Origin of the sequence: Stenotrophomonas sp. GD03819, assembly GCF_029841665.1 — a bacterium.
GTDB classification, from domain to species: Bacteria; Pseudomonadota; Gammaproteobacteria; order Xanthomonadales; family Xanthomonadaceae; genus Stenotrophomonas; species Stenotrophomonas geniculata.
Genome location: NZ_JAOCEW010000033.1, coordinates 1 through 52,028 on the forward strand (window position 1 = coordinate 1; position 52,028 = coordinate 52,028).

Sequence of the window (52,028 nt, forward strand, 5' to 3'; positions counted from 1 at the left end):
GCTGGTTTTCCACCGAGCGCGGCCGGGTGACAAACCCGGCAACTTTCGGCACTGTCGTGGTGTCTGAACACCACGCAGTCTCCCCCTTGGCAAGGCGCCTTCGAGCACGTCAATGAAATTCAAAGCCCCCGCATTCCTGATGGCCCTGGCGCTGGTTGCGCCGCTGGCGCTGGCGGCCAAGGCCGACTCGCCGGCATTGCCCGCCGCGGCAACCGCCGATCAGGTGACCACCTCCAAGCTGGTGTACGGCCTGTTGTCCGACAGCCGTTACGCCTACCGCCCGCGCGCGCTGGACGAGGCCACCTCCAAGGACGTGTTCAAGCGCTACCTGGAGACGCTGGACGGCGGCAAGCAGTACTTCACCCAGGCCGACGTGGCGCGCTTCGCGCCGTTCGAAGCCAACATCTCCTCGGCCATCCGTGGCGGCGAGCTGGAGCCGGCGTTCCAGGTGTTCGCGGTCTACAAGCAGCGCGTCGGCGAACGTGTGGCCTATGCGCGCAAGCTGCTCAAGCAGGAGCCGGACTTCACCACCGACGAGCGCTTCGAATACGACCGCAAGAAGGTGCCGTGGGCGGCCAGCAGCGCCGAACTGGATGAGCTGTGGCGCAAGTCGGTGAAGAACGACTGGCTGCGCCTGAAGCTGGCCGGCAAGAAGCCGGACGACATCCGCAAGACGCTGGACAAGCGCTACGCGACGCTGGAGAAGTCGGTCAATGAACTGAAGGGCGAAGACGTCTTCCAGTTCTTCATGAATTCGTACACCAGCGCGGTCGATCCGCACACCGATTACTTCACCCCGCGCACCGCCGAGAACTTCAACCAGGCGATGTCGCTGTCGCTGGAAGGCATCGGTGCGCAGCTGCAGCGCCAGGACGACGTAGTGGTAATCCGCGAGATCATCGCCGGTGGTCCGGCTGCGGTGGACGGCACGCTGAAGCCGGGTGACCGTATCGTCGGCGTCGGCCAGGGCAAGTCCGGCCTGGTCGAGGACGTGATCGGCTGGCGCATCGACGATGTCGTGGCCAAGATCCGTGGCGCCAAGGACACCCAGGTCAAGCTGGAATTCATTCCGGCCGCTGAAGGTGCCGACGGCAAGCACCATACCCTGGTGCTGACCCGCCAGAAGGTGCGCCTGGCCGAACAGGCTGCCAAGGGCGAGACCATGACCATTCCGGCCGCCAACGGCGAGCCGGCACGCAAGGTCGGCGTGATCAAGCTGCCGACCTTCTACCAGGACTTCGAAGGCCGTCGCCGCAATGCGGCCGATTACGCTTCGGCCACCCGCGACGTGGCCAAGCTGCTGGCCGGCTTCAAGAACGACAAGCTGGATGGCGTGGTGCTGGATCTGCGCAACAACGGCGGTGGTTCGCTGGATGAAGCCATTGAACTGACCGGCCTGTTCATCGAGCAGGGCCCGGTGGTGCAGGTGCGCGAGTCCGGTGGCCGCGTCACCGTCAACAGCGACCGCAACCAGGGCGTGGCATGGGATGGCCCGCTGGCGGTGCTGATCAACCGCGGTTCGGCCTCGGCCTCGGAGATCTTCGCCGGTGCCATCCAGGATTACGGCCGTGGCCTTGTGATCGGTGAGACCAGCTTCGGCAAGGGCACGGTGCAGAACATCGTCGACCTCGACCGTTGGCCGAGTGGTGAGACCCAGCGCTTCGGTCAGGTCAAGCTGACCATCGCCCAGTTCTTCCGCATCAGCGGCAGCAGCACCCAGCACAAGGGTGTGGTGCCGGACCTGGCGTTCCCGGCCAGCGTCGATGCCACCGAGTTCGGCGAGAGCACCTACGATAACGCCCTGCCGTGGACCCGCATCGCCGCCGTGCCGCACACCCAGTACGGCAACTTCGCGCCGCTGCTGCCGAAGCTGGAAACCCGCCATGACGCGCGCATTGCCGCCGACAAGGAATTCCAGTGGTGGAACGAGGACGTGCAGCAGTTCCGCACCGAGGCCGCGAAGAAGTACATCTCGCTCAATGAGGCCACCCGCCGCGCCGAGCGTGAGCGCCAGGACACCCAGCGCAAGGAGCGCCAGGCGATGCGCAAGGAACTGGGCCTGGCCCTGGACCCGCTGGCCGATGACAGCAACGACGACGGCCTGACGGGCAACGAGCGCGACATCGTCAAGGATGCCGCACGCGAGAAGGCTGCCGAGAAGCGTCCTGACCCGCTGCTGCGCGAGTCGGCCTCGATCCTGGCCGATGCGGTGAACCTGCTGGCCAACGACCGCCCGCTGTCGGCGCAGGTGCTGCCGCAGTCCACCGGCGCCGGTCGCTGGGCGGACTGAGCCGGCGACGGCATGCGATACCGCAGGGGGGGCGGCATTGCCGGCCCCTTTTCGTTTGGGTGCCTCCGTCCCGGTAGCGCCGGGCCATGCCCGGCGAGCCATGTGCCACAAACGACTTAATCCCCTCCGTCCCTTTTTTGTGCATGAACAGGCAGCAACGGGGGGGCGCGGTCATGCCGGTTTCGACCCGCCGCACACGGCCGCAGGACTACCCTTGGCGGTACCGTCCTCGCAGGAGTACCCATGCGGGCCTCCCGTCTTTCCAGTGCTGTTGTGGCGCTTGGCAGCGCCCTGATCCTGTCGGCCTGTGGTGGCCGCACCGCCGACAGCACGTTGCTGCGCGAATCCTTCGACTCCGGCGACACGTTCTCGCGTACCGTCGATGGCCGCCCGGGCGAAGCCTGTGAAGCTGCGCGACGCACCCTGCTCAGCCAGGGCTATGCCATCGCCCGTGCCGATGACGCACAGGTGGAAGGCAACAAGAACTTCCAGCCGCGCGAAGACGACCATGAGCAGCTGGTGCTGCGCATCTCCTGCGCGCCGCGTGGCAACCAGACGCTGGTGTTCGTCAGTGCGGTGCAGGACCGCTATGCGCTGAAGAAGAGCCCGACCTCAGCCAGTGTCGGTGTCGGTGCGCTGGGCTCGGTATCGCTGCCGTTCGGCAGCAACGACGATTCGTTGGTGAAAGTGGCGAGCAGCACGGTCACCGATGCCGATTTCTATCGCCGCTTCTTCCAGCGCCTGCAGCAGTACCTGCCGCCGGCTGCGGGCACGCCATCACCGTTGCCGCCGCCCTCTGCAGTTCCTGAGCCCGCACCCGCCCGCACGGACCAGGGCTGAACGTGCACGGCGGGTTGATGGGCGCGGCCCTGCTGCTGGCGCCCGTGCTGGGCATGGCGGCCACAGCCGCCGACTGTACGCAGGGGCTGCTGCAGCGGCTGGGCTGGCGTTTCGATGAAGCCGCGCTCAGTACGCCGCAGGTCCACGGCGGCGCAGTGTGTACGCGCGCGTCGCTGGCCGAGTCGCAGGCTGCCGGCGACCTGCACGCGCGCTGGCCGGCAGACATGTCTGCTGCAGCGCGCCAGGCGTTGCTGCAGCAGCTGCTGGACGATCCGGCCACGGTCTGCGCCTATGCGTTCGAGCTGGGTGCAGCCACGCAACGTGCCGCTACTGCATTGCAGGGCAATCCAGGATTCCGCTTCTCTGGCCTGCAGCTCGGTTGGATTGGCTTCGGCCTGCACGGCGCACAGGCGCAAAGCTGGCAGCGCACGCGAAGTTTCGGCCGTGGTTTCGTGCCCACTGCGAGCAACAGCCAGGCGCTGCAGGCGTTCTACAGCGGCAATGTGCGCGCCGAATGCGGAGTCGGCCGCCAGGTCGCGCAGCTGGCCGCCCAGCGCGAGCTGTATGGCGATGCTGCATTCGACGCCGAATTTGCCGCAGAGGAGCTGTCGATCGGCACGTTCCTCGCCCTGCACGGTACCGACAGCATTCTGCTCGGCGCTCATTCCGGCGATTTCTTCGCCGATGGCAAGGCGGTGCGCACCTCGGCGATGGGGCGGCAGGCGTTCGTGGGCGTGCCCGGTTTCATCGAACATGTGTACGACAAGGGCACGCTGGACGACCTGAGCAACCAGGCCGAGAACTTCGTGGTGGTTGACGTGGGCGCGGACGCTGCGCAGGCCCTGGCCACCCACGGCGGCCTGGCCTGGTACGACCAGCGCAATGTCGAACTATGGAAACTCGCGCAGGACATCCCGCGGATCGGCCAGCGCTACTTCGAGCGCCTGCTGTTCGAGCGCGACCCGGACCTCCGTGCACGGCTGGAACCGCGCTACCACGCCACGCTGGCACGCATGGACCAGCTGCTGGACGATCCGTTCTACCAGCAGTTCGTGATCTATGTGCATCCACGCGGTATACGTCCCATCGGCTACCACATCGCCCGCCTGCTTGATCGCAACCCACGAACGCCGTTTTCGATCGACCTGGCGGTGCACAATCTGCATACCACGCTCTACCGGCGTTGGCGCGAGGCGCAGCTGCGCCACTGCGCGGCTACCGGCAGGCCAGGCAGCCTGACCCTAGACCCCAACTGAAGGTGAAACAATGGATATTGCAATGATCGGCCTCGGCCGCATGGGCGCCAACATGGCCCAGCGCCTGCATCGCGGCGGCCACCGCGTGGTCGGCTACGACCCGGGCGAAGGCGCCCGCCAGCGCGCCGCCGAGGCCGGCCTGGGGGTGGTTGATTCTCTGGCCGCGGCCGTAGCCGCACTGCCGGTGCCGCGCGTGGTGTGGCTGATGGTGCCGGCTGGCGAAACCGTCGACCAGACCCTGGGCCAGCTGACCCCGCACCTGGCCGAGGGTGACATCGTCATCGACGGCGGCAACTCCAACTACCAGGACTCGATCCGCCGCGCCAAGGCGCTGGCCGAGGACGATCTGGGCTACGTCGACTGCGGCACCAGCGGTGGCGTGTGGGGCCTGCAGGAGGGCTACAGCCTGATGGTCGGTGGCGAAGCGCCGGTGGTGGAGCAGATCGCACCGCTGCTGCGCACGTTGGCACCGGCTGAAGATCGCGGCTGGGCACGTGTCGGTCCGTCTGGCGCCGGCCACTTCACCAAGATGGTCCACAACGGCATCGAATACGGAATGATGCAGGCCTACGCCGAAGGCTTCGCGTTGATGGAGCGCAAGCAGGAGATGGAGCTGGACCTGGCCCAGGTGGCCGAGGTGTGGCGCCACGGCAGCGTGGTGCGCTCGTGGCTGCTGGACCTGAGCACCGAAGCCCTCAAGCGCAATCCGTCGCTGGATGGCATCGCGCCGTACGTGGAGGATTCTGGTGAAGGCCGCTGGACCGTGGCCGAAGCGATCGCACTGGATGTGCCGGCACCGGTGATCACCTTGTCGCTGCTGGAACGCCTGCGCTCGCGTGAATCCAATTCGTTCACCGACCGCCTGCTGTCGGCGATGCGCAATGAATTCGGCGGCCACGCGATCAAGAAGTCGTAAGCACCGATTGGCGTAGATCCACGCATGGCGTGGATCTACGTGTCGACCAAGGTCGACACCCACCAGGAGCCGATCATGCCATTTCGGCAGATCGCGGGTATCTGTCGAAGGCGGGGTGGGTCCGGTTGCGGGGGCGTGAGCGCCATGGATGGCGCGACCGAGGCTACATGGATGTACTTGCGCCGTCCCCCGCAACCGGATCCACCCCGCCATCCCAGGGAATGCCCGCTTTTGACGTTGCTGCTGCCGTTGATTCGGCAGGTGCAGGGCGCAGCCCTGCCGATCACCCCAACGCGATTCGCCGCCCTTCGCGCGCACTGTCCATGCCGGCCTGCAGCAGCCGCATCAACTGCAATGCCTGCACCGGGCTGACCGTGGCTTCTCCGTCGCCATGCATCGCCGCCGCGAACTGTGCATACAGCCGCCGGTAGTCACCGGGCAGGTTGTCGACCGTCGTGCGCTGCACGTTGTCTTCGGCATCGCAGCGCACCAGCTCACCATGCCGCGGATCGATACCCCAGCCTGGCGCACCGGGTGCCACACCGCGGCGCAGCTGCGCCTCCTGCACGTCCAGGCCGTGCTTGATCCAGCTTGCCTTGCTGCCATGCACGCTGAAGTGCGGCGTCTGCGCCGCCACCAGCGAACCGGAATGGATGATCGCGCGATGCCGCGGGTAGTGCAGCACCGCGTGGAAGTAATCGATGCCGCTGCCACCTTCGCGCTGCACGGCCAGATCGGCATCGATCGCCTCGGGCCAGCCGAACAGCACCAGCATCTGGTCCAGCAGGTGCGGGCCCAGGTCGTACCACAGGCCACTGCCGGGGCCATCCTGTTCGCGCCAGCGGTCGCGTACCTGTGGACGGTAGCGATCGAAGTGCGCATGGCACTCGGCAATGTCGCCGAGCGTCCCGTCCGCAAGCAGCGCCTGCAGCGTGAGGAAGTCGGCATCGAAGCGCCGGTTCTGGAACACGGTGGCGATGCGTCCGGCATCGCGTGCCGCAGCCAATACCGTTTCCGCTTGGGCCACGTCCAGCGCGAACGGCTTGTCGACCAGCACATGCTTGCCCGCAGCCAGTGCCGCGATTGCCAGCGGCGCATGCTGTTCATTCGGCGTGGCGATCACTACGGCATCCACGCCTGGATCGTCGAACACCTCCTGCGGCGTGGAACGCACGTGCACGTCGCTGAACGCGCGCAGCAGCGTGTCGCGCTGCGAGCTCACGATGCTGTGCAGCACCAGGCCCGGCGTGTGCTGGATCAGGGGCGCATGGAAGACGCGGCCGGCAAGGCCGTAGCCGATCAGGGCCAGATGCAGGTCGGGGCGCATGGCAGAGCTCCGGCAGTGGGAAGGGCAGGGTAAACGACCCGCGACGGCAACCCCAAACTGAACCGTTGCCGTTGAATGCGGGTCGATTCACGGCAGCGTGACCGCAGCGCCACGCGTGCTCTACGCCTACTTGTCCAGACTGGCAGCACATTCCGCAGGAGTACGACACGATGAGCAATACGACCCGCACGCTGATTGCCTCGGCCCTTACGCTGGCCCTGGCGCTGTCCTCCTCGGCCGCATTCGCCAAGGATCCGGCCGCGAAGAGTCCCCCCAAGACCGATCATTCGGCAATGACCCACGCCGACCGCCATGATTCCAACGAGCCGGTGACCGACAGCTGGATCACCACCAAGGTGAAGGCTGATCTTCTGGCCAGCAGCAACGTTCCGGGCACGGAGATCAAGGTGGAAACGGTGAACGGCGTGGTCAGCCTCAGTGGCGCCGTGGCGACCCAGGCCGAGAAGGACAAGGCGGTCACCACCGCCAAGGGCATCAAGGGCGTGACCCGCGTCGATGCCGCTGCATTGAAGGTCAGTGCTGCTGCCAAGCGCTGACCCCGGTGGGCGCCCCATGCGGGGCGCCCACTGACCTGTAGAGCCGAGCCATGCTCGGCTGGAACTCCAAGGCAGCCGAGCGTGGGCTCGGCTCTACAGCATCGAATTCCGAACCCGTTCAGCCAACCGCGCTGGAAATTCCAGAGTCGTGACCGCCTGCGCTATATTGCCGGTTCCGCCGCAGTGGGGCCGGTAACGGCAGACGCTTTGCGGCTGTGCTGACGAGGAACTATGGCGCTGGTTTTCAGTGATGACATCTGGGACCGCTGGCGGTTGCCGGCCCTGGCGCTGGCCGCTGCCGCGATCATCGTGGTGCCGTGGTTGACCCTGCGCAAACTGCAGCAGGACAGCGAAGATGCGATGGCCTGGGTCAACCATACCCAGGCCGTCGGTGTGGCGCTGCAACAGCTGCAGGCCGATGTACGCGATGTCGAATCGGCCGCGCTGACACTGTCCAAGGGCGTGGACGCACCTGGCCTGCGCGAGCGCATGGCCAAAGCCAATGACCTTCCCGGGCGCCTGGCTGAACTGGGGCGGATGACCCGCGACAATCCTGATCAGCTGATCCGCATCGGCCGCATCGAGTCGATGCTGGAAGGGCGCATGGCGCTTGCCCGCGAACTGGCAAAGTCCGAGCCCAACAGTGATCAGCGCGAGCTGGTGCAGGATCTGAGCACGCGTTATCCGATCCGTGGCCTGGTGGAGGAACTGCAGGCCAGCGAGCAGAAACTGCTGACACAGCGTGCCGAGCAGGCTGCCCGCCAGCGCAAGCAGACCGAGCTGGTGTCGTGGAGTTCGCTGGTGATCCAGCTGTCGCTGCTCGGCCTGGTGCTGTGGCTGCTGCAGCGGCAGATTGGTCGCCGCCTGTATGCCGAACGGCAGTCGCTGCGCTCGGCCGCACGTGCAGCCTCGGTGCTGCAGACCGTGCGTGAACCGATCGTGCTGCTCGACCGCGACCTGCGCGTGCAGCTGCACAACCCTGCCTTCGCCGAGTTGTACGGGCTGCAGGATGAACGCGCCGATGGCCTGTTGCTGGACACTGTCGGCGACGGCGCGTGGAAGGATCCCGTGATGCGCCAGCGACTGTCCGATGTGCTGTTGCGCGGCCGCGAACTGTGGGACTTCGAGCATGAACAGCGCGCCGCCGATGGCATGGTGCGCTACATGCTGCTCAACGCGCGGCGCATGCCGCTGCCGGACACCGACGACGAAGTGGTGTTGCTCACGATCAGTGACGTCACCGTGCAGCGTGCCGTGCAGTTGCGGGTGGAGGAACTGAACCGCCAGCTGGAAGGCAAGGTTGCGCAGGTGTCCGAGGTCAACAGGGAACTGGAAGCCTTCAGCTATTCGGTCTCGCACGATCTGCGCGCGCCGCTGCGCCACGTGGCCGGATTCTCCGACAAGCTGTCGCGCCATCTGGGCGACGCCGCCGATGACAAGAGCCGCCATTACCTGGAGGTGATCTCCAGTTCGGCGCGGCGCATGGCGGCACTGATCGACGACCTGCTGGTGTATTCGCGGTTGGGCCGCGCGGCAATGCGCCAGCAGGCGGTGGACATGCAGTCGCTGGTGGCCGATACCCGCGCCATGCTCGATTCCAACCTGCAGGCCGAGGCCGAGAACAGCGGCCATGCGCACCACGTGGAGTGGAGCATCGCACCGCTGCCGATCGTGGTGGGCGATGAGAACATGATCCGCCAGGTCTGGCTGAACCTGCTCGGCAACGCGGTGAAGTATTCGGGCAACCGCGAACCGGCGAAGATCCGCGTGGACTACCAGCCGCAGCCTGACGGCGGTCATCAGTTCACGGTCAGCGACAATGGTGCAGGCTTTGACATGGCCTACGCCGGCAAGCTGTTTGGTGTCTTCCAGCGCCTGCACAAGGCCAGCGACTACCCGGGTACCGGCATCGGCCTGGCCAGCGTGCGCCGCGTGCTCACCCGTCATGGTGGCCGTATCTGGGCCGAGGCTGAACCGGACGTCGGCGCCACCTTCCACTTCTACCTGCCTCCCGCGATCGATGCGGACAAACAAGGGCCTTCTGCATGACCACTCTGCGCACCATTCTTCTCGCCGAAGACAGCCCGGCTGATGCCGAAATGGCGATCGACGCCCTGGAAGAGGCGCGTCTGGCCAACCCCATCGTGCACGTCGAGGATGGCGTGGAAGTGATGGACTACCTGTTGCGCCGTGGTGCCTTTGCCAACCGTGAGGAAGGCCTGCCGGCGGTGCTGCTGCTGGACATCAAGATGCCGCGCATGGATGGCCTGGAAGTGCTGCGGCAGATCCGCGAGCACGAAGAGCTCAAGCGCCTGCCGGTGGTGATCCTGTCGTCCTCGCGCGAGGAAAGTGACCTGGCCCGCAGCTGGGACATGGGCGTGAACGCCTATGTGGTCAAGCCGGTGGACGTGGACCAGTTCTTCGGCGCGGTGCAGACCCTGGGAAAGTTCTGGGCGTTGATCAACCAGGCACCGGAACTCGAGTGAGCCCATGCCCCTGACCGGTCCCGCCCTGGGGGCGCTGCGCATCCTGCTGGTGGAGGACTCACCGGAAGATGCCGAGCTGATGTCCGAACAGATGCTTGATGCGGGCCTGGAGGCCCGTTTCGAGCGTGTCGAGAGCGAGGCTGAACTGCGCCAGGCACTGGTCGCGTTCCAGCCGGACATCGTGCTGTCCGACCTGAGCATGCCGGGATTCTCCGGTGACGACGCGCTGCGCATCGTGCGCGAAACCTCACCGGAAGTGCCCTTCATCTTCGTCTCCGGCACCATGGGTGAGGAGAACGCGGTGGCGGCGCTGCAGAAGGGCGCCAATGACTACATCATCAAGCACCTGCCGGCGCGCCTGCCGTCGGCAGTGGCGCGTGCGATCCGCGATGCACGCAGCGCGATCGAGCGTGCTCGGGTGGAAACCGAACTGATGCGCGCACAGCGCCTGGAAAGCCTGTCGCTGCTCGCCGCCGGCCTCAGTCACGACCTGCGCAACATCCTGCAGCCGCTGCTGATCATGCCGGACCTGCTGAAGGCGCGAACCGACGATCCGCAGCTGCACCATCTGGCCGATGTCATCGCCGAGTGCGGCCGCCGTGGCCATGAGATGGCCGAATCGATGCTGTCGTTCGTGCGCGGTTCGCGCAAGCCGAGCGAACGCATCGAGATCGATGGCCTGTTCGATGCGGTGGCGCTGCTGTTGCGCAGCAACGTGCCCGATGCGGTGCGCCTGGAACTGCAGGTGCAGGACGAAGGCCTGGTGGTCGACGCCAACTACACCGAACTGCAGCAGGTGATGCTGAACCTGGCGCTCAACGCGATCCAGGCGATGCCCAACGGCGGTCGCCTGAGCCTGACCGCCAGCCATGCCGGCCAGCGCGATGGCGTGGACTGGATGCACATCCGGGTGGCTGACGAAGGGATCGGCATGGATGCGGACACACTGTCGCATCTGTTCAATCCATTCTTCACCACCAAGGCCGATGGCACCGGCCTGGGCCTGATCTCCTGCAAACGCATTGTTGAAGGCGCCGGCGGCAGCATCCACGTCAGCAGCCAGCCGGGGCAGGGCACCTGCTTCGAGCTGCGCCTGCCGATGCACGACGCCATTGATGGCAGTGAGCCGATCGAACAGCTGGTGGCACTGGGCAGTGGCCAGTCGATCCTGGTGGTCGATGGCGAAGCCACGCGCCTGTCGCTGCTGGGCAATGCGCTGTCCAGCCAGGGCTACCAGCTGCAGCTGGCGTCCGACGGCCCGGCTGCGCTGCGCTGGATGCAGCAGGAGGCGTTGCCGGCACTGGTGATCGCCGACGCCGGCTCCAAGCTGCTGCCGGCCAGCCAGCTGTTGGGCGAGATGGCGGCACTGGGCTATCGCGGCCCGGCGCTGGTGCTGGAGGACCCTGCGGTGCCGGTCTCGGCCGATGCATTCCCGGCCGGTGTGGAGGTGCATGTGCTGCGCAAGCCGCTGCAGATGCAGCAGGTCTTCCGCGCGGTGGCCGAAGCGCTGGGTTGAGTAAGCGTCGCCGGGCATGGCCCGGCGCTACCCACCGCCTTCGGTAGCGCCGGGCCGTGCCCGGCGGCAGGTCAGGTCGATCAATCCACGGTTTCCCAGGGGAACCGCGGCAGGGCGTCCACCGCCTGTTCCAGCCGCCGCGACCAGTTCTGATGGATGTCGGCATACAACGCCGAATCCGCGCCCAGCCGCAGCTGCTGGCCGATGCGCAGCTCGCCGTCGCGCAGCAGCGCAAGATCGATCGGCAGGCCCACCGACAGGTTGGAACGGATGGTGGAGTCCAGCGAGACGATCGCCGTGCGCGCTGCATCCTCCAGGCGCGTGGCCGGGCTGAGGATGCGGTCGAGGATCGGCTTGCCGTACTTGGACTCACCGATCTGCAGGTAGGGCGTCTCCGGCGAGGCGGCGATGGCGTTGCCGAGCGGGTAGATCATGTACAGCCCGGGCCGCTCGCCGGCGATCTGGCCGCCGAAGATCAGCGTGGCCTGGGTGTTGACTCCATCGTGGCCATGTTCGCTGTAGCTGCTGTGCACCTGGCTGTCCACCAGCAGCTGGCCGACGTACTCGGCAGCCTCGAACAGGTGGGTCATGTCGTGCAGGTTGGGCGTGCGTCGTTCACTGGCGTCGCGCCCCAGGCGCGACACCAGCAGCTGGGTGGTGGCCAGGTTGCCAGCCGCCATCAGCACGTAGGCTGCCTGGCCGGGGTACTCGAACACGTGCAGCTTGCGGTGCACGCGCACATCGTCCAGCGAGGCATTGGTCCGGGTGTCGGCAGCGAAGACCAGGCCCTCGTCCACCTCGATTCCAACGCAATAGGTCATGTCGGTGCCCTATCATGTGCGTCCCGGATTGTAGGCAGGCCGCCGTGACGACGGCATGTCCACGCCCCCCAAGTGCCGTCACCTGAACCGCATGACCACCGTGCTCCTGAGCCTGGGCAGCAACGTCCAGCCCCGCCGCTACCTCCACGCCGCGGTGACGGCCCTGCGCGAGCGCTTCGGCGCGCTGCGGGTGTCGCCGGCCTACCGTACTGCCGCGGTCGGCTTCGACGGCCCGGCCTTCCTCAACAACGCCGTGGCGATCGACACCGACCTGCCGCTCCAGGAACTGGACGACTGGCTGCACGCGCTGGAAGACGCGCACGGCCGCGACCGCAGCGGGCCGCGCTTCTCCGACCGGACCCTGGACATCGACGTGGTGTTCTACGGTGACCTGGTGGTGGAAGGCCCCGGCCACCTGCGCATCCCGCGCCCGGAGCTGAAGCATGCCTTCGTGCTGAAGCCGCTGGCCGACATCGCCCCGGACTTCATCGACCCGGTCAGCGGATTGGACCTGGCCACGCTGTGGCGTGCGCACACGCAGTTTGGCGAAGCGTTCGAGGTCGTGGAGCTGGAATGATCGGTTGTTGTTGCCGCTGCGCTCGCCGGGCATGGCCCGGCGCTACCGGTGGTGCCGGTCGCTGGCCGGCAATGCTTCAACTGACCGTGCGCCCGCCATCCACGCGCAGGGTGTGGCCGGTGACGAAGCTGGCTTCGGCCACCAGCCAGTACACCGCTTCGGCAATCTCCTCGACCGTGCCGATCCGCGCCAGCGGCGTGCGCGCCAGCAGCGCCTCGCGGGCGAAATCGTCCTTGCCCTGTTCCGGCCACAGGATCGCGCCGGGCGCCACCGCATTGACCCGCACCTTCGGCGCCAGCTCCAGCGCCAGCGAGCGGGTGGCCATCTCCAGCGCGGCCTTGGCCATCGTGTAGGCGATGTGGTCCCGCATCGGGTCGGTGCCGTGCAGGTCGGTCAGGTTGACGATGCAGCCCTGCTGGCGGCGCAGGTAGGGCGCCGCCGCCTGTGATAGCAGCAGCGGCGCGCGCGCGTTGACCGCATACAGCTCGTCCATTGCCTCGGCGGTAACCTGACCGAGCGGGGTGGGGAAGAAGTTGGAGGCATTGTTGACCAGCGCGTCCAGGCGGCCGAAGTGGGTGACGGCCTGTTCCACCAGGTCGGGCAGGGCGTCGGCGTCACGCAGGTCGGCCTGCAGGGCCAGCACGCTGCCGGGGCGCACGTTGTCGAAATCGAACGCGGCCTGCTGCAGCTCGGCGCTGGAGGTGTTGGCATGCAGCACCACCGACCAGCCACAGGCGTGGAACTGGCGGGCGATGGCCGCACCGATCCGGCGCGCGCTGCCGGTGATCAGGACCACGGGGTGGGTATCGCTCATCGAGGGTCCTCCAAGGCTCGGCTATCCTGTGCACCATTGTCACCGCATTCGAAGACGCCATGCAGCCCACCTTCCCCCTGCCCGAAGCCGATGCCCTGGCCCACAGCGACCAGCTGGCCGCCGCCCTGCGCGCCGAGATCCTTGCCCAGGGCGGGGCGATGCCCTTCTCGCGCTTCATGGAGCTGTGCCTGTATACCCCTGGCTGGGGTTACTACAGCGCCGGCGCCAGCAAGTTCGGTGGCAGTGGTGACTTCACCACCGCGCCCGAGCTTGGCAGCCTGTTCGCCGGCAGCGTGGCCAATGCGCTGGCGCCGGTGTTCGCGCAGCTGGGTGCACAGGCGCGGATGCTGGAACTGGGCGGCGGTACCGGCGCCTTTGCCGAGGCCGTGCTGCTGCGCCTGGCCGAACTGGACGCGCTGCCGTCGCGCTATGCCATCCTCGAACCCAGCGCGGACCTGCGCGAGCGCCAGCAGCAGCGCCTGCAGCAGAACCTGCCGGCCGAGCTGGCCGCGCGCGTGGACTGGGTCGACCGCCCGTTCGAAGAGGACTGGGAAGGCGTGGTGTTCGCCAACGAGGTGATCGACGCGCTGCCGACGCCGCGCTTCCTGATCCGCGATGGCGAGGTCTATGAGGAAACCGTCGAGCTGGATGCCGAAGGCAACTTCATCCGTGGTGCGCAGCCGGCCGATATCCTGCTCAACGGTGCGGTGCGCCACATCGAGCGCTACCTGGAAAAGCCCTTCGCCGAAGGCTACCGCTCCGAGGTGCTGCCGCAGCTGCCGTACTGGCTGCAGGCGGTGGCCGGCGGCCTGCAGCGTGGCGCGATGCTGTTCGTCGACTACGGTTACAACCGCGGCGAGTTCTACCAGCACGACCGCGACGATGGCACCGTGCGCGCGTTCTACCGCCACCACGTTCACAACGACGTGCACCGCTGGCCGGGCCTGCAGGACATTACGGCGTCGGTGGATTTCACCGCGATGGCCGAGGCCGGCATGCACGGCGGTTTCGAGCTGGCTGGCTACTGCAGCCAGGCCAGCTTCCTGCTCGGTAATGGCCTGGACCAGGTGCTGCTGCTGGCCGAGGAACGCACCGACGAGGTCGGCCGCATCCAGTTGCGCGACCAGGTGAAGAAGCTGACCCTGCCGACCGAGATGGGCGAGCGCTTCCAGGCCATCGGCCTGCAGCGTGGCGTCGATTTCGAACCGGCCTTCGAACTGGGTGACCTGAGCTGGCGCCTGTGAGCGAGGTGTTGCAGGTGATCAAGCCGCTGCGGCGGCCGCGGTTGTGGGCCGTGCTGTGGGGTTTGGCCGTGCTGCTGGTGATTGTGGTCTGCCTGATCCCGCCACCGCCGATTCCGTTGCCGGAAAACAGCGACAAGGGCGAACACTTCCTCGCCTATTTCATCCTGGCAGGCAGCGCGGTGCAGCTGTTCCGTCGGGGCCGCCCGCTGCTGTGGGTGGGCGTGGGCCTGGTGCTGATGGGCATCGGCATCGAGTTCGCGCAGGGCGCGCTGACCAGCAACCGCATGGCCGACCCGATGGATGCCATCGCCAACACGATCGGTGTGCTGGCCGGCATGGCCACCGCACTGACCCCGCTGCGCGACCTGCTGCTGCGCTGGCGCGGGTGAGGTTCCTGTAGAGCCGAGCCCATGCTCGGCTTTCCGGTTGAAAAGCAGCCGAGCATGGGCCCGGCTCTACAGTAGATCCACGCGATGCGTGGATCCGGCCGCAAAGCGCCAACCAAGGTTGGCACCTACCTGAGCGTGACCTCATCCAGCACCCACATCGCCGGGCGCGTGTCGCCGGTGAAGTTGATGCACAGATCGCCGTTGCCAGCGGTGCCCTTCGGCAGCGCCGCGCGCAGGGTCACGAAGCCGTCGGCATCGGTCTGCGCCGGCAGCGGCACCTGAGCCAGCACCTTGCCCGTGCAATCACCGCGGCGGATCAGCATTTCACCGTGTGCGCTCCGGGCCTTTTCGAAGCGGCGCTTCGGCTCGTCGTGGGCCAGCTGGAAGTAGTACGGAATACGTCCCGCACGCACTTCCACGTTGCCGATGCCGTCCAGCTGCGCCTGCGGCCAGCGCCAGCACGGCTGGAAGATGTCCACGTTGAACACCGCACGCGTTCCCTCACGCGGGCCATCGTCTTCCAGGCGCAATACCAGGCCCTTCGTGCCCACGCAGCTGAGCAGCTCATCGCTGCGGCGGCTGAGCAGCGACTGCACGGTGAATGCGGCGATGGTCGGCTTCGCGGCCAGCATCTGCCCCTGGTAGAACGCCGCCGCCTGCACGGTGGTCGGCAGTTTCCCGGTCAGCGGCTGCTGGTACAGCGGCGACTGCGCGGTCACCGGTTGGCCATCGGTGCTGTAGCGCACTTCATAACCCAGCGGATTGGCCAGCGACACGGTCACTGTGCCGGCCGCGCGGTTGTCGGTGTAGTCCACGCCCACTTCGAACGGGGTCTGCGCATAGGCCAGGCCCCAGGCACGGTAGCGCTGCAGTTGGGAGGGCAGGCGCGCGAGGAAATCGCGGAAGTCGCGATGCTCCGGTGTGCTCCAGCCGGTCTCGGCCACCGCGGCCAGGCGCGGGAACAGGTTGTGCTGCAGGCGTGCATAGCTGCGCGTGTGCTCGGTGAACATGTTGGCCTGCAGGCCCAGGATATGCCCACGCTTGTCGGCGGCCAGCTCGGCCGGCACCGGCTCGAAGTTGTAGAGCTTGCCGAGGTTGACCTGGGTCGGACGGCCCGGCGGTTCATTTGGCGAGGCCGTCTGCAGGTAATCCAGGTACAGGTAGCCGACCGGCGACATGATCACGTCATGGCCGGCGCTGGCCGCAGCCAGGCCGCCTTCGGTGCCCTGCCACGACATCACTGTGGCCTGCGGCGGCAATCCGCCTTCGAGGATTTCGTCCCAGCCGATCAGGCGCCGGTCGTGTTCCTCCAGGAAGGTTTCCAGGCGCTTGATGATGTGGCTCTGCATGGCCATTTCATTCTTGATGCCCAGCGCACGCATGCGCTGCTGCACCCGCTTGGATGCTTCCCACTGGTCCTTCACCGCCTCGTCGCCACCGACGTGCACGTACCTGGCCGGGAACAGCGCGATCACTTCTTCCAGCACGTTCTCGAGGAAGGTGACGGTGCTGTCCTCCACGTTGAACAGGTTCGGGAACACGCCCCATTCGCTGATCGGCTTCAGCGGCGTATCGATGGTGCCCAGCTCCGGATACGCGGCAATCGCAGCAGTCGCGTGGCCCGGTACATCGATTTCCGGAATCACCTGGATATGCAGTTTCGCGGCATAGGCGATCACTTCGCGGATCTGCTCCTGGGTGTAGAAGCCGCAGTACGGATGCTCCTGGCCGCTGACCGGATCGATGCCGCCGTCACCGGCCGGCAGGCGGCAGCTGCCCACGTCGGTCAGCTTCGGGTAGCGCTTGATCTCCATGCGCCAGCCCTGGTCGTCGGTCAGGTGCCAGTGGAAGGTGTTGAGCTTGTGCGCGGCCATCGCGTCGAGCACGTGCTTGATCTCGTCCAGGCTCTGGAAGTGACGGGCGGAGTCGAGCATGAAGCCGCGCCAGCTGAAGCGCGGCGCGTCCTGGATCTGCACTGCGGGCAGCACGCCGTTGTTGCCGCCGGTGGCGAGCTGGGCGAGGGTGGTCGCGCCGTAGAACAGGCCGGTTTCGTTGCCAGCCTGCACCAGCACGCCCTGTGCGGTGCTTTCCAGCGTGTAGCCCTCACCGCTGTCGCGGAAGGTGGGCACGATCTGGAAGCGGATGCTGCCGGCCTTGGCGCTGGCTTTGCCCTTGGCCAGTGCCAGGCGCGGGCCACCGCTGCGGGCCAGCAGGTCGGCGAACTGGTTGGCGACGCGCTGCGCGGCTTCGCCTTCGGCCTGCAGCACGGTATCGGCGCGCACGGTGATGCCGCTGCCCTGGCCGCGCTGCACGGTGGCCGGGGCGGGAATCAGCATCAGGCTGCCGGCGCGCAGCTGCGGGCCGGGTGCTTCAGCGGCAGGCGTGGGGTCGGCGGCAAGTGCCGGCAGCGCCGGCAACAGGGCGAGCAGGCTGCCCAGCAGCACTGCGCTGCGCATCCGGGCGCGGGAAGGCTTGACCATCGGTACGACTCCTTGGAACGGTGCGATGAACGCTATACATGAAAAACGCCGGGCCCGGAATGACCCAGGCCCGGCGTGCGTGCACGACTCGGCGATGTTGCTGCCGCTGGATCAGTACTTGAAGCGGAAGTTGAGGTAGTACTGGCGACCGTTGCTGTAGAACGAGGTCGGGATCGCCGCGGTCTGGTAGTACTTGTAGGTCGGGTTGTTGAGGTTGAGCGCATCGAAGCTGATGCTCAGCCAGTCGGTGGCCTTGTAGCTCAGCGACGCCGACAGGGTGCCGAAGTCATCCTGGTAGTACGGGTTGGCGCCGGACAGGCCGATCAGGAACGACGAACGGCGGGTGTAGCTGACGCGTGCACCGAAGGTATCGTTCTCGAAGTAGGCACCGACGTTGTAGGTGTTCTTCGAAGTGCCCAGCAGGCTGTCGCTGCCGTCGGCCCAGGTGTGGTCGGTGCTGCCATCGGCGTAGGTGTAGTTGGCATTGACACCGAAGTACTCGCCGATCGGCTGCTCATAGGCCACTTCGATACCGCGGACCTTGCCGTCGGCATTGCGCGGGCGGGAGATGTTGTATTCCTCGAGACGGTTGGTCAGCTCGCTGAACAGCATCTCCTTTTCGGTGCTGAAGGCCACGTAGTCCTTCAGGCGCATCGAGTAGGCACCGATCGACAACATGCCGCGCGGCATGAAGTACCACTCCAGGTTGGCATCGAAGTTGGTCGACACCACCGGCTTCAGCTTCGGATTGCCGCCACCGCCAGTCCGGTTCAGGTCCGAACCGTAGGACGAGGCACCCAGTGCCGAGAAGTCCGGCAGGGTCTGGGTCTGCGAGGCGGCCACGCGCAGCACCAGGTCGTCGCGCAGGTCGTACTTGAAGTTGGCGCTCGGCAGCACGCGGTTGTGCTTGTTCTCGAAAGCTTCGCGGGTCCACGCGCCGAACAGGCTGCTCACGTCCGGCACGGTCGAGCCGGTGGCGGCGGCGTAGGTATCGATATCCTGCTTGATGTTGACGTAGCGCAGGCCGACGTTGCCGCTCCAGCGGTCGCCGCTGAAGTTGCCCTGTACGTACGCGGCGAAGTTCTTCTCGGACACCTTCCACTCGGCGCCGTAGTTGTGGCGGCCGGTCGGGCCGTCATTGCCGGACAGCCAAGTGGAGTTGTTGGTCACCGCTTCCTTCAGCGCACCAGGGGTGAAGTACCACAGGTCACGCGGGAAGCTGCCACCGATGCCGTTGGCAAAGCCGCCGGGGAAGTTGGCGGTAGCGCCGTTCTTCAGCGCATTCCAGATCGCGCCCGGGGTTGCGCCTTCCGGCGACTTGGCCTCGCGCTTGTGGTCGCCGAAGCGGGCGCCGAAATCGATCGAGTTCAGTACGCCAGCGTCGGCGAAGTACTGGTTGAAATCGAGCGTGGCCCACTTTTCCTTGTCGATCGCGGTGACCTGCTGGTTGCCCCAGGTGCCGAAGTCGGTCACGCCGCTCGGGCCGATGTTGCCACCGACGTTCCAGTCGATCGGCGAGCCGTTGCCGTGGGTTGCCCAGGTGGCGCCGCCACCACGGGCCAGGTTGACTTCGGCGATGTACTGGCGCGGCGTTTCGCCGGTGCCCTTGGTGCTGCCAGCCTGGAACTTCATGCCCAGGTTGTCGCTGATCTGCCAGTCGGCATCGAAGGTGATGTAGTTGGTCTTGGCCTTCGACTCGCGGTAGATCATGTCGTACACCGCGTAGTCGCGGTCGGCCTGGCCGGCGAAGGTGGCGTTGGACAGCACGCCATCCTTGACGACGTAACCCGGATTCGGGGCCTGGCCCGGAATCAGGATCTTGTTGCCATTGGCATCTTCAACGGTACGGTCGTTGAGGATGCGGCCGCCCCACAGCATGAAGTTGCGGTTGTAGTTGTTCGCCTTCAGTTCCGAGCTGAAGCCTTCCAGGCCGAGGGTCAGGTTGTCCATCGGCTTGAACTGCAGCGACACCAGGCCGCCCTTGCGCTCGCGGGTCTGTTCAAACAGGGTCGAGCCGAGCAGGCCCGGCGCGTACACGCCGGCCAGGTCCGGGTTGGACTTGGCCACGGTGCCATTCGGATCGATCTGGAAGAAGCCGCCCGGGATTTCCTGCGCTTCGCGGCGCAGCTCGCGCTTCTGGCTGAAGGCCTGCACCATCACGCCGAAGTTGCCTTCGTCGTTCTTGTAGTTGAACAGTGCCGACAGCTGCGGGTCGTTGGACTTGGCCTGGTCCGAACGCACCATGCCGATGGAGCCTTCCGCAGTGAGCTGCTTGGAGAATTCCAGCGGCTTGCGGGTGAGGATGTTGACGGTACCGGTGGTGCCGCCGTCCTGCAGCTTGGCCTGCGAGGACTTGTTCACTTCCACCGAGCGCACCAGTTCCGACGGCAGCAACGAGTAGCTGACGCTGCGGCCGACGTTGTTGCCCTGGCTGAGCACGAACCAGTCGGCGGTGCCGACGGTGTGGCCGTTGATCAGGGTCTGGGTCAGGCTCGGGCTGGTACCGCGCAGGCTGACACGGTCGGCTTCGTCGAAGCCGCCTTCGTCGGCGCTGGACGAGCTGATGTTCACGCCCGGCAGGCGCTGCAGCGTATCGGCGACGTTGTGCGCGGGCAGCTTGCCCACGTCTTCGGCGGTGACCACTTCCACGCGGGCATTGGCTTCGCGCTTGGTATCCAGCGACTTTTCCATCGAACCACGGATGCCGGTGACCTGCACGGTATCCAGGTCGGTGGCGGTCTGGGCGGCCTGCTGCGCGTGCGCACTGAAGGCGATGCAGCTGACGATGGCGGCCGAAAGCAGGGTCTTGCGGGTGTTCATGATGTCTCTCCTCATCACTCGATTGGATGCCGGCGGCGGTGTTCGATTACGGTTGCGATGACATGCGCGGGGCGGCGGCGAAGTCCCGTGCGTTGGCGTGCCACGTACTGCGTGCTGCGATTGCGTTGAAGCCTGTTGCGGTGTCAGGCGGCCGACTGCTGCTGCAGGTACCAGCTTGCAGCGCCGACCACGCCCAGCTGGCCGTGTTCGACGACCTTCACCGGGATGCGTGCCAGTGCTTCGCCCATCGGCCCCTTCTGCAGGTAGCGTTCGACGAAGGTGCTGGCGTGCAGGTATTCGCGGATCTGCGGCAGGATGCCGCCGGCCAGGTAGACGCCACCGTGGGCGCCGTAGAACAGGGCCATGTCGCCGATGGTGCTGCCGAGCAGGCCGCAGAACACATCCAGCGCCTGGCGCGCGCGTGCATCGGTATCGGCCATGGCGGCGGCGGTGACCGCATCGGGGCTGGCCAGCGTCGGTGCCTGCCCCTGCAGCGCACACACCGCGCGGTACAGGTTCATCAGGCCCGGGCCGGAGATCGCATGTTCGATCGATACATGGGCGCGGTCGCGCTGCATGTGGCGGACGATGGCCATTTCCAGTTCGGTGCTGGCGGCCAGGGTCGGCTGGCCGGCTTCGGTGGGAAGCACCACCGGGCCGTGCGCGGTGGGAATCCACAGTGCCGCACCGAGGCCGGTACCGGGGCCGACCACCAGGGTCGGACCGCGCGTGGCGGTGTCCGGCCCGCACAGGTGCAGCACGCCGCTGGCGTCCACCTGCGCGGCGGCATAGGCCACCGCTTCGAAGTCGTTGACGATGTAGACCCGCTGCAGGCCGACATCGGCCTCCACCTGGCGTGCCGACAGCGGCCACGGCAGGTTGGCGGTGATCACCGTGCCGTCCTCGCGGGCGTAGCCGGCGCTGGCGACCACGCAATGCGTGGGCCGCGGGCCTTCGCCGAGGAAGTCGGACAGGATCGCGCTGAGGCCGGCATGGTCGGCATTGCGGTACTTGCGGTACTCCAGCACCTGCACCGGATGGGCGGCGTCACCGCTGGCCTGGACCCGGGCCACGCGCACATGGGTGCCACCGACGTCGGCGGCCAGGAACGAGGGCGCGACTCGGGACAGGACATGGGCCGGGGCGGGGTGGCTGGCGGTCACGCGGGCTCCTGCTGCAGGTGGGGCCGGCCCCGGGATCGGGGGCGGCGATTGGGGCGGAGTCTGTAACCCCGCTGACAACGATGTCAACGAGTTCGTGACACTTTCGTTGCTGCATCGCAACGAATGCGACATGCAGTAAACGTTTACATGGCGTGAGTGCGGGTTTCACGTTGGAACCGTTGCCGCACATGGGCCAAGGCCTCCAGCGCATTCAGCACGATGCGTTGCGATCGGGTTGCGCAGTGCAGCACGAGGTTCACAGGGCTGCGTGTGGAAGTTGACAAACCGCAGCTGTCCATCGAAAGAATGTGACAACGTTGTTCCCAGCCACTCTCCGACGCCGCGTTCTGTGGCCGTCGCCGCAGGAGCCCTCCTGATGTCCGCCGTCCCCGCTGCAAGCGCGCGCCCGAACGTGGCCACCTCCATCGCCATCGTTGGCGTGTTGTTCTTCCTGATCGGCTTCTTTACCTGGCTCAACGGCCCGCTGATCACCTTCGTCAAGTTGGCCTTCGAACTCAGCGAGGTCGGCGCCTTCCTGGTGCTGATGGTGTTCTACCTGTCCTACTTCTTCCTGGCCCTGCCGGCGTCATGGATCCTGCGCCGCACCGGCATGAAGAAGGGCCTCAGCCTGAGCCTGCTGGTGATGGCCGGCGGCGCGGCACTCTTCGGTGAATTCGCGACGCAGCGCTGGTACCCCGGCGCGCTGGGCGGGCTGTTCGTGATCGGCAGCGGGCTGGCCCTGCTGCAGACGGCGATCAATCCCTACATCTCCATCCTCGGCCCGATTGAAACTGCGGCACGCCGCATCGCGCTGATGGGCATCTGCAACAAGATCGCCGGCATGCTCGCACCGGTGCTGATCGGCACCCTGGTGCTGCATGGCATCGGCGACCTGGACAAGCAGGTGCAGGCCGCCGACGCGGTCACCAAGGTCGCGCTGCTCAACGAATTCGCCGCCAAGATCCATGCGCCGTACCTGGCGATGGCCGCGCTGCTGGTGGTGCTGGCGGTGGCCGTGCTGTTCTCGCCGCTGCCGGAGATCAAGTCCTCCGAAGCCAATGCAACGCCGTCAGGGGCACCGGGAACGGCCGAGCGCCGCAGCATCTTCCAGTTCCCGCATCTGTGGCTGGGCGTGCTGTGCCTGTTCGTGTACGTAGGCGTGGAAGTCATGGCCGGTGATGCGATCGGCACCTACGGCCACGGTTTCGGCTTGCCGCTGGACCAGACCAAGATGTTCACCTCGCTGACGCTGGGTGCGATGTTGGCCGGCTACGTGGTCGGCCTGCTGGCGATCCCTGGCCTGGTCTCGCAGTCGCGCTACCTGACCATTTCGGCAGTGATGGGCGTGGTGTTCTGCCTGGGCGCCTGGGCTACGCACGGCTACGTCTCGGTGGCCTTCGTGGCGCTGCTGGGCTTTGCCAACGCGATGATGTGGCCGGCCATCTTCCCGCTGGCGATCCGCGGCCTGGGCCGCTTCACCGAGACCGGCTCGGCCCTGCTGGTGATGGGCATCGCCGGCGGCGCGATCATTCCGCAGCTGTTCGCCGTGCTCAAGCAGCACATCGACTTCCAGCTGGTGTTCGTGCTGCTGATGGTGCCGTGCTACCTGTACATCCTGTTCTACTCGGTGATCGGCCATCGTGCCGGCCTGCCGCAGGACAAGGCCTGATCGGCGATGATGGACGGCAGCCAACCCCAGGGAAAACCCATGCGCAGAGCGACCATCAAGGACGTTGCGGAGAAGGCCAAGGTCTCGCTGAAAACGGTCTCGCGGGTGATCAACAACGAGCCTTCGGTGATGCAGGCCACCCGTGCGCGGGTGCTGCGTGCCATTGCTGAACTCGATTACGAGCCCGATCCGTCGGCGCGCAACCTGCGCAGCGGCACCACCTTCGTGATCGGGCTGGTCTACGACAACCCGAACCCGTACCACATCATCGGCGTGCAGAACGGCGTGCTGGCCGCCTGCCGCGAGACCGGTTTCGGCCTCCAGATCCACCCCTGCGATTCCAGCTCGCCGCTATTGGCCGATGAGCTGGCCGACTGGGTGCAGCGTTCGCGGCTGGCCGGGCTGGTGCTGACCGCGCCGATGTCCGAGCGCCGCGACCTGATCCAGGCGCTGACTGCGCGCGGCATCAAGCTGGTGCGGATCATCGCCGCCACCGAAGACCCCGCCGACGGTGCCTGCGTGTTCGTCGACGACCGCGAGGCGGCCTACGAAATCACCGAGCACCTGATCCAGCTGGGCCACCAGCGCATCGGCTTCCTCTGGGGCGGCATCTCGCACCGCTCCTCGGGCGAACGCTATGCCGGTTACGAAGCCGCGCTGAAGGACTACGGCATGACCGTGGACAAGCATCTGGTGGTGCAGGGCGACTACACCTTCGACGATGGTTTCCGCGGCGCGCGCCGCCTGCTGGCGCTGCGCGAGCCGCCCACCGCCATCTTCGGTTCCAACGACGAAATCGCTGCCGGCGTGCTGGCCGCCGCCAAGTCGGCCGGCATGAACGTGCCCTACGACCTGTCCATTGCCGGCTTCGAGGACAGCCCGTTCTCGCGCCAGTCGTGGCCGCCGCTGACCACCGCCAAGCAGGCCACCGAGGACATCGCCCGCCATGCCGCGCGCCTGCTGATCGCGCAGCTGCGCAGCGACGCCTACGACGATGCGCCGGCACCGCTGCACAACCAGGGCTTCGTGCCGCAGCTGGTGGTGCGCGGTTCGACCGCGCCGATGCGCCCGGCCGGCGCACGCCCCCTTCCTTCCGATCCTGCCTGAGCCTGCCATGTCGCTGTCAGACCCCACTTCCACCCTGATGTTCGCCGAGGCCGCTGAAGCGGCTGACGTGGTTGCCCGCCAGTTCTCGCGCAACCACGCCACCCTGGAATCCCTGGCCGCCAGCCTGCGTGCTGCGCCGCCCCCGTTCGTGGTCACCTGCGCACGCGGCAGTTCCGATCATGCCGCCACCTATGGCAAGTACCTGCTGGAAACCCAGCTGGGCCTGGTGGTCGCATCGGCCTCGCCGTCGGTGGGGTCGGTCTATGCCGCACCCCTGCAGCTGCGCGGCGCACTGTTCATCGTCATCTCGCAGTCGGGCAAGAGCCCGGACCTGCTGCGCAACGCCGAGGCCGCCAAGGCCGCCGGTGCGCGCGTGATCGCGCTGGTCAACGTCGAGGATTCGCCGCTGGCGCTGCTGGCCGATACGGTCATTCCGCTGCATGCCGGTGCCGAAAAGAGCGTGGCGGCGACCAAGAGCTACCTGGCGTCGCTGGCCGCACTGCTGCAGCTGGCTGCGTACTGGAAGCAGGACAGCAGCCTTCGCGCCGCACTGGACCTGCTGCCGGACGCGATGCGCGAGGCCTGGCAGTGCGACTGGAGTGCGGTGACCGAAGGCCTGGTCGAGGCGACCAACCTGTTCGTGCTCGGCCGTGGCCTGGGCCTGGGCGCGGCCCAGGAGGCTGCACTGAAGTTCAAGGAAACCTGCAGCCTGCATGCCGAAGCCTACAGCTCGGCTGAAGTGAAGCATGGCCCGATGGCGCTGGTTGACCGTGGTTTCCCGGTGCTGGCCTTTGCCCAACCCGACGAGACCGGCGCCGGTACCCGTGCTGTCGTCGAAGAATTCACCGCGCGCGGTGCACAGGTGTGGATGGCCGGTGCCGGTGGCAACCTGCCGGTGGCGGCCGCACCGCATCCGCTGTGTGCCCCGCTGCTGACCGTGCAGAGCTTCTATCGCGCGATCAACGCGCTGGCGCTGCGCCGTGGTTTCAACCCTGATCTGCCGCCGCATCTGAACAAGGTTACGGAGACGGTGTGATGGCCACGGTCCTGCGCAACGCCCGCATCCTGGCAGGCGAGGAGTTCCGCGACGATCTGGCGGTGGTGATCGAGGACGGTCGCATCAGCGCGCTGCTGCCTGACGCTGCACCGCAGCTGGGCCAGGCGGCCGAGCAGATCGATCTGGACGGCGGCTGGCTGCTGCCCGGCTTCATCGATGTGCAGGTCAATGGCGGCGGCGGCGCGCTGTTCAACAACACGCCCGATGTCGCCTCGCTGCGCACCATCGCGCGTGCGCACCGGCGCTTCGGCACCACCGCGATGCTGCCGACGCTGATCAGCGACGATGTGGACGTGATGCGCGAAGCAATCGCTGCGATGCGCGAAGCAATCGCTCAGGGCGTGCCCGGCGTGATCGGCATCCACCTGGAAGGCCCGTACATCGCTCCGGCGCGCAAGGGCACCCACGATGCCAGCAAGTTCCGCGTGCCGGACGAAGAAGAGATCGCGCTGGCCGCCTCGCTGGACAACGGCGTGACCCTGCTGACACTGGCGCCGGAACGCGTGCCGCTGGAGACCATCCGTGCGCTGGTCGAACGTGGCGTGATCGTTGCTGCTGGCCACACTGCTGGCACGTACGAAGAGATTCGTGCCGGACTGGATGCTGGGGTGCGTGGCTTCACCCATCTGTACAACGCGATGTCGCCGCTGCAGGGCCGTGAGCCCGGTGCGGTGGGCGCTGCGCTGGAAGACCGCGACAGCTGGATCGGCATCATTGTCGATGGCGTGCATGTGCATCCGGCCAGCCTGCGCGTGGCGCTGGCGGCCAAGCCGCGCGGCCGCCTGCTGCTGGTGACCGATGCGATGCCGCCGGTCGGTGCCGATGATCCCAGCTACGTGCTCTACGGCGAAACCATCACCGCCATCGACGGCGTGGTGCGCAATGCCGCCGGTTCGCTGGCCGGCTCGGCGCTGGACATGGCCACCGCCGTGCGCAACACCGTGCAGCTGCTCGGCCAGCCGCTGGCCGAAGCCGCACGCATGGCCTCGACTTACCCGGCGCAGTTCCTCAACGTCGACGACCGCCTGGGGCACATCGCCGAGGGCTACCAGGCCGACCTGGTGCTGCTGGATGATGCCCTGCAGGTGCGTGGCACCTGGATTGCCGGACAGTACGAGGCCGCCTGATGAACGCGACGCCGCCACGCCGGCTGGGCTCGATCGATGCCCTGCGCGGCATCACCGTGGCGGCGATGCTGCTGGTCAACAATCCGGGTGACTGGAGTGCGGTGTTCGCACCGCTGCGCCATTCGGACTGGCATGGCTGCACGCCCACCGATCTGGTGTTCCCGTTCTTCCTGTTCCTGGTGGGCGTGTCGATGGCGTTCAGCGTAGCGCCGCGCGCGCTGGACGTGTCGGCGCGACCTGCACTGGCGCGCGGCGTGCTGGAGCGCGCGCTGCGCATCCTGCTGGCAGGTGCGCTGCTGCACCTGCTGATCTGGTGGGCGTTGGATACCCATCACTTCCGCATCTGGGGCGTGCTGCAACGCATCGCGGTGTGTGCGGCGTTGGTGGGCGTGCTGGCGGTCTACGCGCGGCCGCGCGTGCAGGTGGGCGCTCTGGTCGCGCTGCTGGTGGGGTACACCGTGTTGCTGCTGGGCATCGGTGACCTGGCGCCATGGACCAACCCGGCCAGCCGCCTGGATACCGCGTTGTTCGCGCCGTGGATCTATCAATGGCACGCCGATGCCGGGCTGGGCCATGACCCGGAAGGATTGCTGAGCACGCTGGGCGCGCTGGCCAGTACCGTGCTCGGGCTGTTGGCCGGAGGCCTGCTGCGCAGCGGACGTGCCGCGGCGCTGGCCGGGCTGGGTGTGGCGACTGCGGTATTGGGCCTGCTGCTGGCGGTGGTGCTGCCGTTGAACAAGCAGCTGTGGACGCCCAGCTACGTGCTGTGGACCGGTGGCCTGGCAGCGCTGGCGCTGTGGCTGGGTCACCTGTTGATCGACCAGAAGGGCTGGCCGGCGCTGGGCCGGCGCTTCGGCGTCAATGCGATCACGGCGTATCTCGGCGCATCGGTGATGTCGGTGGTGCTGATGGCTACCGGGGTTTGGGGGTGGGTCTGGCAGCAGCTGGTCACCGCAATGCCGGAGGCGCTGGAGCTGGCATCCATGCTGCAGGCGCTGGTGTTTGTCGCGCTGTGGTGGGGCGTGGCATGGTGGCTGGACCGGCGGAAGATCTATCTGAAGATCTGATGGCACCTCATCCACGCATGGCGTGGATCTACCTGATGTATCGGCGGCTCAATCCATGCATGGCGTGGATCTACCAGGTGGGGCAGTAGATCCACGCCATGCGTGGATGCTCTCAGCGTGGCCTGTGACCGCCGCAAAGATGAACGATTTCAGCCACGTGGAGGTGGGGTGATGCCCGATCAAGTTAGCAACTGAACTGTGATGGCCGCCACGCAATTTCACCTATCGAAACCGTTCACCACACGGCAGACTGCCTGCGCAGTACCGCATATCCGCAGTTCCTGATCCCTTGTCCAGGAGTGCTGTATGTCCCGTGCCGTTCCGCGCGCTTTCCGTCCGCGCCGCCTCACCGTTTCCGTGCTGCAGGCCCTGGCTGTCCCGTCCGTCATGCTGCTGAGTGCCAGCGTCGCCTGGGCCGGCTGCGACAGCGCCGCCCCCGTCGCCGGCCAGACGGTCACCTGCGATGCCAATGCGCCGAACCCGCAGACTGTTCCCATCACGGCCAATGGCGCGGCCGGCATCACCATCAATATCGCCAACACGGCACAACTGCAGCAGAGCGGTGGCAGCAGCGCGATTTCGCTTGTTGGTGCCGGTGGGCATCTGTTGTCCAACCTGGGCACGATCAGTTCGGTGGGCGGTGTGGCGGTCCAGCTCGGTGGCGGCAGCCGTGTCGAAAATGCGGGCAGCATCAGCACCGGCAACAACACCGCCCTGCAGTTCGTCGGTGCGGGCGACAGCGTGCTGGTCAACCGCGGAACGATCAGCGGCCGCACGGGTGTGCAGTTCGGTGCGGGCAACGACCGCCTGGAGATGCAGGCAGGCAGCATCTCCGGTGGCGTCCAGCAGGGCGATGGCAATGATGTGCTGCTGTTGAGCGATGGCATGATCGACAGCGTCGACCAGGGCAGTGGCGATGACCAGATGACCGTCACCGGCGGCACCGTCACCGGCCTGGTAGCGCAGGGCAGCGGCCGCGATGATTTCGTCATGAGTGGCGGCACGGTCGGCGCGCTGCAGCAGGGCGACAACATCGATACCTTCCGCATGAGCGGTGGCCGCATCATCGGCGCGTTCGAGGATGGCGACCAGGCCTGGATGACCGGTGGCCGCATCGGCCGCGTCAACATGAAGCTGGACAAGAACCTGTGGGACCAGTCCGGCGGCACCGTGGATGGCAATGTGGTGACCGGTTTCGACACCGATACCATCATCATCTCGGGTACCGCCTACATCGGCGGCAACATCAGCGTCAGCGGCGGCAACGACAGCGTGACCATCACCGACGGCACCGTGCGCGGGCAGGTACTGCTCAGTAACGGCAATGACACCTTCAACTGGAATGGCGGTGGCATCGTCTACGGCGCGATCGACATGGGCCCGGACAACGACGTGGCCAACCTCAGCAACCTCAACCAGGGCAACCTCGGTGCGGTGCCGCTGTTCGACGGTGGCGGTGGCATCGACCAGCTCAACCTGAGCAACGTCAAGACCACGGGCGTGGGCCGCTTCCAGAACTGGGAGGCGATCAGCCTGGCCAACAGCACCGAGCTGAGCTTCGATGGCGATCTGGTGCTGGGCGACAGCGGTAGCGGCACCGGCACGCTTACGGTGGATGACACCAGTACCGTCTACGCGGGCAGTGGGGGGCATGCCATCCGCCCATTCAACAGTGGTGCACTGGTGGAGATGGTCAATGCCGGGCGCATCGACCTGACCGGTACCGGCGCTGGCGACGTGTTCACCGTGCGTGGCAACTACCGCGGAGACGGTGGTGGCCTGTACCTGCGTACCGTGCTGGGCGCGGACAACTCCACCAGCGACCGTCTGGTGATCGACGGCGGTACTGCCACCGGGACCACCGGCATCGGCGTGCTCAATGCCGGCGGCAGCGGCGCCGCCACGCTGGCCGATGGCATCCTGGTGGTGCAGGCCTTGAATGGCGGCCGCACCGCGCCGGGTGCGTTTTCGCTGTTCGCACCGGTTGCGGCCGGTGCCTACGAGTACTACCTGTTCAAGGGCGGTGTCAGTGCCGGTACCGCCGAGAACTGGTACCTGCGTTCGACGCTGGTGACCGGGCCGACGCCAGCACCCAATGGTGGCGGCAGCGCGACACCGCCACCGCTGACGCCTCCAGTGGCCCCACCGCCGCCGATCACCCCGGCACCGCCGCCGCCGCCCGAAGGCGCCACCGATCCGGACCTGACCGCGGGCGAGACCGCGCCGCCACCACCGCCACCGGAACCCGCGCCGGTGGCGCCACCCAGCGATCCGGCCGTGCCGGACGTGCCAGTGGCCGGCGGTGCGCTGCCCGGAACCGGTGCCCCGCCGACGCCGGGTGCACGCCCCGCCGAGGGCGCAGTGGTGCCGCTGTACCGCGTGGAGACTGCCACCTATGCCGTGGTGCCGCCGCTCCTGCGCGAGACCTCGCTGGCCAGCCTCGGCACCTTCCACGAGCGGCAGGGCGAGCAGCGCCTGCTGTACAACCAGGGCGCATTCCGCACCGCCTGGGGCCGCTTGGTGGGGCAGAACAGCGAGATCCACTGGAAGGGCGATGCGCAGCCCGGCTTCGATGGCGATGTGATGGGCCTGCAGGCTGGTCTCGACGTGTGGGCCGCTGCCTCCGACAACCACCGCAACCAGATCGGCGTGTTCGTCGGCCGCACCCGCGCGCAGGGCAAGACCACCGGCCTGGCACTGGGCTGGGAGAACGTACAGGTGGGACAGAGCCGCCTGGACGACAAGCACGTGGGCCTGTACTGGACGCTCACCGACAGCAGTGGTGGCTATATCGACGCCGTAGCGATGCAGAGCCGCTACGACGGCCGCGTGCGTTCTTCGCGTGGGCTCGGCTTCGGAATCAGCGGCGATGGCACCAGCGTGTCGGTGGAGGCCGGCAAACCGCTGCTGCACTTCGGTCAGTCCGCATGGTGGCTGGAACCGCAGCTACAGGTGATCTGGCAACGCACGTCGCTGGACGACCGCCGCGATGAGGTGTCGAGCGTGCGTTTCGACAACGACAACGCCTGGACTGGCCGCATCGGCCTGCGCCTGGCCGGCGATTACCAGCTGGCCGACAACGGCTGGCAGCCGTATTTCAAGCTCAATTACTGGCATGGCCGCTCCGGCGAGGACCGCATCCGCTTCGACGACGACACGATCATCAATTCGCAGCGCTCGCGTGCACTCGAAGCCGGTGTCGGCGTGGTAGGGCGCTTCAACCGCACCATCAGCGCGTACGCGGTGGCCGACTACACGCGCGAGCTGGGCGGTGACCGCAACGAGAAGCGCCGCATCATCGAAGGCAACATCGGCCTGCGCGCGGACTGGTAGCGCCGGGCCATGCCCGGCGGCATGACCCGCTCTGGTGGGTGTCGACCTTGGTCGACACAGATTCCACCGGCGCCATGACCTTGCTCTGGTAGGTGCCGACCTTGGTCGGCACACATCCCCAACCGACGCCATTGACCCGCTCTGGTAGGTGTCGACCTTGGTCGGCACGAATCCCACCGACGCCATGACGTTGCTCTGGTAGGTGCCGACCTTGGTCGGCACGAATCCCACCGACGCCATGACGTTGCTCTGGTAGGTGCCGACCTTGGTCGGCGCGAATCCCACCGACACCACGATGTTGCTCTGGTAGATGCCGACCTTGGTCGGCACGAATCCCACCGACACCACGATGTTGCTCTGGTAGGTGCCGACCTTGGTCGGCACGAATCCCACCGACACCACGACGTTGCTCTGGTAGGTGCCGACCTTGGTCGGCACGAATCCCACCGACGCCATGACCTCCGCGCAGCCGAGCATAGGCGCGGTTCTACAACAGTGGTGCGCACGCATCCGGTTCCACCAGCGCCCCGGCATGATCGGCCAGCACCACCACCGCATGCAGCAACCCTTCCTCCACCTGTGGCGGACACTGCGCCTGCAAATCATCCATCTCGCGCGCCGACTGCGCCGCCAGCAACACGCCCCCACACGCAGACACTGCCGCCAAGCAGCGCGTCGCTTCGGCCAGTTCCCGACCGCGCGCCCCGCTGAGTTGCCGTTCGCGCCACACCTGATCATCGGCTGCGTGGCCACGCGCCATGCCGCGCAACCGCGCGAAGAACGCGGAGGGCGGCGCCTGTTCGTGGGCTTCGGTGAGCGCATCTTCCAGCGCTTCGGCTGCCGTAGTGGACAGCTGCAGGCCGGGCAGTGCAGCACCGAGCAGTGCATGCAGGCGTGGATAGGTGGGGTAGGGCGTGTTCATGGCAGCAACCTCACAAGGCAAGGCCACCTGCGGGATGCAAGGTGGCGGGCGGTGCGGGTTGGCGTGCCGGTGAAGCTCTTCACGAGGAATGACGCCGGCGGATCCGGGGATCCCCACGCACCGCCCGCCGCAGAACGACGGACGGTGCATTGTTCGGGCCGGCAACGACGTTGCAAGCCCGCTCGTGAAAAGCTTCATTCAGGACGCCAATCCCGGTCAGCGCAGGAGGCGCCGACGGGGCCACCTTGGCGCGTTGTGCGCCCCGACGACATGGGCAAAGTTGCAATGTGGTGACCGCATGCAAGCCGTCTTGCCACAACGCGCGACCGGGCCAGATACGACAGTTCGCGCGTGGCGCAAGCGATCATGCTCCGGTTATGCTGCGGTCCTGATTCAACGACAAGGAAGCGTCGCATGCAGGTTCGCAAGGGAGTGCGTCGCATCGGCGCGCTGATGTTCGTGTTGTTGGCCACCGGCGCCATGGCCGATACGCCAGGCGCGGTCGAGGTGCCCTCGCCGGAGGCCCAGGCCGAGATCCTCAACCTGCTTGAACGCCAGGCGCTGTATCGCGACCGGGTGGACTGGCCCGCCACCCGCGTACGCCTGCAATCGGTGCAGGGCGACCCCGCGCAACGGCTGGCCGTTCTGCGCGAAGCCATTGCGCTCAGCACCGGCCACCATGGTGCGTGGACCACGACCCAGCGCCAGCGCGAATCCCTCGCGCATGCGCAGCAGGCCGGCGCCGCCGCCGTTGACCGGGCCAGGGCCGCCGATGCGGTGGATGCGCGCATCGGCTGGGTGGTCATCGAGGGCTATGCCTCCACGCCGGGCGCGACGCCGCAGGAGAAATTCCGCCAGGACATCCAGCGTGCCGCGCGGTGGCAGCAGGTCATCCGCAGCAAGGACGACGGCGCGCGCTGTGGCTGGATCGTCGACCTGCGGGACAACAGCGGTGGCGCCATGTGGCCGATGCTGCTGGGCATGGCCCCGCTGCTGCGCACCTCGGTGGTGAACAACGAGGACGTCGGCTCGTTCGAAACCGCGCAAGGACCGCAGCGCTGGACGTTGACGGCGACTGCGGTGCAGCTGGCGGGCAGGCCGCTGCTGGACTTCGGCCAGTCCGGCCATGTAGTGCGGCAGCCTGGCGCACCGGTGGCGGTGCTGTTCGGGCCCCGCACCGGCAGTTCGGGCGAGGCCTCGGTGCTGGCGTGGCGTGGCCGCCCGCAGGCGCGGAGTTTCGGACAGCCGACCGCGGGTGTCTCCACCGGCAATGTCGTGCACACCCTTGCCGATGGCAGTCGCCTGCTGCTGACCACCAGCGTGATGCGGGACCGCAATGATCGTGGCGATGGCTTGAAGATCGAACCCGACCAGCGCGTCGAGGGTGATGCCGCCACTGTGGCCGCCGCCCAAGCGTGGCTGCTGGCCCAACCCGCCTGCCAGGGCAGCTGACCCATGCTGCTGATCGGCCAGCAGGAACGGGTGCTGATCGTCGGCCCGACCGAAGCCCACCACTGCCTGCGCTGCCAGACCGAAACCGAATTCGCCCCGCAGCTGCGCTACAAAATGGCACGCATCGACCTGCTGTTCGGCTTCACCTACCAGCGCCGCTACGAACTGGCCTGTACCCGTTGCGAGCACGGCTGGGTGCTGGATACCGAGGCCATGGACCAGCAGCTGGGTGGGGTGCCGATCCCGTGGCGGCACCGCTTCGGCCTGCCGTTGATGCTGGTGGTGGTGGCCGGTCTGGCGGCGTTGGGCTGGCTGTGGCGGCACGGATTCCTCGGTTGAGGACCGGGCCTGTTAAAGTCTGCCCTGCAATCACGTACCGGAAGCGACCATGGACCACGACACCCCGTTCGACCCCCTCAACGACCTCGAGGTGCGCCTGTTGCAGGCACAGGACGGCACGCTGACTGCGTCGCAGTTCCTCGACGGCCTGCTGACCTCGACGGCGTTCGTGCTGCTGGACAAGGCCATTGGTGAAGATGGCGCCTGGGACGAGAGCATCTCGCCGCTGGTGCTGACCAGCGAGAGCGGCGAGCCGATGTTTGCGGTGTTCACCGCCCCCGAGCGCGCCGGCCTGTGGCACGAGCAGCTGCCGCAGTTTGCGCATGCCATGCCGATCGCGGTGCACGCGCTGCTGGCCGGTATCGGCGACGGCGTCGGCCTGGTGCTGAACCCGGGCCTGGACGTGGGCATGGAGATGATTCCCGATGCGGTGGCGCAGCTGAAGCAGCGGGCTGCGGCGATCACCCGTGGGATGGCGCACTGATCCCGCGATTGTCTGGTTGCCGGCCAGCGGCCGGCACTACCCGTGGTGCCGGACGGCGGCGATGGCTTGCAAGTGTGTCCTGTTCAATGGAGAGGAGCATCGTGGGCAGGCGTTCTAACCGATCGCTGTGGGTCTATGAGGTCGGCCTTGTTGCGGGTTTGGCACTGGTAGCTGCGTTCATCACCCGGTTCAATCCGGTGGAGACACTCCGGCTGGGTGGATGGCTGTTCCTCTTGATGCAACCCATCTTGTTGGGTGCTCATGCTGTCGACCACTTCTCGCGTAAGCGTCGTCGATAGACGGGCGATCGGTGCCGGCCAGCAGCCGGCATCACCAGGTGCTTCAGCGGGCGGCGGCGATGGCTTTCACCCGCGCCTTGGCCAGCGCTTCGCCGATGGCCGGCCCCTTCAGGTGTGTCGTATCCAGATCCCGTGCCTGCACTGACAGCGCCGCCTGGTGCAGGCGCTTGAGTGTTTCGCCCTGCGGGTAGTCGGCGTCCTCGAAGCCGAGCCGGCCGCGCTTGTCGGCCTCGCAGCACAGTGCGATGCGGGCCACGCGCTCCGGCCGACGCAACGCATCACAGCGGCCCAGTAGTTCCAGCACGGTGGCATCGCGCAGGTCGTCGATGCGGTGCACGTTCAAGTGCTCGCGGCACACCGCTTCGGCCAGCTGCTGGTGTTCGGTGGGAATCTTCAACCGCGCACACAGTGCCTTCAACGGCTTGATGCCGCGCTGCTCGTGCATGATGTGGCGCGGCCATTCCTCCGGCGGGGTCAGGCCCTTGCCGAGATCGTGGGTGAGGGCAGCGAAGCCGACCAGGTCATCGCCGGGGGCGAGCTTCGCGGCCATGTCGCTGACCATTTCCTGGTGGATGCCGGTGTCGACTTCCGGGTGGAATTCAGCACGCTGCGGTACGCCGTACAGTGCTTCCAGTTCGGGCAGGATCGGGCCCAGTGCCTGCGCATCGTGCAGCGTGCGCAGGAAGGCGGAGGGCCGTTCACTGACCAGCGCCTTGCGCAGTTCCTGCCAGACGCGTTCCGGCACCAGCGCGTCCAGTTCACCGCTGGCGGCGACCTCGCGCATCAGTGCCATGGTCTCTTCGGCGACGCTGAAGCCCAGTGGTGCAAAACGGGCCATGAAGCGCGCTGCGCGCAGCACGCGCAGCGGATCCTCGACGAAGGCCGGCCCGACATGGCGCAGCACGCGCTGTTCCAGGTCGCGGACACCGCCATAGGGATCGACCAGCGTGCCGGTGTCTTCGTCGCAGGCAATCGCATTGATGGTGAAGTCGCGGCGCTGCAGGTCTTCTTCCAGCGTCACCGCCGGATCGGCATCGACCACGAAGCCGCGATAGCCGCGGCCGGATTTGCGCTCGGTGCGCGCCAGCGCGTATTCCTCACCGGTCTTCGGATGCAGGAACACCGGGAAATCGCGGCCGACTGCGGTGTAGCCCTGCGCTTCCATCTGCGCAGGCGTGGCGCCGACCACCACCCAGTCGCGGTCGCCGGCAGAGCGCTGCAGCAGGCGGTCGCGCACGGCGCCGCCGACAAGATAGATCTTCATGGGGGGATGATCGCATGGCCGGCGCAGATGTTCCGGCACGACCGATGCTGAGGCCTCACGGCAGGCCGCGCCACTCCGGCACGAACAGGCCGGCCAGGAACCATAGGCTGTAGACGATCCACAGGCAGAGGACGTACAGCTTGATCTGGGCTTCGTCCCACAGGCTGCCCCAGCTGTCGACGAAGGCCAGCGACTTCCAGCCTTCCATCCAGGCCGCGCCACCCCAGCGCAGTACCCAGGTGGCGAACAGGCTCCAGGCGGCGAATATCCCGATCCAGGCCAACAGGCTCCTTGCGTTCCCCTCCCCGGGAAATGGCTACCAGGTCGTGCCAGCCAGAAGCCGGCACGACCGCAGTGCGATCAATCGCCGCCCTGCTCGGCGTTGGCCGCGCAGCTGAAGCTCTTGCGCTTGTCCACCAGGCGGCCCATCAGGCGGTCGCTCAGCGGCAGCGCATCGCCGTTGAGGCGCCAGTCGTAGATCACGCTGAAGGCCAGCACGCGGGCCACGTACTCGCGGGTTTCCTTGTAGCTGATGGTCTCGATCCACAGGTCCGGATCAAAGCCCGGGCGCTGGCCCTGCCAGCGTGCGGTCGGGGTCGGGCCGGCGTTGTAGGCGGCGATGGTCACGTACGGCAGGCCGTCGTACTTGTTCATCAGCTGGCGCAGGTAGGCGGTGCCGATGGCAATGTTGGTGTCCGGGTCGTAGAGGCTGTCGGCGCCGCCGTAGCCGGTCAGGCCGATCGACTTGGCCACGCCGGCACCGGTGGCCGGCAGCACCTGCATCAGGCCCATGGCGTTGGCAGGCGAGCGCGCACGCGGAGTGAAGGTGCTCTCGGCGCGGATTTCCGCCGCTACCCAGGCCGGATCGATCGCGTTGCGTGCCGATTCGCGGCGGATGGTAGCGTCGTGGTGCAACGGGAAGCGCAGGTCGTACAGGCGCTGTTCCTGCGGCTGCTTGCCGAGCGCGAACACGGCGCGGTCGAACCAGCCGTTGTCCTGCGCCACGCGTACCGCCAGGCGGCGCTGGGTGTCATCGAAGCGCGACAGCGCGCTGTTCCATTCGGCCACGGCCCAGCCGGCACGGTCGATCTGGTACAGCGCCATCGCGCGCTGGATGGCCGGGTCGCGCGCAATCACCGCCTGCGCCTGCGCGCTGTCATTCGGCTTCCACGGGCACAGCGTGTAGCCCTGCTGCAGCTTGTCCGCAGCGAGGAAACCGTGGAAGGTCGGTGCGCGTGCGGCCTCGCGGAACAACGGCTGCGCCTGCTGGGCCTGGCCGGTCTTCTCCAGCATGCGGCCTTCGAAGTAGCGCCAGCGCGGGTCGCTGCGCTGCTTGCTGGCCATCTTGCGGATCGCCGTCAGCGCCGCCGGCCAGTCACCGCGCGACATCGCTTCGCGCACGCGCCATTCGTGCAGGCGTTCGTCATACGCCGATTCCGGCACCGCGTTGAGGCGGCGCGCCGAATCGGGCAGGTAGGAGGCCACTGTCCACAGCGCGATCTGGTAGAGCACCTGGCCCTGCTGCTCGGCACTCAGGCCCAGCGCCTGCGCGTACTGCGGCAGCTGCTGTTCGGTGGCGCCCGGGTCGGCCTTGGCCAGCTTGGCCAGGCCATCGGTGGCGATGCGCCGGCTGCGCTCGTTGCGCGGCCAGTTCAATGCGCTGGCATTGGGCTTGTCGACAAAGGCGGCGTAAGTGTTGGCCAGCGCCAGGTCGGTGGCAGGCAGGCCACGTGCGGCGCTGCGCATCACGGCCGGCTGCTGGGCGTCGGCGGCGGCATCGATGCGTTCCCAGCGCAGGGCGTCGCTCAGGCCACCCTGCGCCTGCAGCACGGCGAAAACGGCATCACAGCCGTCCGGCAGCGACTTGCCGTTCTTGCGCCACAGGTCCTGCGCCTCGCTGATCCACTGCGGATCGACCTTGCCCGTCACCTGGCGCGCGGTCAGCTGCGCACAGCGCAGGCCGGCGTTGTCGGTGGGCACCCAGTTGGCGAGCAGGGTGGGCCAGTCCTGGCGGCGTGCGACCGAGGGCAGCCACACGCTGCGGAACGTGTTGGCCACGGCCTGGCCGTCATAGCGCTTGAGGAAGGCCTGTGCCTGCGCGGTATCGACGGTGTCGATGTTGCGGCGCAGGTTGGCGTACTCCAGCCATCCGTAAGCTGGATGGCGGCTGAGTGCAGCGGCCTGGCCGGGATCGAACTGGCCGCGTTCGGCGGCAGCGATCGCAGCCTTCAGCTGCGCGTTCTGGGCGTCGAGGGACTGGGCGTTGGCGCAGCCGATCAGCAGCGTGGTGGCCAAGGGCAGCAGGGACAGGGCAGTTGAAGTGCGTCGGGTCATGGCGACCAGCATAGCGGGCGATGGCTGAATTCAGTTTCGCATTGCGTGCACGCCGAGCGTCGGCAACGACAGCTGAATGACCCCGCGCAGGCCACTGCCACAGCGGATGAGAAGCGTCGTAACGTCGGCCTTGGGCGAACGGCCCGGCTGCAGGGAGCGGCACATGGCGTTCAGTAGCGCAGGAAGAAGCGGCCCGCTGGCGGACATCAATGTCACGCCACTGGTGGATGTGATGCTGGTGCTGTTGATCATCTTCATCGTGACCGCGCCGATTGTGGCCCGGCCGATTGCCGTGCAATTGCCGCAGGCCACCGATCGGGTGGTCGACCGTCCCGAACCGCCACCGCCGATCGAGCTGCGCCTGGACGCTGCCAACCAGCTCAGCTGGAATGGCCAGCCGATGGCGATCGGCGAACTGCAGGCGCGCCTGCAGGCACAGGCGGGTGAACATGCCGGCAACCTGCCGGAGCTGCGCATCGCCACCGATCCGGCGGCCGAGTACGAAGGCATGGCGCGGATATTGGCTGCGGCCGAAGCCACTGGCATGGAGCGCATTGCCTTCGTGCGATAGAGCGTTGTCTCACTGCTGCTCATGCGGTGATTGCTGCATGAGCGGCGCTTGCCCTGCTGACAGCGTCGCATCCAGGATCCGCAGAAAAGCCATTTCAATCTGCGCTGGAACCTGGGTCGGATGTGCTCGCCACTTTCTGTGCTCAGGGTCATGTTCAACGTGGAAAGCAGTCAACTCGGCTCTCTCGAAATCCACCACAACCGTCAGTCCCTCTCCCGAGGCCAAGGCCGCATCGCTGGGAGAGGGACAGTTGTTGCACTCGATCACGCCGCCTGCTCTCGATTCACCTGCCAGGGAAAGAAGCAGCGTCATCACCATCGTGACGCCCGGCACGGCAGTCACTGCTTTCATGTTCGGCCCTCCCGCGAATGGCTGGAGGTGCGAGTCTGCGCTGGGTCGACTGGTGGGGCCTCCTGAATGAAGGAATTTTCAAACTATTCCTGAAACGGTCTGGCAAAGGCCTTTTCCGTGAATGCAGAAGCTACCGGCGCGCGCTGTCGCAGCCTGCATCAAGGCTGCCTGCGGCGAACAGTATCGTCCGGTCATAACCTGCAGCTATCTGACGTAATCGGCCTGCAATTACGTCAATTCCGCGTGAAAGAGTGTCGATCATCACGCCGCGATTTTTACCACTTGTTTACAAAGGAGACGGCGCCGCCATGCAGGGAGGGAGTGCGGCAGCCCATGTCCCGACATTCCTTTGGAGAGAGAGCGAATGAATCACCTGCACCACCGCCCTTTGGCGGTTGCCGTCGCGCTGTGCGTGATGGCCCTGGCACCGCTGGGTGCCGCTGCACAATCCACCACCAACCTCGATGCGGTGGAAGTGACCGGCACCCGCATCAAGCGCGCTGAAGTCGAAGGCCAGGTGCCGATCCAGACATTGACGCGCGGTGACATCGAACGCACCGGCCTGACCTCGATCGGCGAAGTGCTGCAGCAGCTCACCGGTTCCGGTTCGGCGCTCAACGCCAAGTTCAACTCGTCCGGCAACTTCGGTTTCCCGCCCGATGGCAGTGGTGTAGGTGCCGGTTCGGCGCAGGTGGACCTGCGCCACCTGGGCGCCAAGCGCGTGCTGGTACTGGTCGACGGCATCCGCTGGGTCAATGAGTCATCCGCATCCGGCGTCGGCTCGGCCACCGATCTCAATACCATTCCGCTGGCCATCGTCGAGCGCATCGAAGTGCTGGAAGATGGCGCGTCGTCGCTGTACGGTTCCGACGCCATTGCCGGCGTGGTCAACATCATCACCCGCCGTGACTTCGATGGCGGCCAGGTGACCCTGAATTATGGCGAGTACAGCAAGGGCGATGGCACGCAGAAGGGCGTGGACCTGGCCTGGGGCAAGAGCGGCGACCGCTTCAGCCTGTTCCTGGGCGCCAGCTGGACCAAGCAGGATCCGGTGTTTGCCAAGGACCGCGAGCAGTCGCGCTTCCCGATTCCCGGCACCGGGCTGGCGTTCGGCAGCGGTGGCATTCCGCAGGGTCGTTTCATGTTCACCGACCCGAACACCGGCGCGGTGCAGAACATCGTGCCCAATACCGGCGTGAGCAACCCGCGCTACGACGGCAGCGCCGGCTGCGCGCGCACCGATGACTATCACTGCTTCACCAGCGCCGACCGGTTCAATTTCGCCGAGTACAACATGGTGCTGACGCCCTCGGAGCGTAAGGGCCTGTTCGGTCAGTTCCGCTTCGACATCACCGACAACGTGCAGTGGTATGTCAAGGCACTGGGCAACCGTCGTGAGTCGACCAACCAGGCCGGTCCGGAGCCGCTGTTCTTCGGCCCCGATGGCGCCACCGGCAATCCGCTGGCCGACAACATCACCGTGTCCGCGCTCAATCCGTACAACCCGTTCGGCTTCGACCTGGTCTCGGGTGACAACCTGAGCCTGATCGGCCGCCGCCCGGTGGAAGGCGGCGCGCGCGTGTTCAAGCAGGAAGTGGACACCACGTATTTCGCCACCGGCTTCGTCGGCAACTTCCAGGCGGCTGACCGCAGCTGGTACTGGGACGTCAACGGCATGTACAGCAAGAACAAGGCCGAACAGACCAACTACGGCAGCTACAACATCTACAACGTCAACATGGCGCTGGGCGATCCGTCGGTCTGTGCGGCGACGCCGGGCTGCGTGCCGCTGAACATCTTCGGCGGTGTCGGTTCGATCACCCCGGACATGCTGAAGTGGATCCAGCCGGTGGTGCGTGACCGCAGCCAGAACGAACTGAGCCTGTTCACCGCCAACCTGTCCAGCGACCTGTTCACGCTGCCGGCCGGCCCGGTGTCGTTCGCTACCGGCTTCGAGTATCGCAAGTACGAGGGTTCGTACCAGCCCGATCCGCTGACGGTGGCCGGCCACTACAACGGCGTGCCGTCGCAGCCGACCTCGGGCTCCTATGACGTCAACGAGGCGTATCTGGAGTTGAGCGTGCCGATCTTCGCCGATTCGACCTTCGGCAAGAAGCTGGACCTGAGCCTGGCCGGGCGCTACTCGGACTACTCCACCTTCGGTGGTGAATTCACGCCCAAGTACGGCCTGCGCTGGCAGGTGACCGATGACTTCGTGCTGCGCACGACCTATGCCGAAGGCTTCCGTGCACCATCGATCGGTGAGCTGTACGGCTCGGCCGCGCGTGCCGACCTGCAACTGTTCGATCCGTGCTCTGTGGGCCTGGGCGGTACGCCGCCGCGTGGCAGCGCGGCCAACTGTGCTGCGCTGGGCGTACCGGCCGGGTTCCAGCAGGCCAACTCGCAGATCTCGGTGACCACTGGCGGCAACCGCGAGCTGGATCCGGAACGCTCGCGCAGCTTCAGCGCAGGCTTCGTGTGGAGCCCATGGTTTGGCAGCAACAGTTCGTGGTCGGAGCGCTTCGATGTGGAAGTGACCTTCTACCGCCATGCCATCGACGGCGCGATCCAGGCAATCAACGCGCAGACCCAGCTGGACCTGTGCGTGGACACGCTGGACCCGATCTACTGCAACGGCATCACCCGTGCCAGCACCGGCGCGGTCAGCAGCTTCAACAACCGCCTGACCAATCTGGGTTCGATCAAGACCGATGGCTGGGATGTGGATCTGTTCTGGACGTTGCCGCAGAGCTCGATCGGTCAGTTCAAGCTGGGCTGGAAGAACACCTTCGTGGGTCGCTACGAAGCCACCGGTGCGGCGGGCCAGAAGCAGCCGCAGAAGCCGGGCGTGGAAGTGGCCGACAGCTCGATTCCGGAATGGACCAGCAATGCCAGCATCGGCTGGACGCTGGATCGCTGGAGCGCCAACTGGACCGTGCGGCATATCTCCGAACTGACCGAAAACTGCGGTGACGCTTCCGTGTTTCCGGTCTGCAGCAACCAGGCTGCGGGCACCAATACGCTGTCGGCCACCACCTTCCATGACATGCAGGTGGGCTACAAGATCGACTGGATGAAGGGGCTGCAGCTGACGGCCGGCCTGAACAACGTGTTCGACAAGGATCCGCCGATCTGCCTGTCGTGCTCGTTGAACGGTTACGACGCTTCGACCTATGACATCCCGCGTGGCCGCTACTGGTACCTGCGCGCGGACCTGCGCTTCTGATGTGAGGGTGGCAGCGCCGGTCAGTTCCGGCGCTGCCTTGCTGGTGTAGAGCCGAGCCCACGCTCGGCTCAGAGAATCAGCCGAGCGTGGGCTCGGCTCTACAGGTGCGGGGCGATCGTACCCCGCGCCTGATCAGAACGCCCAGGTGAACGTCAGCGAGCCATTCCGGCCATCGCCGTACGCACCGTAGCCGGTGATCTGCGAGTAGTACTTCTTGTCCAGCAGGTTGTTGAGGTTGGCCTGCACGCTGAACTCCGGCGAGATGCGGTAGCGCACGAAGGCACTGACCAGCGCATACCCTTCCTGTTCGAAGCGGCCCACCACCGGTGCGGCGTAGTAGATGCGGTTCTGCCAGTTGGCACCGCCGCCGACGGTCAATTCCTGCAGCGATTGCGGGGTGTAGCTGGTGAACAGCTTCAGCGCGGTCTGCGGCAGGTTGGTGTTGATGTCGGCACCGTTGATGTCCTTGGCCACATAGCGCGAAGCACCGAAGGTCGCATTCCAGCCCGGGGCCAGTTCGCCGTTCACTTCGAACTCGAATCCACGGCTCACGGTGCCGCGCGCAGCGATCGAGGCGAACTCGCCCGGGCGGCCGATGATCGGTTCGCTGGTGACCTGGGCGACGTTGTCCTGCTCGATGCGGAACACCGCCAGCGAGGCGTTCAGACGGTTGTCGAACCAGGCGCCCTTGACGCCCACCTCGTAGCTCTTGCCGTCTACCGGATCGAGATAACGGTCGTTGCGGTCGCGCGCGGTCTGCGGCTGGAAGATCTCGGTGTAGCTGGCGTACGCGGAGTAGGTGTCGTTGATGTCATACACCAGGCCGGCGTACGGGGTGGTCACCTTGTGTTCGCGGTCGTCGTTCTCGCCTTCGCTCTTCCAGTGGGTGTAGCGCGCACCGAGGATCAGCTTCAGCGGATCAGCCAGCGACAGGCGCGCGGCGGCATAGCCGGCCTTCTGGGTGATGGTGCCCTGGCTGGCAAGCTTCAGTGGTCGCCAGTTCGGCTGCGGGAAATCACCGGTCCAGCCGAAGTAGCTGGGCAGCGGCAGGTACTGTGCATTCGGATCGCTGAAATCTGGCTGGAAGTCACCGTAGTTGGCGAACTCGCGCTTGTTGTAGCTCAGGCCGGCCATGAACTGGTGTTCGCGGCCGAACAGCTGGAACGGACCGTCGATGTAGCCATCAATGCCGTCGACCTTGCGCTCGGTGTTGTAGAAGCCGGCCATCGGCGTGATGCCGGCTCCCGTGGTCTTGTTGAATGCGGTATAGGCCGGATAGAACAGCTTGTCATCGGCCTTGGTGCGGTCGTGGGTGGCGCCGATCTTGAACTTCCAGCCGTTGCTGAAGGCGTGCTGCAGGGTGGCGAACGCACGCTTGCTGGTGGTATCCCAGTAGGTCCAGTCCGGCGACGGATTGAACGAGGTCGGATAGTTCGTCGGGCTGCCATCGGCGTACCACATCGGGAAGCCGCCCCAGGTCGCGCCATTGGCGCGCTTCTGCTGGTAGTCGTAGCCCACGCTCAGCTGCGTGTCCGGGGTCAGGTCGGCGTCGATGACGGCGTAGCCCAGCGTCTTGCGCTGGTTGTAGCGGTCCATCTGGCCGTCGGTGTCGAGGTAGCTGCCGATTACGCGGCCGCGCACCGTGCCACTGGCGTTGAGCGCGCTGCCCACGTCCACGGTGGTGCGGGTGCGGCCCCAGCTGCCGACGTTCACCGAGACGCTGCCGGTCAGTTCGGCGCTGTCGGCATGCTTGCGGATCAGGTTCACCGACGCCGACGGATTGCCGGCGCCGCTGAGCAGGCCGGTGGCACCGCGCACCACTTCCACGCGGTCATACAGCGCCAGGTCCAGGCCGGAATCGCCGTAGCTCCAGTTCTGCACCATCTGCGTCGGCAGGCCATCGAACTGGTAGGCATCGATGTAGAAGCCGCGCGCATAGAACTCGGTGCGCTCGCTGTCGGACTGGGTGCTGGTGACGCCGGTGGTGTTGGCCAGTACGTCGATGATGTCGTCCAGCTTCTGATCTTCGATGCGCTGGTGGCTGATGATGCTGACCGACTGCGGGATCTCGCGCGGCGCCAGGTCGAAGCGGGTACCGGCCGAGGTGCGGCGCACCGAGTAGCCTTCGGCGCGTTCGCCCTTGACGACGACCTTGTCCAGCGTGGTCGGGTCGGCGGCGGTGTCGGCGAAGGCGGCCGGGGCCACGGCGCAGAGAACGGCAAACACGGCAACGGACAGCCGCTGCGGCGGCGGGGTACGGAAGGCGGAACGGTTCATGGGGGTCCTGGGCGAGCACGCGCGATCGGCCGGCATCCAGGAGGCGAGGCGCTACGGGTAGGGAGAGGACGGGCAGGCCGTCCTGGCACCACCGGAAACGAAAGAAATGGTAATACGAACTATTCCTATTTACAAATCATGAACAGATCGATGCGCGGGTGCGCAATGGCGGTCAGCGCAGCAGTGGCAGCGGGTCGCGGGCGCCGTCTGCGCCGTAGATGCCCCAGTGCAGGTGCGGGGGCGTGCCCTTGGCGTTGCCGCTGTCGCCCACATGGCCGAGCAGGTCGCCGGGCTGGACCACCTGGCCACGCACCAGGTCCTCGGCCCAGCTTTCCAGGTGCGCGTAGTAGTAGCGCTCGCGTCCGGGCCCGATCACCCACACCTGGCGCCCGCCGAGCCCACGTTCGCTGACATCCGCGATGACACCGACGGTGGCGCTGCGCACTGGCGTTCCACGGCTGGCGAAGATGTCGATGCCGGCGTGCGAGCGGTCACGGCCTCGCGGCGCACCGAAGGTATCGGCAATCTGGCGTGGCCGCACGCCGTCCACTGGCACCGGCAGTTGCGTGGCCGGCGGCATCCGCGCGAGTGTCCACAGCATCTTCGGTGCGGCGGCCCAGGGACTGTTCCACAACGCCATCATCGCAACGACGGCAATGGCCAGCCACAGGCCGCGCAGCAACCAGCGGCGCAGGCGGTGGGCGTGGGAGGGCGATGTGCTCATGGTTTCGGAGTGTAGAGTCGAGCCATGCTCGACTGCCTTGGCTTTGCGGTCAAAAGGCCGTCGAGCATGGCTCGACGCTACAGGACCGGCAGCAGCGGCACTTCGAAACTCCGCTTCAACGTGCCCAGTGCCACCGAGGTGCGGAAGCGCTCGATGTTGTCATCGCCACCGAACAAGCGCTCGGTGATCGCCTCGTACTCCTCCATCGACGCCGCCGAAAGCAGCAGCAGGAAATCGCCATCGCCGGTGATCGAGTAGCACTGCTGCACGGCGGGGTCCTCCTGCACGCGGCGCTTGAACGGCGCCACGCGTTCGCGCTGCTCGCTGACCACGCGGACCTCGACGATGATGGTCAGCGGCCGCCCGAGCTTGGCCGCAGCGACCACCGCCACATTGGCCGCGATCACGCCGCTGTCCTGCAGGCGCTTGATGCGGCGCTGCACGGCCGGGGTGGACAGGTGCACGGCCTCGGCGATTTCGCGCTGCGGCAGAGTGTTGTCCCGCTGCAGCAGGTCGAGGATGGCGCGGTCGAAACTGTCGAGCACGGGGGCGGTGGCCATGGCGAGCAGAAGTTGCACGAACGGGCTGTCAATTGAGCCAAGTGCTCGGCGCCGGCGCAATAGACTTTGCGCATGCAGACCTCACGACTCGCGCCGATGTTGCCGGCGCTGGCGGTGCTCGGCTCGGTCACCTCGCTGGCCATCGGCACCTCCTACGCAAAACACCTGTTCCCGCTGATCGGCGCCCAGGGCACCAGCGCGCTGCGCGTGGGCTTCTCGGCCCTGTTGCTGCTGCTGTTCTGGCGGCCATGGCGCTGGAAGACCAGCCGCGTGGATGCGATCACCATCCTGCGCTACGGGCTCACCCTGGGCCTGATGAACCTGCTGTTCTACATGGCCCTGCGCACGATTCCCTTCGGCATCGCGGTGGCCATCGAGTTCACCGGGCCGCTGACGGTGGCGATGCTGTCGTCACGACGCCCCATCGACTTCGTCTGGGTGGGCTGCGCCGTGGTGGGTTTGTTGCTGCTGTTGCCGCTGGGCGGTGGCCCGGCGCTGGATCCGGCCGGCGTGCTGTATGCGATGGGCGCAGCGGCGTGCTGGGGCCTGTACATCGTGTTCGGCAAGCGTGCCGGTCATCTGCACGCCGGGCATTCGGTGTCGCTGGGGCTGCTGGCCGCGTCGCTGGTGGTTGTGCCGGTGGGCGTGGTACATGCCGGCGCCGCGCTGCTCGAGCCGAAGATCCTGGCCGCCGGCCTGCTGGTGGCGCTGGTCTCCAGCGCGATCCCGATGTCGCTGGAAATGATGGCGCTCAAGCGCCTGCCGAAGGAAACGTTCGGCATCCTGATCAGCATGGAACCGGCGGTGGCCGCGTTGTGGGCGATGCTGCTGCTGCACGAGCACCTGCATGGATTGCAGTGGCTGGCGATCGGCTGCACCGTGCTGGCCTCGGTGGGCAGCACGATGACCGCGCGGCGGTTGAAGGTGCCGGTCACCGCATGAAAAAAGGGGACGGAGGGGATTAAGTCGTTTGTGCCACAAACGACTTAATCCCCTCCGTCCCCTTTTTCAGCGCAGGGCGTCGGCCGGGACGTCGATCTGCATCGCCAGGGCGAGGTGATCGGAGAAGGCGGCCGGTACGGCTTCCACGGTGCGGGTCTGCAGGCCGCTGCTGACCAGGATGTGGTCGATGGCGCGGTCGGGCCGCCAGCTGGGGAAGGTCGGCACGATGCAGCCCGGGGGCTGCAGCCGGGTCTTCTGGTACAGCACCTGCATTTCCGGGCGCTCGGCCAGGCAGTTGAAGTCACCCATCAACACGGCGTTCGGGTGGTCGGACAACAGCTCGGCGATGAAGCCCAGCTGTGACATCCGCGAGCCTGCACCCAGCGACAGATGGGCCACCGCCACCGCCAGGCCGTCGGCACCATCGCCGAACTTGGCCAGCAGCACGCCGCGCCCGCCGATACGGCCGGGCAGGGCGTGGTCCTGCACTTCCACCGGTTCCAGCTTGCTCAGCAGGCCGTTTGCGCTGGAGGCGACCCCACCCATGCGCCGGTTCGGCTGGTGGCTCCAGTAGTTGAAGCCGGCACGCTGGGCCAGGTAGTGGGTCTGGTTGGTGAAGCCCGAGCGCAGGCTGCCCGGGTCGGCCTCCTGCAGGCCGACGATGTCATGTTCGCGCGCCAGGGTGGCGATCGCGTCCAGGCTGCTGCGCTTGCGACCCGCCGGCAGCGCATGTGACCAGCTGCGGGTCACATAGTCGCTGTAGCGGCGGGTACTTGAGCCGGCCTGGATGTTGGCCGTCAGCAAGCGCAGGGTCCGTGTACGGGGGGAATTCACGGCCGGGAAACGCTTCTCTTGGATCAGTGAGCCTGGGCCGCACCGCGTTCGCGGGCGATCAGGTGGTCGGCAATGCGCAGCATGTCCGGGAAGCTCTTGCCCTTCACCAGGTACTTGCCGTTGACGATGATCGACGGGGTGCCGCTGATCTGGCTGCGCTGGGCGAACTGCTTGGCCGAGTTGGTCTTGGCATTCACTGCGAAGCTGCCCATGGTGGCGGCGAACTGCTTCGGATCCGCGCCGTAGGCACCGTAGAACTTGGCGATGTCGTCAACCGAATCGGTGCCGCGCTCACCCTTCAGGGTCTTCTGCGAATGGATGGCAGCGTACAGGGCTTCGTGGGTCTTCTCCTGCACACCCAGGGTCTGCGCGGCGTAGAAGGCACGGGCGTAGTTGTCCCAGGTGCCGCCGAACATGGCCGGCACGTAGACGAAGTTCACATCGCTCGGCAGGCCGGCCTTCCACGGGCCGACCAGCGGCTGGAACGCGGCGCAGGCCGGGCAGACGTAGCCGAAGATCTCGGTCACTTCGATCTTGCCGGCGGCCGGCTGGAACGGCTGGCCGTTCGGGATCACCTGGTAGTCGGCGCCTTCCACCGGGGCCGGGCCGGTCAGCGCGGCGGTGGTCGGGGCTGGTGCAGCGGCCGGGGCGGCTTCAGCCGCGGCCTTCTCGCCTTCGGCAGCGGCCGGTGCGGTGCCTTCGGTACCCGCGGCCGGCGCAGCCGGTTCGGTGGTCGCCGGAGCTGCAGCCGGTTCGGCCGGGGCCGCGGTGGTGTTGGTGCTGCCGTCGTCGGCCTTGCAGGCAGCCAGGATTGGCAGCAGCGCTGCGAGGGCGAGGGCGTAACGGATCTTCATGGAAACGTCTCCAGCATCTGGAAAGGTGGGGCCGGCGTCATGCGCCGGCCAGGGGGAAATGATGACACGCGGCGGCGACAGCGCCGTGTCGGTGGTGGGTGTTGGTTCAGCGGCCGCGGGCGGCGCGGACCTGAGCGATCAGCGCCGAGGCGATGCGCAGCTGGTCGTCGAAGCTGTCGCCACGCACCAGGTACTGGCCGTTGATGATCAGCGCCGGGGTCCCCGGGATCCTGGTGCGCTGGGCGAACGCGCGGGCGGCATCGACCTTCTTCTGTACGGCATCGCCGCGCAGGGCCTGCAGGTAACGGTCCGGGGTCACGCCGTAGGCCTTGTAGAAGGTGGCGAGCTCATCGGCCGAAACGTTCTGCATCGGCAGCGAGCCATCCTGGTGCAGGGCCTTGAACACGGCGCCGTGGCTGCGCTTGGCCACGCCGACTTCGTCGGCGGCGTAGTAGGCCAGGGCCCAGGCGTCCCAGGCGCCGCCGAAGGCCGCCGGAACCGGGGTGAAGCGTACGTCGGCCGGCAGCTTGGCTGCCCAGGCTTCCAGCTGCGGCTCGAAACGGGCGCAGTGCGGGCAGGTGTAGCCGAAGACTTCGACCACCTCGATCTTGCCGGCCAGCGGCTGGAACGGGCCCGGCTGGGCGATGCGCTCGTAGTCTTTGCCTTCGACCAGCGGGGCATTGGCAGGGGTTGCGGCGCAGGCCACCAGCGGCAGCAGCACCAGCACAGACAACAGCAGGCGGGAAATCAACCTCATCGACACGCATCTCCGTTGAAAAAAGCAACGCCGGCGCGGTCGCCGGCGTGAAGGAAACATACCGCAGGCGAGGGCCGCGGTGGCGGCCCCGGCCGACCAATGGTGGTCAGGGGGCGGCAGCCGGTTGTGCCGGCGTGGTGGCAACGGCCACGTCGTCGGCCTTGTTGTGCAGACCCTGCAGGTAGCTCGACAGTGCCTGCACCTCCTGCTCGCTCAGCTTCTGCGCGACCGTGGCCATGATCTGGAAGTGCGCCTTGTCGGTTTCGTTGGTCTGGCCGGCCTGGTATTCCTGCAGGCGGCGCGCGACATAGCTGGCGTGCTGGCCACCAATGTGCGGATAGGCCGGGCCGGGATTACCGGCGCCGCTGGGGCCGTGGCAGGCCATGCAGGCCGGCAGGCCGCGCTTGGCGTCGCCGCCGCGGTACAGCTGCTGGCCGATCTCGTAGAACTTCATGCCCTTGTAGGGGCCGTCGGTGACCGCCGTGTCATCGGCGATGCCGGCGGTGGCCTTCTGGGTGGCGAAGAACGCGCCGATGTCGCGCATGTCCTGCGGGGTGAGGTTCTGCACGAACGGCACCATCGCCACCGCCGCACCGGAGCTGCGCTGGCCGTTGGCGATCAGGGCCATCTGCTGGGCGACGTAGCGTTCGCTCTGGCCGGCGATGGACGGGTACATCTCCACTGTGGAATTGCCGTCGGCGCCGTGGCAGGCCGCGCAGGCCGAGGCCTTGGTCTGGCCGGCCTTGGCGTCGCCCCAGGTGGTCTTGCTGAAATCCACTTCCAGCGAGGCGGTGCGGATCGGCCCGTTGTCGGGCAGCGGGGTCAACGTGGTCTGCGCGAACGCAGCAGCGGCAACGACTACAGCAGTGGCAAGGGCGGATACGGCAAGAACGCGAGCGTGGCGCATGCTGAAGCTCCGTATGGACCGGGCCGGGCGGTGGCCGCCGGCGTCGCCCGGATTATCAACGCCGTTTCCTCGCACGGTCAACGCAGCACTGCAGCAAAATGCCCGCAACGGCCGCCGGCACGGGCGCGCGGCGCCGCAACATGCGATCCTAGGCACATGTCATTGCTCATCGAACGCGCCCGTTACCACCTTTCGGCCCACAACGTGCGGCAGCTGCCGCCCGACGAAGGGGCCGAAGTGGCCTTCGCCGGCCGCTCCAACGCCGGCAAGTCCAGTGCGCTCAACGCGCTGACCCGCCAGAACGCCCTGGCCCGTGTCTCCAAGACCCCCGGCCGTACCCAGCAGCTGGTGTTCTTCCAGGTCACCCCGGAAGCGCATCTGGTCGACCTGCCCGGTTACGGCTACGCCAAGGTGCCGCTGGACCTGCAGGCGCACTGGCAGGCCTTCATCGACAGGTATTTCCGCACCCGCGAAGCCTTGAAGGGCCTGGTGGTGGTGATGGATATCCGCCATCCGCTGAAGGACTACGACCGGCAGATGCTGTCCTATGCCGTGCAGCGTGGCCTGCCGGCGCACGCGCTGCTGACCAAGGCCGACAAGCTCAGCCGCAGCCAGCAGATGCAGTCCCTGCAGAAGGTGCGCAAGGAGCTGCAATCGGCCTATGGCGACAGCGTGAGCGTGCAGGTGTTCTCCGGCGAAGACCGTACCGGTGTGGACGAAGCCCGCGGCGTGATCGGCGGCTGGTTGGGGCTGGAGTAAGGCTTCCGGTTTTCCTGTAGAGCCGAGCCTACGCTCGGCTGCCGCGCGCAGCGCGGCCAGGCCCAGGTTGCCGAGCATGGGCTCGGCTCTACAAGGGCTCATCGGCTCATTTCAACGGCGAATACTCCGCCGGCACCCACGCATAGGCCTTGCCCTCGCCACGCACATGGCCCAGGCCGGGGAACGGCAGGTGCGCACCGGCCACCCACCAACCGTTGACGGTGGCCTGCTGCAGCAGCCCGCGACGGCTGGCGATGGCCGCCTTGCGGTCCGAATCGGCCTCGAATGCCGCCTCCGGGTGCGCGAACTGCACCGCATGGAAGTGCAGCACATCGCCCCATACCAGCAGTGACTCGCCCTGGCTGTCGAACCGGTAGGAGACATGGCCGGGCGTATGGCCATGGGTGTCCATCGCCACCGCGCCACCGGGCAGGGCATCGCCGGGGCTGAAGGTGTGCAGGTGGCCGCTGGCCTGGTACGGCGCCACCGCGTTGCGCGCCAACGGGAAGGCGAAGCGCACGCCCTTCGGTGCGGTGGCCTCGCTGGCCGGGTTGAGCCAGTAATCGGCATCGGCCTTGGACAGCCACACCGTGGCATTGGGATAGGCCGGCTTGCCCTGCGCGTCGAGCACCCCGCACAGATGGTCCGGATGGGCGTGGGTCAGCAGCACCTCGTCCACCTCGGCCGGGTCCACGCCGGAGGCGCGCAGATTGCCCAGCACCTGGCCCAGGCCGGGGCCAAAGCACTGCGCGGTGCCGGTATCGACCAGCGTCAGGTGGTTGCCTTGGCGGATCAGGAACGCGTTGATCGCTGTCTGCAGGCCTTTCTTGTCCTCAGGTACGTAGCGGCCTTCCAGCAGGCGGCTGACCAGCGTCGGCGGCACGTCCACTACTTCCTGCCGGCCCAGCGCGACCACGCCGTCGAACAGGGCGGTGACCTGCAGTGCGCCGACGCGCTGGTGATAGACGCCAGGCACCTGCTGGGTGGGGGCGGGTGAAGTAGCCTCGGCCAGCGCGGCCAGCGGCAGGGACGACAGGGCCAGCGCGGCCAGCGGCAGGGACGACAGGGCCAGCAGCAGGGCGGAGCGCAGGGGCAGGTGGCGCAGGGTCATGGTGGTTCTCGGTGGATGACGGGTGGTTCCGTTGGCCTAGCGTGCCGTGGCTGGCGTGTGCGCGGCGCTCAAACCACTACGTGGAATGCTCAGGGAAGGGGGGGCTGCAGGGCTGCGCCCTGCACCCGCAGAGGCAACGGCAACGGCAACGGCCGAAGCAAAAGCTGGTTTCCTGTGGGATGGCGGGGTGGGTCCGGTTGCGGGA

The 52,028-nt window shown here is 66.9% G+C and carries 43 protein-coding genes; 24 read left to right on the forward strand and 19 right to left on the reverse strand.

The genetic code is table 11. The features are described 5' to 3' along the window. Positions 1-112 precede the first annotated feature (112 nt). The 4 genes from N5D45_RS17645 to gnd all read left to right on the forward strand — a co-directional run bounded on the left by N5D45_RS17645 (position 113) and on the right by gnd (position 5,302). On the forward strand, positions 113-2,290 hold the full coding sequence (locus N5D45_RS17645; RefSeq protein ID WP_032130309.1) for a carboxy terminal-processing peptidase: 2,178 nt from the start codon (positions 113-115) through the stop codon (positions 2,288-2,290). 243 nt (positions 2,291-2,533) lie between these two features. Further along, a complete protein-coding gene (locus tag N5D45_RS17650) occupies positions 2,534-3,130 on the forward strand; it encodes a DUF2242 domain-containing protein (RefSeq protein ID WP_010480975.1) in 597 nt (198 codons plus the stop codon). Positions 3,131-3,147: 17 nt separating this feature from the next. Next, on the forward strand, positions 3,148-4,386 hold the full coding sequence (locus tag N5D45_RS17655; protein WP_279939370.1) for a hypothetical protein: 1,239 nt from the start codon (positions 3,148-3,150) through the stop codon (positions 4,384-4,386). A 10-nt stretch (positions 4,387-4,396) separates the two neighbouring features. Next, positions 4,397-5,302, forward strand: a complete 906-nt coding sequence (gene gnd / locus N5D45_RS17660) for a phosphogluconate dehydrogenase (NAD(+)-dependent, decarboxylating) (RefSeq protein WP_279939371.1) — start codon at positions 4,397-4,399, stop codon at positions 5,300-5,302. Between the two features lie 283 nt (positions 5,303-5,585). Here gnd and N5D45_RS17665 read toward each other — a convergent pair whose 3' ends face one another. Then, complete coding sequence (locus tag N5D45_RS17665) at positions 5,586-6,629, reverse strand: oxidoreductase (protein WP_057502878.1); 1,044 nt, start codon at positions 6,627-6,629, stop codon at positions 5,586-5,588. Positions 6,630-6,799: 170 nt separating this feature from the next. Here N5D45_RS17665 and N5D45_RS17670 point away from each other — a divergent pair, with 170 nt between their 5' ends. From N5D45_RS17670 to N5D45_RS17685, 4 genes are all read left to right on the forward strand, one after another. Then, complete coding sequence (locus N5D45_RS17670; RefSeq protein WP_010480966.1) at positions 6,800-7,186, forward strand: BON domain-containing protein; 387 nt, start codon at positions 6,800-6,802, stop codon at positions 7,184-7,186. Between the two features lie 231 nt (positions 7,187-7,417). Then, positions 7,418-9,235: an ATP-binding protein gene (locus N5D45_RS17675; RefSeq protein WP_043401644.1), complete on the forward strand. Its 1,818-nt coding sequence runs from the start codon at positions 7,418-7,420 to the stop codon at positions 9,233-9,235. After that, positions 9,232-9,672, forward strand: coding sequence for a response regulator (locus N5D45_RS17680; protein ID WP_005411057.1), 441 nt, complete (start codon positions 9,232-9,234; stop codon positions 9,670-9,672). The genes N5D45_RS17675 and N5D45_RS17680 overlap by 4 nt, the downstream gene beginning before the upstream one ends. Positions 9,673-9,676: 4 nt before the next feature. Then, entirely contained in the window at positions 9,677-11,188 is a 1,512-nt protein-coding gene (locus N5D45_RS17685) for a hybrid sensor histidine kinase/response regulator (protein WP_010480961.1), read from the forward strand. 80 nt (positions 11,189-11,268) lie between these two features. Here N5D45_RS17685 and N5D45_RS17690 read toward each other — a convergent pair whose 3' ends face one another. After that, positions 11,269-12,009 carry a 20S proteasome subunit A/B gene (locus N5D45_RS17690; protein ID WP_279939372.1) on the reverse strand — a complete coding sequence of 247 codons (741 nt, stop codon included), beginning with the start codon at positions 12,007-12,009 and terminating at the stop codon, positions 11,269-11,271. A 91-nt stretch (positions 12,010-12,100) separates the two neighbouring features. Here N5D45_RS17690 and folK point away from each other — a divergent pair, with 91 nt between their 5' ends. Then, entirely contained in the window at positions 12,101-12,586 is a 486-nt protein-coding gene (folK, locus tag N5D45_RS17695; RefSeq protein ID WP_019336898.1) for a 2-amino-4-hydroxy-6-hydroxymethyldihydropteridine diphosphokinase, read from the forward strand. A gap of 76 nt (positions 12,587-12,662) precedes the next feature. On the opposite strand, the gene N5D45_RS17700 is transcribed toward folK, so the two are convergent. Then, the gene (locus tag N5D45_RS17700) at positions 12,663-13,400 is read right to left on the reverse strand and encodes a pteridine reductase (protein ID WP_008265570.1); all 738 of its coding nucleotides are present in this window, start codon (positions 13,398-13,400) and stop codon (positions 12,663-12,665) included. A 59-nt stretch (positions 13,401-13,459) separates the two neighbouring features. Here N5D45_RS17700 and N5D45_RS17705 point away from each other — a divergent pair, with 59 nt between their 5' ends. Together N5D45_RS17705 and N5D45_RS17710 are read left to right on the forward strand one after the other, a co-directional pair. Beyond that, positions 13,460-14,644 (forward strand): SAM-dependent methyltransferase, encoded by a 1,185-nt coding sequence (locus N5D45_RS17705; RefSeq protein WP_010480950.1) that lies wholly within the window; start codon positions 13,460-13,462, stop codon positions 14,642-14,644. Then, complete coding sequence (locus N5D45_RS17710; RefSeq protein WP_279939374.1) at positions 14,641-15,033, forward strand: VanZ family protein; 393 nt, start codon at positions 14,641-14,643, stop codon at positions 15,031-15,033. Before N5D45_RS17705 ends, N5D45_RS17710 begins: the two co-directional genes overlap by 4 nt. Before the next feature lie 125 nt (positions 15,034-15,158). Here N5D45_RS17710 and N5D45_RS17715 read toward each other — a convergent pair whose 3' ends face one another. The 3 genes from N5D45_RS17715 to N5D45_RS17725 form a co-directional block, all read right to left on the reverse strand. Next, positions 15,159-17,513, reverse strand: a complete 2,355-nt coding sequence (locus tag N5D45_RS17715) for a family 20 glycosylhydrolase (RefSeq protein WP_279939375.1) — start codon at positions 17,511-17,513, stop codon at positions 15,159-15,161. A 111-nt stretch (positions 17,514-17,624) separates the two neighbouring features. After that, entirely contained in the window at positions 17,625-20,333 is a 2,709-nt protein-coding gene (locus N5D45_RS17720; RefSeq protein ID WP_279939376.1) for a TonB-dependent receptor, read from the reverse strand. A gap of 143 nt (positions 20,334-20,476) precedes the next feature. Then, complete coding sequence (locus N5D45_RS17725; RefSeq protein ID WP_010480946.1) at positions 20,477-21,496, reverse strand: glucokinase family protein; 1,020 nt, start codon at positions 21,494-21,496, stop codon at positions 20,477-20,479. A 376-nt stretch (positions 21,497-21,872) separates the two neighbouring features. Between N5D45_RS17725 and N5D45_RS17730 the strand changes: the two genes are divergently transcribed. The 6 genes from N5D45_RS17730 (at position 21,873) to N5D45_RS17755 (ending at position 30,856) form a co-directional block, all read left to right on the forward strand. Then, a complete protein-coding gene (locus tag N5D45_RS17730) occupies positions 21,873-23,165 on the forward strand; it encodes a sugar MFS transporter (protein ID WP_005419333.1) in 1,293 nt (430 codons plus the stop codon). Positions 23,166-23,204: 39 nt separating this feature from the next. Beyond that, a complete protein-coding gene (locus tag N5D45_RS17735) occupies positions 23,205-24,272 on the forward strand; it encodes a LacI family DNA-binding transcriptional regulator (protein WP_006391719.1) in 1,068 nt (355 codons plus the stop codon). A gap of 7 nt (positions 24,273-24,279) precedes the next feature. Next, entirely contained in the window at positions 24,280-25,308 is a 1,029-nt protein-coding gene (locus N5D45_RS17740; protein ID WP_019338836.1) for an SIS domain-containing protein, read from the forward strand. Continuing rightward, positions 25,308-26,456, forward strand: coding sequence for an N-acetylglucosamine-6-phosphate deacetylase (gene nagA, locus N5D45_RS17745; RefSeq protein ID WP_049481520.1), 1,149 nt, complete (start codon positions 25,308-25,310; stop codon positions 26,454-26,456). The genes N5D45_RS17740 and nagA overlap by 1 nt, the downstream gene beginning before the upstream one ends. Continuing rightward, the gene (locus tag N5D45_RS17750) at positions 26,456-27,523 is read left to right on the forward strand and encodes a heparan-alpha-glucosaminide N-acetyltransferase domain-containing protein (RefSeq protein ID WP_279939377.1); all 1,068 of its coding nucleotides are present in this window, start codon (positions 26,456-26,458) and stop codon (positions 27,521-27,523) included. The genes nagA and N5D45_RS17750 overlap by 1 nt, the downstream gene beginning before the upstream one ends. A 306-nt stretch (positions 27,524-27,829) precedes the next feature. After that, positions 27,830-30,856, forward strand: a complete 3,027-nt coding sequence (locus N5D45_RS17755; protein ID WP_279939378.1) for an autotransporter outer membrane beta-barrel domain-containing protein — start codon at positions 27,830-27,832, stop codon at positions 30,854-30,856. Between the two features lie 487 nt (positions 30,857-31,343). On the opposite strand, the gene N5D45_RS17760 is transcribed toward N5D45_RS17755, so the two are convergent. Beyond that, complete coding sequence (locus N5D45_RS17760) at positions 31,344-31,778, reverse strand: hypothetical protein (RefSeq protein WP_049481528.1); 435 nt, start codon at positions 31,776-31,778, stop codon at positions 31,344-31,346. Positions 31,779-32,192: 414 nt separating this feature from the next. Between N5D45_RS17760 and N5D45_RS17765 the strand changes: the two genes are divergently transcribed. The 3 genes from N5D45_RS17765 to N5D45_RS17775 are packed head-to-tail and all read left to right on the forward strand — an operon-like array spanning position 32,193 to position 34,053. Continuing rightward, positions 32,193-33,230: a S41 family peptidase gene (locus N5D45_RS17765; RefSeq protein ID WP_164193335.1), complete on the forward strand. Its 1,038-nt coding sequence runs from the start codon at positions 32,193-32,195 to the stop codon at positions 33,228-33,230. Between the two features lie 3 nt (positions 33,231-33,233). Then, a complete protein-coding gene (locus N5D45_RS17770; RefSeq protein ID WP_164193338.1) occupies positions 33,234-33,569 on the forward strand; it encodes a hypothetical protein in 336 nt (111 codons plus the stop codon). A gap of 49 nt (positions 33,570-33,618) precedes the next feature. Further along, positions 33,619-34,053 carry an SseB family protein gene (locus N5D45_RS17775; protein ID WP_049429399.1) on the forward strand — a complete coding sequence of 145 codons (435 nt, stop codon included), beginning with the start codon at positions 33,619-33,621 and terminating at the stop codon, positions 34,051-34,053. A 342-nt stretch (positions 34,054-34,395) separates the two neighbouring features. Here the strand turns inward: N5D45_RS17775 and N5D45_RS17780 are convergent, their stop codons facing one another. The 3 genes from N5D45_RS17780 to N5D45_RS17790 form a co-directional block, all read right to left on the reverse strand. Then, a complete protein-coding gene (locus N5D45_RS17780; protein WP_010480923.1) occupies positions 34,396-35,616 on the reverse strand; it encodes a multifunctional CCA addition/repair protein in 1,221 nt (406 codons plus the stop codon). Between the two features lie 55 nt (positions 35,617-35,671). Beyond that, positions 35,672-35,899, reverse strand: coding sequence for a hypothetical protein (locus tag N5D45_RS17785; RefSeq protein WP_279939381.1), 228 nt, complete (start codon positions 35,897-35,899; stop codon positions 35,672-35,674). Positions 35,900-35,976: 77 nt separating this feature from the next. After that, on the reverse strand, positions 35,977-37,962 hold the full coding sequence (locus N5D45_RS17790) for a transglycosylase SLT domain-containing protein (protein WP_279939382.1): 1,986 nt from the start codon (positions 37,960-37,962) through the stop codon (positions 35,977-35,979). A 151-nt stretch (positions 37,963-38,113) separates the two neighbouring features. Here N5D45_RS17790 and N5D45_RS17795 point away from each other — a divergent pair, with 151 nt between their 5' ends. Further along, positions 38,114-38,521, forward strand: coding sequence for a biopolymer transporter ExbD (locus N5D45_RS17795; RefSeq protein WP_019338425.1), 408 nt, complete (start codon positions 38,114-38,116; stop codon positions 38,519-38,521). A 9-nt stretch (positions 38,522-38,530) separates the two neighbouring features. On the opposite strand, the gene N5D45_RS17800 is transcribed toward N5D45_RS17795, so the two are convergent. After that, positions 38,531-38,872, reverse strand: coding sequence for a hypothetical protein (locus N5D45_RS17800; RefSeq protein ID WP_224328571.1), 342 nt, complete (start codon positions 38,870-38,872; stop codon positions 38,531-38,533). A 364-nt stretch (positions 38,873-39,236) separates the two neighbouring features. Between N5D45_RS17800 and N5D45_RS17805 the strand changes: the two genes are divergently transcribed. Continuing rightward, the gene (locus tag N5D45_RS17805; RefSeq protein ID WP_241877684.1) at positions 39,237-42,098 is read left to right on the forward strand and encodes a TonB-dependent receptor; all 2,862 of its coding nucleotides are present in this window, start codon (positions 39,237-39,239) and stop codon (positions 42,096-42,098) included. A 132-nt stretch (positions 42,099-42,230) separates the two neighbouring features. Here N5D45_RS17805 and fhuE read toward each other — a convergent pair whose 3' ends face one another. The 3 genes from fhuE to N5D45_RS17820 form a co-directional block, all read right to left on the reverse strand. Next, the gene (gene fhuE, locus N5D45_RS17810) at positions 42,231-44,375 is read right to left on the reverse strand and encodes a ferric-rhodotorulic acid/ferric-coprogen receptor FhuE (RefSeq protein WP_279939384.1); all 2,145 of its coding nucleotides are present in this window, start codon (positions 44,373-44,375) and stop codon (positions 42,231-42,233) included. Positions 44,376-44,547: 172 nt separating this feature from the next. Next, positions 44,548-45,099, reverse strand: a complete 552-nt coding sequence (locus N5D45_RS17815; RefSeq protein ID WP_279939386.1) for a M23 family metallopeptidase — start codon at positions 45,097-45,099, stop codon at positions 44,548-44,550. Between the two features lie 77 nt (positions 45,100-45,176). Further along, positions 45,177-45,659, reverse strand: a complete 483-nt coding sequence (locus N5D45_RS17820) for an Lrp/AsnC family transcriptional regulator (RefSeq protein WP_279939388.1) — start codon at positions 45,657-45,659, stop codon at positions 45,177-45,179. A 72-nt stretch (positions 45,660-45,731) separates the two neighbouring features. On the opposite strand from N5D45_RS17820, the gene N5D45_RS17825 reads away from it, so the two are divergent. After that, complete coding sequence (locus N5D45_RS17825) at positions 45,732-46,601, forward strand: EamA family transporter (RefSeq protein ID WP_279939389.1); 870 nt, start codon at positions 45,732-45,734, stop codon at positions 46,599-46,601. Between the two features lie 66 nt (positions 46,602-46,667). On the opposite strand, the gene N5D45_RS17830 is transcribed toward N5D45_RS17825, so the two are convergent. The 4 genes from N5D45_RS17830 to N5D45_RS17845 all read right to left on the reverse strand — a co-directional run bounded on the left by N5D45_RS17830 (position 46,668) and on the right by N5D45_RS17845 (position 49,953). Then, complete coding sequence (locus N5D45_RS17830; RefSeq protein WP_005419292.1) at positions 46,668-47,405, reverse strand: endonuclease/exonuclease/phosphatase family protein; 738 nt, start codon at positions 47,403-47,405, stop codon at positions 46,668-46,670. Positions 47,406-47,458: 53 nt separating this feature from the next. After that, a complete protein-coding gene (locus N5D45_RS17835; protein WP_279939391.1) occupies positions 47,459-48,289 on the reverse strand; it encodes a thiol:disulfide interchange protein DsbA/DsbL in 831 nt (276 codons plus the stop codon). A gap of 106 nt (positions 48,290-48,395) precedes the next feature. Continuing rightward, positions 48,396-49,046 (reverse strand): thiol:disulfide interchange protein DsbA/DsbL, encoded by a 651-nt coding sequence (locus N5D45_RS17840; RefSeq protein WP_279939392.1) that lies wholly within the window; start codon positions 49,044-49,046, stop codon positions 48,396-48,398. 106 nt (positions 49,047-49,152) lie between these two features. Then, complete coding sequence (locus N5D45_RS17845; protein ID WP_010480905.1) at positions 49,153-49,953, reverse strand: c-type cytochrome; 801 nt, start codon at positions 49,951-49,953, stop codon at positions 49,153-49,155. Positions 49,954-50,109: 156 nt separating this feature from the next. Here N5D45_RS17845 and yihA point away from each other — a divergent pair, with 156 nt between their 5' ends. After that, positions 50,110-50,712, forward strand: a complete 603-nt coding sequence (gene yihA / locus N5D45_RS17850) for a ribosome biogenesis GTP-binding protein YihA/YsxC (protein ID WP_014038472.1) — start codon at positions 50,110-50,112, stop codon at positions 50,710-50,712. Between the two features lie 106 nt (positions 50,713-50,818). On the opposite strand, the gene N5D45_RS17855 is transcribed toward yihA, so the two are convergent. Then, on the reverse strand, positions 50,819-51,823 hold the full coding sequence (locus N5D45_RS17855; RefSeq protein WP_279939393.1) for an MBL fold metallo-hydrolase: 1,005 nt from the start codon (positions 51,821-51,823) through the stop codon (positions 50,819-50,821). Positions 51,824-52,028 lie beyond the last annotated feature (205 nt).

Coding starts and splice junctions, on each gene's coding strand:
- N5D45_RS17765 (WP_164193335.1), top strand. CDS start 32,193: ATGCAGGTTCGCAAGGGAGTGCGTCGCATCGGCGCGCTGATGTTCGTG.
- N5D45_RS17675 (WP_043401644.1), top strand. CDS start 7,418: ATGGCGCTGGTTTTCAGTGATGACATCTGGGACCGCTGGCGGTTGCCG.
- N5D45_RS17735 (WP_006391719.1), top strand. CDS start 23,205: ATGCGCAGAGCGACCATCAAGGACGTTGCGGAGAAGGCCAAGGTCTCG.
- N5D45_RS17815 (WP_279939386.1), bottom strand. CDS start 45,099: ATGAGCACATCGCCCTCCCACGCCCACCGCCTGCGCCGCTGGTTGCTG.
- N5D45_RS17645 (WP_032130309.1), top strand. CDS start 113: ATGAAATTCAAAGCCCCCGCATTCCTGATGGCCCTGGCGCTGGTTGCG.
- N5D45_RS17835 (WP_279939391.1), bottom strand. CDS start 48,289: ATGAAGATCCGTTACGCCCTCGCCCTCGCAGCGCTGCTGCCAATCCTG.
- N5D45_RS17825 (WP_279939389.1), top strand. CDS start 45,732: ATGCAGACCTCACGACTCGCGCCGATGTTGCCGGCGCTGGCGGTGCTC.
- N5D45_RS17705 (WP_010480950.1), top strand. CDS start 13,460: ATGCAGCCCACCTTCCCCCTGCCCGAAGCCGATGCCCTGGCCCACAGC.
- N5D45_RS17780 (WP_010480923.1), bottom strand. CDS start 35,616: ATGAAGATCTATCTTGTCGGCGGCGCCGTGCGCGACCGCCTGCTGCAG.
- N5D45_RS17750 (WP_279939377.1), top strand. CDS start 26,456: ATGAACGCGACGCCGCCACGCCGGCTGGGCTCGATCGATGCCCTGCGC.
- fhuE (WP_279939384.1), bottom strand. CDS start 44,375: ATGAACCGTTCCGCCTTCCGTACCCCGCCGCCGCAGCGGCTGTCCGTT.
- N5D45_RS17770 (WP_164193338.1), top strand. CDS start 33,234: ATGCTGCTGATCGGCCAGCAGGAACGGGTGCTGATCGTCGGCCCGACC.
- N5D45_RS17685 (WP_010480961.1), top strand. CDS start 9,677: ATGCCCCTGACCGGTCCCGCCCTGGGGGCGCTGCGCATCCTGCTGGTG.
- yihA (WP_014038472.1), top strand. CDS start 50,110: ATGTCATTGCTCATCGAACGCGCCCGTTACCACCTTTCGGCCCACAAC.
- N5D45_RS17715 (WP_279939375.1), bottom strand. CDS start 17,513: ATGGTCAAGCCTTCCCGCGCCCGGATGCGCAGCGCAGTGCTGCTGGGC.
- N5D45_RS17800 (WP_224328571.1), bottom strand. CDS start 38,872: ATGAAAGCAGTGACTGCCGTGCCGGGCGTCACGATGGTGATGACGCTG.
- N5D45_RS17740 (WP_019338836.1), top strand. CDS start 24,280: ATGTCGCTGTCAGACCCCACTTCCACCCTGATGTTCGCCGAGGCCGCT.
- N5D45_RS17680 (WP_005411057.1), top strand. CDS start 9,232: ATGACCACTCTGCGCACCATTCTTCTCGCCGAAGACAGCCCGGCTGAT.
- N5D45_RS17775 (WP_049429399.1), top strand. CDS start 33,619: ATGGACCACGACACCCCGTTCGACCCCCTCAACGACCTCGAGGTGCGC.
- N5D45_RS17840 (WP_279939392.1), bottom strand. CDS start 49,046: ATGAGGTTGATTTCCCGCCTGCTGTTGTCTGTGCTGGTGCTGCTGCCG.
- N5D45_RS17650 (WP_010480975.1), top strand. CDS start 2,534: ATGCGGGCCTCCCGTCTTTCCAGTGCTGTTGTGGCGCTTGGCAGCGCC.
- gnd (WP_279939371.1), top strand. CDS start 4,397: ATGGATATTGCAATGATCGGCCTCGGCCGCATGGGCGCCAACATGGCC.
- N5D45_RS17670 (WP_010480966.1), top strand. CDS start 6,800: ATGAGCAATACGACCCGCACGCTGATTGCCTCGGCCCTTACGCTGGCC.
- N5D45_RS17760 (WP_049481528.1), bottom strand. CDS start 31,778: ATGAACACGCCCTACCCCACCTATCCACGCCTGCATGCACTGCTCGGT.
- folK (WP_019336898.1), top strand. CDS start 12,101: ATGACCACCGTGCTCCTGAGCCTGGGCAGCAACGTCCAGCCCCGCCGC.
- N5D45_RS17720 (WP_279939376.1), bottom strand. CDS start 20,333: ATGAACACCCGCAAGACCCTGCTTTCGGCCGCCATCGTCAGCTGCATC.
- N5D45_RS17755 (WP_279939378.1), top strand. CDS start 27,830: ATGTCCCGTGCCGTTCCGCGCGCTTTCCGTCCGCGCCGCCTCACCGTT.
- N5D45_RS17845 (WP_010480905.1), bottom strand. CDS start 49,953: ATGCGCCACGCTCGCGTTCTTGCCGTATCCGCCCTTGCCACTGCTGTA.
- nagA (WP_049481520.1), top strand. CDS start 25,308: ATGGCCACGGTCCTGCGCAACGCCCGCATCCTGGCAGGCGAGGAGTTC.
- N5D45_RS17795 (WP_019338425.1), top strand. CDS start 38,114: ATGGCGTTCAGTAGCGCAGGAAGAAGCGGCCCGCTGGCGGACATCAAT.
- N5D45_RS17665 (WP_057502878.1), bottom strand. CDS start 6,629: ATGCGCCCCGACCTGCATCTGGCCCTGATCGGCTACGGCCTTGCCGGC.
- N5D45_RS17820 (WP_279939388.1), bottom strand. CDS start 45,659: ATGGCCACCGCCCCCGTGCTCGACAGTTTCGACCGCGCCATCCTCGAC.
- N5D45_RS17730 (WP_005419333.1), top strand. CDS start 21,873: ATGTCCGCCGTCCCCGCTGCAAGCGCGCGCCCGAACGTGGCCACCTCC.
- N5D45_RS17855 (WP_279939393.1), bottom strand. CDS start 51,823: ATGACCCTGCGCCACCTGCCCCTGCGCTCCGCCCTGCTGCTGGCCCTG.
- N5D45_RS17690 (WP_279939372.1), bottom strand. CDS start 12,009: ATGACCTATTGCGTTGGAATCGAGGTGGACGAGGGCCTGGTCTTCGCT.
- N5D45_RS17655 (WP_279939370.1), top strand. CDS start 3,148: ATGGGCGCGGCCCTGCTGCTGGCGCCCGTGCTGGGCATGGCGGCCACA.
- N5D45_RS17790 (WP_279939382.1), bottom strand. CDS start 37,962: ATGCTGGTCGCCATGACCCGACGCACTTCAACTGCCCTGTCCCTGCTG.
- N5D45_RS17700 (WP_008265570.1), bottom strand. CDS start 13,400: ATGAGCGATACCCACCCCGTGGTCCTGATCACCGGCAGCGCGCGCCGG.
- N5D45_RS17805 (WP_241877684.1), top strand. CDS start 39,237: ATGAATCACCTGCACCACCGCCCTTTGGCGGTTGCCGTCGCGCTGTGC.